The following is a 57,671-nucleotide window of genomic DNA, read 5'->3' on the forward strand; positions in this document are numbered from 1 at the left end:
TCGTCATAACGATAAATACAGGTCAATGGTCCAAAATATTCTTCATCTGGGATATCTGGCACAGCCGTTACATCTAAAATGGCAGGCGAAACTAATGCGCTATTTTCACGTAGTTGTTTCATTTCCAAGAGACTACGCGCCCCTAAATCAATCAGATTTTGTTGAGCTTTTAATAATGCTTCGGCAGCTTTGACTGAAATCACACCGCCCATGAAAGGTTGCGGTTCTGCATCCCAATCACCAATCACAAGATCACGAGCCACCTCAATAAAACGCTGAATAAATGCATCGCCAGCTTGACCATTTTTAATGATTAAACGCCTTGCACAGGTACAACGCTGACCTGCCGAGATAAACGCAGACTGGATTGCAAGATGAACCACAGCATCGATATCATCTATATCCTCAATAATCAGTGCGTTGTTTCCGCCCATTTCCAAGGCCAGAATTTTTTCAGGTGCGCCAGCAAGCTGACGATGTAACTGATAACCCGTAGATGCACTTCCAGTAAATAATACGCCATCAATGTGCTCCGATTGTGCCAGAGCAATCCCTGTCTCTCGGCTACCTTGTAGCAAATTCAACACAGCATTTGGTAATCCTGCCTGTTGCCAAAGTTTAACGGTTGCTTCAGCAGTCCACGGCGTCAGTTCACTGGGTTTAAACACAACAACATTCCCTGCAATTAATGCAGGAACGATATGACCATTGGGTAAATGTCCTGGAAAATTATAAGGACCAAATACCGCCATCACCCCATGTGGACGATGCCTTAATGATGCTGCACCATCTGCCATTTCAGTTATGCTTTTACCTGTACGCTGATGATACGCACGAATGGAAATGGCCACCTTCGCCACCATTGACTGGACTTCTGTCAATGTTTCCCAAAGTGGTTTACTGGTTTCCTGACTAATAATCTTTGCTAAAGCTTCTTTATTTTGTTCGAGTAACAGCGCAAAACGTTCAATAATTGCAATACGATTTGTTAGTGACGTTGTAGCCCATTGAGGAAAGGCTTGTCTTGCGGCCTCGCATGCCTGCTCAACTTGTTGCGCTGTAGCTTCATTTCCCTGCCATACCACCTGTTGTGAAACAGGGTTGCACGTATTCCAAGATTTGCCCTGTCCCTGCACCCAGTTTCCATCAATCCATAAATTTGCGTGTGACATGATTATTGCTCCGTCGTATTTAATGGCAAAATACGAATTTTTTGTCCTTCTTCTACATTCAATAAGCTGGCCTGTTGATGACTCAACTCAATGTATTCGGCATCAAGTGAAGAATGGATCAGAATTGCCCGATACTCTTGATAAGTATCATTGGCAACCAGATAAGGTGCTTCATCTTGCTGGGTTGAATTCGTCAGTTTAATAGGTAAAAGTTGACTTTCCTTTACCGCTCTGAGATAACAGATTTCAGCTTCAAGCGTAGGGCCAGCATCAAAAATATCGACGTATCCTTGGTATCGTAGGCCTTCACTTTCTAGTACATGGCTGGCAGGTTTAGAATGTGGATGCACCGCCCCAATGACACCTTGCACATCTGCTGAAAGTAAATCCACATAGATTGGAAATCGTGGCATTAACTCTGCAATAAAAGCTTTTTGACCAACACCGCTCAAATAATCTGCAGTGGCAAAATCCATATTGAAAAACTGATAACCAATGGCATCCCAAAATGGAGAACGCCCCGATTCATCTGAATAACCGCGCATTTCAGCGATGATTTTGGGCTGAAAAAATTCATGGAAAGCAGCAATGAATAAAAAACGGATTTTTGATAAAAGTTTTCCATTCAGGTTTTTGCGATAAGCCTCATCTAAAAACAAAGTACATAATTCACTGCTCCCTGTCAGATCATTGCTTAAAAAAAGCGTATTGAGTGTTTTATAAACATTCAAATTTTTACACGCATGCACCTGCTTGCCGACATGATAATTATAAAATGGTTCGCTCAGACCAACAGCAACCTCAATGGCGCTCACCCCCACTACACGCTTATCTTCAATATCTTCAAGAACAAATAGATATCCTTGTTCACTTCGAGGGCATTCACCCAGCAAGGTTTTTCGTGTGCGTTCAATTCTGGAAAATAAGATTTCACGATTGGCTGGCAAAGAGGTTAAGCCGACGCCAGATTTCTCTGCCAAGATGAAGATATCATCCAGATCGCGGAACTCTGCATGTCTAACGATCAACATAATGAGCGACCTTTTATTGATGTACAGCCACAAATTGAGACAGAGCTCGACCAAAGCGTTGTAAACCTTCTGAAATTTCTTGTTCAGAAATCACTAAAGAAGGTGTAAAACGCACTACATTTGGCCCAGCAATCAAGGCAAGAAGCCCTTCGGCACCTGCTAATGTGACAATGTCTTTTGCTTTACCTGCATATTCAGGTCTGAGTACACAGCCTAGCAATAGACCTTGCCCACGAATTTCCTGAAATACAGCATAGGTATGATTGAGTTGCTCAAGTTCATCAATAAACTGCTGTGAACGTTGTTTGACACCATCTAAAACATCGGCCGTGTTAATAAAATTGAAGACAGCCCCAGCAACCGCACAGGCCAGAGGATTACCTCCATAGGTTGTACCATGGTCACCCACCACAAACACATTGGCATATTGATCTGTCGTGATCATGGCGCCAATAGGAAAACCACCACCCAATGCTTTGGCAGTCGTCAAAATATCGGGGACAACACCCGTATTCATATAGGCATACAATGCACCTGTACGTCCTACGCCAGTTTGAACTTCATCAAAAATTAATACCGCACCTGTTTCATCACACAAACGACGCAAACCTTTTAAAAACTCAAGATCGGCTGGAAGGACACCACCCTCGCCCTGAATCGGTTCCACAATCACAGCGCAGGTTTGATCATCAATCACTGCCGCCGCTGCATTTAAATCATTGAATGCCACATGTTCAATCCCTGCGGGTAAAGGGGCAAAATCTTGAGAATATTTTGGCTGTCCGCCTGCGGTTACGGTAAATAACGTACGGCCATGAAAGGCATTATTAAAAGCCACGATTTTACTTTTATTTTTAGATAGCCCAATCTTGCGCGCTAACTTAAGCGCAGCCTCATTTGCCTCGGCGCCTGAATTACAGAAAAATACCTTATCGGCAAAAGTGTGATCGACCAATTGTTTCGCCAAAGCCAACACAGGTTCATTGGTATAACCGTTACCAATGTGCCAAAGTTTTTGACCTTGTTCGATTAAAGCATTGACCGCAATAGGATGTGCATGACCTAAAGCATTGACTGCAATCCCCCCCGCAAAATCGATATATTCTTTGTCGTCCTGATCCCAAAGACGAGAACCTTGGCCACGTACAGGAATGAATTGAGCTGGTGCAAATACTGGCACCATAAATTGATTAAAGTCCTGACGATTCAGATGATGTATGCTCATGATGCCCTCGTAATCCAATTTGGTCTGTTACGTGTTCTTTGATATTGACTAGTATGAAAAATCAATTTGATTTAAAAAAGTTGTTATTATGATTAAATTGATACAATATTAGACACATTGAATAGCGATTAAATCAAAATGAATGATACAGATAGCCAAATTTTGGGTTTACTACGAGATAATGCACGCATGTCGGTGACTGATCTGGCAGCCAAGGTCAAAGTATCACGGGCAACGATTCAGAAGCGAATCGAATACATGGAGAATCAAGGCATTATTACTGGCTATACCGTCAGAATAAAACCGAATTCTGAACAAAACATGATTCGTGCCTGGATGAATATTATGGTAGAGGGAAATAAAGCCAGTGCGGTGATTCGAGAATTGAGAATTGACCCTGCTGTGCATACGCTGCATACCACCAATGGCAAATGGGATCTTCTGGTTGAATTAAAATCTGAAAATTTGGCGAGTTTTGACAAGATATTAGAGAGAATCCGAACCATTAACGGAATTTATAATACTGAAACAAGTATTTTACTATCGACCTATAAGGCGTGATTTGGTCTATATGACTTTCAGAAATTGATGAAGTATCAATCAATTGAATTTAAATAGCATACTTGGTTACGCAACTGAAATGTTAAAAGATCACGACCAGAATTTGATCTGATCGTGATCCCAGCGGTAGATTTATTCAGTCAATAAAAATCCTTTCCGTTCAGGCAAAGGTTCTTTACCTGCAATTTTCCCAATCACTTTATTCGGATAAGCATAGGTCTGACTATGGCGCGCAAAAAGTACGCCATCTGTGTGTGCCAGAATATCAACGGTTTCTCCAATCGGATCAACAATACTGACCACTTTATCACCAGACCGTACAAAATCACCCAATCGATTGTGATACACGATTAATCCTTGACACGGCGCTTTGAGTTGCTGCATGGCTTCGAGTAATGTTCCCTCACAAGCGAGTTGAGGAAGCTCGCCCACATGAACATCTTCAATAAAACCACGCCGTATCAGAATTCTAAATAAAGCTTCAGCTTGATCCTGAGCAAGACGTAAATCGACTTCATCATTGCTGCCGAGTTCAAATGTGGCAGACTGACAGGCCAGTGGGATTGGATAATCTGGAAATGCTCTAGACAGGTTCATCCACGGTGCACTACATGCTTCATCAAATGGATGACCTCCAGATTCTTCGGCAAGCAATACCGCACGTGCATCAATTTCAGCCGCCACATCATGCATTGCTGGCCAGAGCGGTGTCAGCGTATACATATGACATTGCGCTTGGTTATCTGCATGTAAATCCAGTACTAAATCTGCATCACAGGATTCACTGATTAGCTTGTGCCTTAACACATCTACCGCTTGTTCTGGCTTTAACTCAGACAATGCGCTGCGCATTGTTTTTCGAATGACATCGATATTGTGTTCGGCATTCTCGGTCAGTTGTCCATCAAGCTTTTCAACTGTTAATTGACACAAGTCTGGATAGTCGCGATTAAAATTAGTACCAGTTTGATGATCAAAGCGCCCAAGCAAGAAGCCATCTTTCCATTGGCTTAAACCAATTGGATTGGCTTGGGGAATAATCACAATTTCGCCTTTAATCCGATTACGTCTGGCTGCCTCATCCAGTAAATCTCTCAGATACTTTAATGCCAACATACCTGGAAATTCATCCGCATGCAGACCTGCCTGCAAATAAGCCTTTGGCGCCGAATTTTCTTGACCATAACGAAATATGGTCACTTGCCTTTGAATACCATCTTGGTCCGCAGGTAACAGAAAATTCTCACAAGCACTTGTCTGAGCCTGAGCACTTTCTTTAACCATATGCTTTCACCATTTTTTCATATTGATTTATCTTGATCAGACTCTGGCACTTGTTCAACCTGTGCAGATTCTGGCATCGCATCTTCAGTTGCAACTGTTTCTGCGTCTACATCTATTGTATCTTCAGTCTCAATAATTGGGTCTTCTTCAAGCTCGGGCGCAGTATCCAGATCAAAAAGCGCGACCTCATAATATTCGGCACATGCCTGATGCAAACTTTCACTTAAGCTTAAACCCTGCTGTGTGCTCTGAATCACGCCAGGTGCCAGTTTACCCACTGAAGGTAAATCACGCACATCGACATAATAAGTGTATAAATAATCGGAAACTTGCTGCTCTAATTGTTCTGAATCTGCTTCAGTGTCTACAGCCGCCAATTGAGCAATTGCCTCAATCACTGCAAAATTAGAAGTGACCCACTTCCCACCTGCTTTCTGTGCTTGTATCAATTTACCAGTAGCAGTTTCGTTATTGACTAAGTCAGCGATTGTTTTTGCATTTAAATACATATTTTACGACCTTATTAAATCATGATAATGGATGAGATCGTTGAAAACATTAGCCACGACGATCCATGGTACTTGCCAGAGTTAAAGTTCCAGAGCCATCTTCATGCGCAGTAAATTCAATCGTGATTGAACCGCGTAAGTAAGTTTCGCCCCATGTTTCATTTCTTTCGTCATTACGACATTCATAAATGAGATCAATAATTAATTCGCGGAGTAAATTATTCGCCAAGTTAATCGTCTGTTTTCGATGAATCATTCCTTTTTCTAAATCAATCACATCACCTGGCTGTGCATAATGGATTTTCATTTCTGGTGATATAAACTCATCACTACTCGATCTCACTAATCTAGGATTAGTTTCAATCAGAACGACGCCTTTATCACCAATAACCTCCAAGGTTTTATTGTCATTGGTTGCAATCAAGCCACTATCTTCACAAATGCCAAGACCATATTTGACACCTTCTTCAGCACAAGCGACCACTAACCGTCCTAAACGGCGTGAGTTTGCCAGATTTTGATCAATAATCGCTGTTCCAAATAAACCAAGACCTTCTTGTAACACCAGCCCTCTACGTCCTAAGTCAGAAGCGATGCCATATTTCAATGCCTCCCAAGAGCTCCCACCAGCCACCATGAAACCCGACATGGCAGATGCTGCGCCACCGATTGCAATAATAGGTTTACCTACTGCCCATGCTGCTGTGATCACCTGCAATACGGGTGTGACTTCACTACGCATTAACAATGCCTCAATCAAACGAATCTGATTTCCGCCCGTAATCAGGATGGTCTGCATGCGTTGTAATCGATCGAGTACGTCTTGATCACGATTGACCTGATCAATATTGTCGATGGTGATATCAAAATATTCGGCATTCACGCCATAGCTTTCTAGCGCACGTATATACTCATATGCATCGCTACGTGGTGAAGCTGAAGCACATGCAATAATACCCACCGAACCCTGACAAATCTCTGCCATAGTTCGCATTAAAGAACTGGCACTACTGCGCACAGGATTCGCACCCAGTAAAATCATCCGTGCTTCACGGCCTACCGATAATCCATAATTGCGTGATAATGTTGCGCCCTGCCACGTGTCGATATTTTTTTGATCGACCATCTGCTCTTTTTTCAAAGAAGCAGTAAAGCCCAATGCAGTAATACGTGTTGCATTATTACGTACTGCAATCAACGATTGAGAGCTGATTTGTCTTTGTAACTCAACAATGGTCATCATTTGATGAATAGGTTCAACTGCACGTGCACTGTCGAAACAGTAAAAGGCTGGATCACCAAGCACTAATCTAGAAAGCAAGTCATATAAAGTATAAGCTCCAAAAACATTACGCACAGAGCATGAAGGCGCACGGTAAACAATGTCTTTTTCAGCGACTTCGACTTTGTCTTGTGCAACATGAACCATGCCTGTATCAAGATCAATCGAATCGCCATCATCCAAATAGCTAAACTGAATGTTTCTAATATTCTGATGATCATCTATGCGGATGCCATCAGTATCAATAATAAAGACACCATATTCACCCGTGACCCATGCATGATCACCCATAACAAACAAGGCAGTATTTTCGTCAATGCCAAATCCATAACGTGTTTTGCTATTTAATAGCGCAATCAGTAAACGGCCAAAACGCCCACGCTTAATAAAATGCTGATCAACAATACCCTGTTTGAAAAAGTCTAGCCCCTGATCCAATAACAGACCAGCTTGATCTGGATCTGTAACCAATCCAAATGACGTTGCCTCCAGCGATGTACCTCCCACGATCATCAGTGACGACATCATGGCGGCACCTGCACTTGATCCTGCAATCAAACCACCTTGCTGATGCAGCGATCTGAGTTTTTCTAACAGTGGTGTCGCCTTTCCTTGAGGTGCCAGTGCATCTGCAATGAAAATCTGGTTGCCACCTGTGAAGAATACGCTGCCATATTCTTCAAGTAATTGTAGGATATGCGGGTCATAAGCAACTGTTGCACAGTTCTCAACAGATAGAGGCACTAAAGTCACGTCAAAACCCCATTGTCGAAATATTTCAACAGTTTCAGGCCCAACCACTTCTGGCTCAGCAGAAGCAGTTGGAAAAACTAATATTTTACCTTTTGATAATTGATGCATCATCTGATAAATGTCTGCATTATTATCTTCTAAACGCCCACCGATAATCGCCAGCTTGGGCTCATGGTTCATGGTGCTTAGTCGTTCCTGTGTGATAGACATCTAAGCATTAACCTCTTGGTAAGATCATTACACCACGATCGTTGCTCACTGCATGATATCCCTCAGGAATATCAAAACCCTGTTCCGCGATTTTTAACTCTAATGTTTCATGATCATTTTCAATATTAAATTCTGGTGTGAAATGAACAATCTGTTTCCATGAACGCGTAATGTTTTCACAGAAGAACAATACTAAATCATCTACTTGAGCTTCTGTTAACACAGCCGCCAGTGAATCTTCTTCTTGCTCAACAATATGAATCCTGGATTCGGGAACACCTAACTGAATTAAGGCATCACGCATAATTTTTGGTGTTTCATCAGGCGCACGACCACGTAAGTCATCATCACGGTGGCAATAATATTCATCAAAATGCCCCGCAACTTTAGCAGCAATCGCAACAACATCTTCATCACGACGATCCCCTGGACAGGTGACCCCCAGTAAACGACGACCTCTCGGGTTTAAACGATCAACAAGTTCTGTCATTGCACCGACTGCGGCTTCATTGTGTCCGTAATCTAAAATCACACGGAAACCATGTTTATCAAATACATTCATACGCCCTGGAGACTGAAAGAAAGTATTATCAAAAGTACGTAAACCAATACGAATCTGATCTAAATTTTTACCTAATGCGTACGCCATACCTGCGGCAAACATCGCATTTTCAACATTATGAATTGCCTTGCCTTCCAGAGTAGCAGGAATTAAATGAGTCCAGATGAGTGGAATTTGGGTTCCATTTTCATAAATAACAATCTGATCGCCATTCAAACCTTTTTCTAATACAACAGCACGTTTGCCTAATCGAATATGCTCACGCACCAATTTATTTTCAGCATCGCGTGTCACATACATAATATGTTTAGCAGGTGAATGACCTGCCATTTTCAGGGTATAGGCATTGTCTGCATTCAAGACCACAGTGTCTTTTGTCACTTCCGCAATAACACGTTTAACTTCGGCCAAACCATCTAGCGTATCAACGCCACCCAAGCCCAAATGATCGGACGAAACATTCAACACCGCACCAACATCACAGAACTGATAACCAAGTCCTGAACGAACAATACCACCACGAGCTGTTTCAAGCACTGCAATATCTACCGATGGATCACGTAACACCATTTTTGCAGACACTGGGCCTGTCATATCGCCTTTAACCGTTACATTCCCATCAATATACACCGCATCAGTCGAGGTTTGCCCGACCACATGACCTGCCATTTTCAAAATATGAGCCAACATGCGCGAACAGGTGGTTTTACCATTGGTTCCAGTAATTGCTGCAATAGGCACACGGCTTTGGCTACCTTGTGGGAACAACATATCCATAATCTTGCCACCGACATCACGCGAAGGCCCTTCAGATGGTGAAATATGCATGCGCAAACCTGGACCTGCATTCACCTCACAAATCCCGCCACCAATATCACGATAGCTTTTGGTAATATCCGTGGTCAGAAAATCTACGGCACCAATGTCCAAGCCAACTGCACGGATCGCTCGTTCAGCCATCAGTTTGTTTTCTGGATGGATGGTATCCGTGACATCAATTGCGGTGCCGCCAGTTGAAATGTTTGCTGTACGACGTAAATAAACCACTTCATCTTTCGCTGGAATACTGTCTTTGTCGTACCCTTTTTCGGCTAATAATTTAAGCGCTTGCTCATCAAGTTCAATTTTAGTCAGCATGTTTTCGTGTCCAACGCCACGACGAGGATCCTGATTGACAATTTCAATCAGTGCTTCGACGTTGTGTTTTCCATCACCAACAATATGACCTGGTACACGGCGTGCGGCCGCAACCAGTTCACCATTTACCACCAGTAAACGATGGTCATCCCCATATAACATGCTTTCGACAATGACAGCACTGCCTTCACTCATCGCAATATCAAACGCAGCTTCAACCGCCTCATCTGTGGTCAGGTTGACACTCACACCTCGTCCATGATTACCATCCAGTGGTTTAAGTACCACAGGAAACCCAACGCGTCTTGCCGCACGAACAGCATCATCAATGTCATAAACCACACGTTGTTTAGGCACAGGTAAACCTAGATCCTGCAACAACTGATTACAAACATTCTTATCACCTGCTATTTCTACAGCAATATGAGAAGTACCACTGGTGAGAGCCGCTTCAATACGTTTTTGATACTTCCCTTGGCCGACCTGAATCAAGCTTGCATCATTTAAACGATACCACGGAATATTACGTTCTTCGGCTGCTTGAACCAATGCCAATGCTGATGGCCCTAAAGCAAACCGATCTGCATAGCGTAAGAAACCTTTGACATCCCGATTTAAATCAATTTGATCACCTGCTTCGTGTGCTTTTGCCAATGCAACCAGCATGTCACACACTACTTCGCCCGCTTCAATACCAATTTCTTCTGATTCATAACTGTATAAAATCTCAGTTTCATCCTCATGACAGTAAGCACTAAATGCAGCTCCTCCTTTCTGACCAGCAAGGCGCTGTAAATGCAACGCCAGAATAGCCACAAGCTCTCCAATCTGTTGCTGAGGAGCTTGTCTTAATTCCTCTAATTTATGCTGAAGCTTTGCATCTTGCTCTGTTTTTAATGTGGGGATCACTTTTTCCAGATTTTCTAACACCTCTGATCCCATAGAGGCCAATTGAGTTATATAATGCGGATTTAAATCAATCACCAAACGAATCAAAGGAATGCTTGCATAGACATTAGGACCGACGTAGACCGATGTTGATATGATATTCACTTGATTTTACCTCACTCTAGTATTTCGTATTCTTTCTGATATGTCGTGCTATCTGCTTTAATCTGTCGATCTAGGAAGAACCAGCCTTGGAACGGAAGCATAACGAATAATTTTTTCAGCATTCTTACCAACCAAGACCTGCTTAAAAATACCTGAAGTCGTTGTTCCAACAATTAATAATTCTGATGCCTGCCAATCAATGGATTGAATAGATTCCTTCCATGTTGGGCCATCACCAATTTCCAAACTGATAGGCACATCACTTTCCCAATGCTGTGTTGCTTGTGCATACTCGGCTTCAATTTGTTCACGCCACTCATTAATCACCATGTTTTCGGCATCAAAACCTGCCGCAGTGGGGGTAATATCCCGATCACGTACTGCAAAAGTGACAAACCGTAAAGGCACATTGAAAATTTCTGCCCACTCGCCAGCACTTATCGCTAAGTTACAGGATTGATCTGAACCCGACACGGCACAGCTTAGACGGGTAAGTGGAGAGGTAAAGCCCTGATTTTTAGCAAACCCCTTGGGTGCCAATGCAACTGGCAAACTGAGTTGATTAAGTAATTCATCGGCCACTGTCCCTGAAAAAAACTGACCTTTTATTGCAATACGTGCACCACTAATCACCATACAATCTACAGAAAGCTCTTTGGCGGTTTGTTTCAAACCTTCGCTAATCGACAAAGCCGTACGTGCGATATAACGCGCTTCAATATGTGAAGGAACGGCAAGCTTGGCATCATCCAGTGCTTTTTGTGCTTCATCACATAAAAACTGGTCATAATCTTCGTCAAATTTTGCTAACGCAATGTTATGCCAAGTTTTTGCAACAATATGACAAACGATCAGCTTTCCTTGAGTCATTTCTGCGAGTGCAACACCCAACTTTAGGGCATCTTTACCACTTGAATCATTAGAATATCCGACTAGAAATTTCATTGGTGATCGTCTCCATTCTGATGCGAATAAGCTTCAGATCCTGCTTCAAGCACTGAGTTTTTGGATGCACATGAAAAATAATAAGTTGCTGCAATAACTGCCCAGATCGCCGCGATCACGTAAACAATGGCAGAAAGACTGGATATTAAATATAGACATGCACAGATACTCAAAACAGGCAGTGCAGGAAAAAAAGGAACCTTAAAACCCCGTGGTGCATCGGGCATGCGATAACGCAATACCAAAACACCAATGGACACTACAGTAAAAGCAATAAGTGTTCCCATACTGGTCAAATCCCACAATACATCAGCAGGAACAAACCCAGCGATGATTGATACAATCACTGCCACAATGAGTGTATTCGCATTAGGAGTTAAGGTTTGGGTACTGACACGATGAAAGATTTTAGGTGCAAGGCCATCACGCGACATTGCAAATAAAATACGAGTTTGACCATAAAGAACGACAAGGGTAATCGAAAATACCGAAATAACTGCACCGGCTGCTAAAATAATTGCAGGCCAAGTAGAGCCTGTTATTTCTTGCAAAATTACCGCAAGTCCAGCTTGCTGGCCTTTAAATAAACCCTGTTCTTGAGCCCCTAAAGCTGTTAATGCGACCAGAATATAAAAAATAATGACAACAAATAAGGCACTAATAATTGCTAAGGGTAAATTCCGACGCGGATTTTCAACTTCTTCACCTGCGGTAGATACAGCATCCAGACCAATAAACGTAAAAAAAATCGAACCTGCCGCTGCACTAATTCCAGCAAAGCCATGTGGAGAAAATGGTGTCAAATGCTCGGCGTTAAATGCTGTTGCAGCAATGGAAATAAATAAAATCAATACACATAGTTTAATCAAAACCATGACTGCATTGATTCGCGCTGATTCTGTTACTCCACGCATCAACAACATACAGCATAAAAAGACTAAAATTGCAGCAGGTAAATTGATAAGTCCGGTGCCACCTAAATGTAATTTGTATCCATCAGCAACAAAAGGAGCTGAAAGCAACCAGTTGGGTAAATGTACGCCAAAAACGTTATGAATAAGATTATTAAGATATTCACTCCAACCGATAGCAACCGCAGCAGCCGAGACCCCATATTCTAAAATAAGACACGCTGCGACCAAAAATGCGACACCTTCACCAAGCGTTGCATAAGCATATGAATAAGAAGAACCTGATGCAGGAATCATTGAACTTAATTCGGCATAACATAAGGCCGTTAAGCCTGCTGTAATTCCAGCAAGAATAAATGAAATTAAAACTGCTGGTCCTGCTACAGGGACCTGTTCACTTAGTACGAAAAAAATACCTGTACCAATTGTCGCGCCGACACCAAACATAGTGAGTTGAAATAAAGTCAGCGATCTTTTTAAAGTTTTTCCACCTTGTTGAGTTTCTTGTACTAAAAAATTAATCGGCTTTCTACGTAATAGACGTTGGCTAAACGTCACGGGATTTTTCATACTTCCCCCAGGATCCATATTCGCTTACCCAAGTTTCAACACATCTGAATAGATATCGAAAACTTGGATTCTTCCATAAATCAAATAGCAATTTTTAGGCCAACATTTATAAAAAATAAAATAAAAATCAAATACTTAAGCAGAAAAACACACACCTTTAAAATGTCTTTTAAAAGCTAGATTTCATTAAGTCTAGATATTAAAATTCTTATAAGCAGATTATAAAAAATCAGAATATCAACATAACCGAGTCTAAATCAATATAATTGATATAGACTTCATATATTTCTAATGATTAGTATTTAACGTCTAAACATCTTTAAGTCACCACAGTATTTTGATCAAAAGACAGCCACTTTGCTTATCAAATGTTTATTGAACTCAATATGCCTTTTAAAGGCTTGAGTAAGAAGGAGTATTATCAATAATCAGTTTGATCTAAATAAGTAGAAAAAAAGATCAAAATATTTCATTTTTTATCAAAATGATTAATCATTTAATCAAAATGAAATTTCAACCCATAATTTTGAGATATTTGTGATCAAAAAGCTGGAAGGTTGATTATCAATCATCACAAACAGGTGCATATCAATGAGCATTTTAAAATGCTTTGTTTCAGTGCAGATTAGATAGAATTGCACAATAGCGATCCAAAATAGCTAAGTACGCTGACTTATGCGGATGAATCCGCGATTATTAATTCAAACATATTGTTATTTTGATTGTTTTCTCTATTGAGCAATAAAACCTTGGTAGCATAAGATTTGGGTAAAACGGTTAATGTCTTTAAAACCTACATTTCTCAAAAGCTGGTAAGTTCGTTCTTCTGACAATGGAAAAAAATCATGATCTAATCTTTTCAGCATGACCGCTGTTTGCTCTGGTGTTAATCCATTTATCTCACATAGATGCTTCAAAGTTTCTTTTTCGTTTTGCGTTATGATTTGAGTCAGATCAAAGGTTATAAAAATCCCGTCTTGTTTTAATTTTTTCTGTGTAGCCAGTAGAAAATTATATTTTTGTTCAAATGGAATAAAATGAGTGACCAGTATTGAAAGAACTGCATCAAAATAAACATCATCATTTAGATGGCTTATATCGCCCAATACAAAATTAACGCGCTGATCCTCGCCTAAAGCATGGATAAAAGTTTTTGCCTTATCAAGCATGGTAGAAGACACATCAATTGCAGTAAACTGCCAATTTGGAAAGGCTTGTAATAAATATCCAAGCTCATAACCTGTACCACATCCCACAATTAACAGATGCGCTTTATACGGCATATACGTTTTCAATAACGCTTTAATTTGCTGGTGTACAACTTCGTAACCAGGAATCAACTGACGAATATGTTGATCGTAGCCATCCACCACGCGCTGTGAAGTAAAATCTTTTGCCATCTTATATTTGCCTTTTCTCTATTGCTCAAACTATGGTTGAGTATGATGTCTGGCTATAATGGCTTGACTTAAACGTTGATAAATGTCTTTTAAATCTGGACGATTGGCTTTTAAAAGTAAATTTTGATGCAGTTCGACAATATTATGGTCGTGCCGCACCGCTGGCCCTGTTTGTACTTGTACAGGATCATGTTGCGTTGCTTTTTTTGCTGTTTCTAAGATTAGCGGATAAAGCAATGAAAAATCAACCTGTGCCTGATCTACAGTTTGTTTAGCCATATCATAACAATAATTACTAAAATTACAGGCAAATACCGCAGCCAAATGTAAACTTAATCGCTGGGTTGAAGAATAATGATAGACGCGTTTAGTGAGACTGTTGGCTAAAGCATTCAATATGGATAAGCTATTCGCTTGCTCAGCTTCAATCAATAAGGGCGTATCTGACCAATGAATATCACGCTCAAAACTAAATGTTTGTAGTGGATAAAATACCCCAGCATTGGAATGTATATCTGACAGAATTTTAACATCTGTACTTCCTGAGGTATGTACAATCAACTGTTCTGGAACAAATACATGAACCGCTTGAATAACGCTTGATATCGATTGATCACTCACAGCAATCACCAACAAATCAATCTCTTGCTCAATTTGACTATAGTTATCAATAGCACATGCTCCAACCTGATGGGCAAGCTTTTCTGCATGGGGCAGGTTACGACTCATGATTTGTATAATTTGATGCTGTTGTGCAAATGCTTTAGCTAAATGTGTTGCAACTTTTCCCGAACCTACAAAACTAATTCGCATCACTTATCCGATTGCTAGCAAAATGGCTTAAGCATGCCAATAAAAAAAGGACGAATCAATCGTCCTTTGCAAATATCAGTCTTACTCAAGCACTTAATTAAAGACATTATTTAAATATATGATGCGTTCAACCGTGCGTTGATTAAAGCATTTGATATATTGCATCTCGATATTTTGATTCGTTAATCTCTGATCCCAATAATCAGATTGTTTTTGATAGGTTTCTCTTTCCTTCTCAGGAATTTCATGGATAGGTTTTTGTGCAAGCACTTTACAATCTATATCGCGCTTTTCAAACCAGTCTGCTTGATCCTGTTTGAGTTGTAGGCGCTGTTCCTCTGTAAAATTATCCCATGTTTGATTTAAACGCTCGACCTGTTTCTGTTTCTCAGCGTCCAATTCTTTTTTACGAATATCCATTGCCTGTTTTGCCAAATTATATTGGGCCGCTTCTTTTTGGTCACTGTCCTGAATCATAGATTGATATTCTTTATTTTTCTTAATATAACTTTCAAACAAAACTGCTTGCTCAGTGATAAAAGCCACCCCTTCTAGTATTTCTTTCTGGTTTTGTACACTTAAGCTTACACCTTCTTTATCGGTCTTCGTGATGTCATATAATAAATGACCACGTAACTCATCATCAGTGACTGACAACCCAGAATCATTATTATCCAGATAGTCTTTGACAGTTGCATAGCCCTCTTCCTCGCTATTTTCCAGATAAGCCTGATACGCATTTTCTGCACGTTGCATCAAACCTTTCGGAAAGTGCACCACCAATTGGCTTTCACAATTAAGCTCTTTTGCAGTTTCAGGATTCTCTGTCAAAGTTCGAATGGTTTTAACTTCAAATCGAAGCCCTTTATTTATTTTTTCTAAAAGGCCACGATCAGCTTCATAATATCCAGAAGACTGACGAAGATGCTTTTCAATGGTCTTTATATATTCCGACTTTAAATAGTCCTGAATTTGATTGAGATTATCTTGATGGGTACAACTAAAGTCGGAAACATCTTGAGCCTGATTATCAACTTTTTTATTTTTAACGTTGTCACAGCCACTGAATAAAATTGCACTTGATAATGTCATTAAAATGATAAATTTTTTCATAACGTTCCACTATTGTTTGTCATTTTTTATAGCGATCATATTCTAATCATCTTTATCATTAAAAATCGAGTTTTTATTTTATATTTACACATGAGTTTAATAAAAAAACTCGACAATGATTTTGCCGAGTTTTTAACTGATTTAAAATTTAAATCAAAAATGTTTTGATGACTTTACCCGTTAAGGTCTGATTTAAAAGTGGTGTATTTTTGCCACTAGACAAAATACTTTTCTTATCTACGCTCCATTCTAAATCTGGATCGACCAATACCCAGCCTTTTTCATCGAGCCAGCGCTCTTGCATATTGGCAACTTGTGCAGGTATCAACGTTACTTTTTCAACCCATTCAAGTGGTGTAAATAGCGCTTCCCTCACCAGTTGAATGCCCAATGCAACATAGGTATCGAAGGCACTAATTCCTGGGAGCGTTTCTGCAAACGGCATCATTTTCGCAGAGCTACTTAGAGGTTCATGATGCGTACAAATTGCATCAATCACACCCGACTTGAGTGCCTGACGTAATTGCTCTTTGTCTTGCTCAGATCGCAATGGTGGACGCACATGTGCCAATGAGTTAAAACCGTCAATCAATGATTCTGTCAAATGTAGCTGATGCATTGCCACATCTGCCGTTACAGGTAGCCCCTTGGCTTTGGCAGCCTGTATCAGCTCAATGGATTTTCCAGAAGAGATGAGACCAAAGTGCGCACGCACGCCTGTGGCTTCAATCATGATCAGATATTTAGCAATCGCAATGGTTTCTGCAATTGCAGGAATCATCGGTAAACCTTGACGCGAAGCAATAAACCCTTCATGTACACAGCCATCTTTGGCAATTTGCGCTTCTTCAGGATAAAACACCACGGTTAAACCCAAACCTGCTGCATATTCTAGGGTACGAATGACGACATCATCATCTTCAAATGAGGCATTGGCATTAGAAACTGCGGTACAACCACCTTTTTTGAGCGCAGCCATATTGGCAGGCTGTCTGCCCAATAATCCCTGAGTTTGTGCGCCAATAATATGCAAGTGAAACTGGCCGTCCGTCCATGCTTTTTCAATTAAACCATGAATCAACGCACCATTATCTTGAACAATCGGTTTTGAGTCTGGTGGCGTAATGACATGCAAGATACCATTTTCGCGAGCGGCTTTACCTTCAGATTTCAATGTACCGTGCTGTTGCTGCCCTGGCTCGCGTACACGCGCGCATAAATCAACCATCGTTGGCATTAGCCATTGACCATCTGCATTGATGGTTTCATCAACCTGATCAAGAGATTCAACCAGCTTACCATCTTTTAAATAAATCGTCGTGACCTGATCAATTTTTGCAACTGGATCGAGTAAGCGGACATTTTCAAGTTTGATATTGCTCATGATTTCGATCCCTTATACTGCAATTGCTTCAATTAAACCCTGTTCTTGTAACTGACCCTGCATTGAAAGCGCCAATACTGCCATTCGTACCGCGATCCCATTGGTCACCTGATGCAAAATAACAGACTGAGGACCATCGGCAATGCTTGAATCAATTTCAACACCACGGTTCATGGGTCCTGGATGCATCACGATACAATCGGGTTTCGCCAATGCCAAACGTTCCTGATTCAAACCATACATACGATAAAATTCTGCCTGCGAAGACAATGCAGGAGAATCAATACGCTCATTTTGAATACGTAGCGCGATAATCACATCGCAATCTTTGACACCATCATCCATTTTATTAAATAGACGTACATGGTCACCATACTCTTTAAAACCCACAGGCAATAAAGTATTGGGTGCAATCACACGAATATCGTTACAGCCCAAGGTCTGCAAGGCGGCAATGTTTGAACGTGCCACACGCGAATGTTTAATATCACCAATAATTGCAACACTCAATTCTTCAAATGGCTTTTTGGTCTCACGACGAATAGTGAGCATATCTAACATCGCTTGCGTTGGATGGGCATGACGTCCATCTCCAGCATTGATAATTGCCACGTGCGGGCATACATCTTTCGCTATAAAATGTGCAGCACCCGAAGAAGAATGACGTACCACAAAAATATCGGCAGCCATCGCTTCTAGATTCCAAAGCGTGTCACGGAGGGTTTCACCCTTAGAGGTACTTGAACGAGCAATATCAATATTTAAAACATTGGCAGACAAACGTTTTGCCGCAGCTTCAAAGGTTGTTCGGGTACGAGTTGAGTTTTCAAAAAACAGATTCATCACCGTGCGCCCTTCGAGTAATGGCGTGGTGATGAGCTGGTTTTGATCATTAATGAAGGATTGTGCAGTATCGAGAATTTTTGTAAGTGTTTCTTTAGAAAGACCTTCGATGGTCAAAAAGTGTTTTAAATTGCCCTGTTGGTTGAGCTGAATCTGACTCGGAGTATGCAATGCAGCCAAGTGCATGAGAGATTCCTTATACGTTAAGTTAACGCATTATACAGATATTTTTCTGGATCAGGCAGTTGAAGTTTTGGTTAATTGCTGTTTTCTCAGTCAAAGATGGGAATAAAAATAATAAAATTAAGTTGTTAATAATTCATATTAAAATCTTAATAATTTTTTTAAATTTTGTTTTTCCACAATCTATCTTCCAGACTAAAATCAACAATTGCATAAAAAAGACCATTTCAATTTTAATCGCTAAGTTTTCATCTCTAAAATACGCTAAAATAGTCGATTGCTTTTGCTGCTTTTTGGAAAATTGAATGAACTCACCACAACGTCTTTCTACATACTGGGTAACCTGTGCGGATGGACTGGAAACCTTACTGCAACAAGAACTACAAGGTTTAGGCATTGAGCAGACCGAACGTTTTGCTGGTCGTCTGATTTTCCAAGGGTCGCTTGAACAAGCCTATCGTGTCTGCATGTGGTCGCGTTTGGCATCTCGTGTGCTGAAACCGATTCATACTTTTGAGCTTGAACGCACACACGATGCACGAGATGTTGCAGAAGAACTGTATGAAGGTGCGTTAAGTTTTGACTGGTCTCTGATTTTTGCACCACAAAGTACCTTTGCGATTCGTTTGCATGTCGAACGCGAAATTAAGGTCAACTCACAATTTGCTACTTTGCGTGTAAAAGATGGTGTGGTCGATTCCTTTATGGAAGCCGTTGGCCGTCGTCCTAGCATTGATACGAAACAACCTGAAATTACCCTATTTGTGTTGGCAGGCAAAACCGAACATACCTATTGCCTTGATTTATCGGGTGATTCATTGCATAAACGTGGCTATCGTCATTATATGACAGATGCTCCGATCAAAGAAAACCTAGCAGCAGCAATTTTGCAAAAAGCGAAACTCACAGAATTAAAGCCTGATCTTATTCTCGATCCAATGTGTGGCTCTGGTACATTTATCATTGAATCACTGATGATTTTTACAGATCGTGCACCAGGATTAGTTCGTCGCTTTGGCTTTAACGGCTGGCATGGTCATGACCGCGAGCTCTGGCTTGAATTAAAAGCAGAAGCTGCCGAGCGCCATGAAATCGCTTTGCAAAACACCTTACCAAAATTTTATGCATTTGATGCAGACTGGGAAGCAGTTAAAGCAACTCGTCAAAATATTATTGCTGCTGGATTCGAAAAACTTCTAGACCAGATTCAGATTGAAGAGCGTACACTGGCAGATTGGCCATCATTTGAAAATACTTATAACACTGCATTTGTTGTAACCAATCCACCTTATGGTGAGCGTTTAGGTGATAAGGCATCCAACCGTGCACTTTATCTAGGATTATCAGCACTCTTACAACAGTATTTTCCGAAACAACATGCAGCAGTGATTGCAGCGCAAATTGAACAAGCGGATGTATTGGCATTCAGTGAGCCTGAAACTTTGCGTTTGATGAACGGTAAATTGCCAATTTATATTCGTCTGGGTCAAGTTAAGCCTGTCGCAAATAGCCAACCATTTTTAGCAAACTGGCATGCCGATCCTGTCGAAATTGAAGGTGCACAGGATTTTGCCAACCGTTTACAAAAAAATATGTCAGCTTTGAAAAAATGGGCGGTCAAAGATCAAGTATTCTGCTTGCGTTTATACGATGCAGATTTGCCAGATTTTAATGTTGCAGTCGACCTATATGGTGACCGTTTGCATGTTCAGGAATATGCACCACCCAAAACCATTGATCCAGAAAAAGCCAAGAAACGTTTTAATTTGGCTTTGGCTGCAATTCGCGCCGTCACAGGTTTGCCTCGTGAGGCGATTTTTATTAAAACACGTGCGCGCCAGGAAGGAAAAAACCAGTACACCAAACAGAGTACAGCGTCAAAGCGCTTTATCGTGCAGGAAGGTCAAGCTAAAATTTTAGTCAATCTGACTGACTATCTGGATACAGGGCTATTTCTAGATCATCGCCAGATACGTTTACGTATTGCTCAAGAAGCACGCGGCAAGCATTTTCTAAACCTGTTTAGTTATACCTCCACAGCCAGTCTGCATGCGGCACTGGGTGGAGCTGCAAGTACCACCAGTGTAGATCTGTCAAACACCTACATCAACTGGTCCAAAGAGAACTTTGTCTTAAATGGTTTAACTGTAGATCATGCCGATGAACAACATATGTTCTTTGCCAGTGACTGCTTTGAGTGGTTAAAAGAAGGTCATGAGCAATATGATTTGATCTTTATTGACCCACCCACCTTTTCGAATTCAAAGAAATTTTATGGAACTTTCGATATTCAGCGCGACCACGTATCGCTACTTAAACGTGCCATGAACCGTCTAAGCGCCGAAGGCACGCTATACTTCTCAAATAACTATCGTGGTTTTGAGTTAGATGAGGAAATTGATGCAATTTTCTACGCGCAAGAAATTACCAATGATACCATTGGGCCAGATTTCAAACGTAATCAGAAAATTCATCGTGCGTGGAAAATTCAGCATCCACATATGAACTAATCATTATAGAGATGTCAGTTATTTCACTGTAATACTGACATCTCCCCTTGCTCCAGATGCATCTATACCGCGAAATAAAAACTCATTAAAAGAAGTATCTGTTGAAGTACCACGAACTACAGGTACTGGATGATAAACAAATTTACCTGTCTGACTGACATCTGCTGTTTTTTTCTGTTCTTCATATGCAGACAATGCCACACTTCGAATGTTTTGTTGTTTACGTTCCTGGCTATACTCCTCTGCAAGTTTTTGATTTTGCCTTTTCTGTACCTCTACAGGTAACTGAACATCTTTTTTTACTGCATCAACCATCTCAGCTGTCACAGTCATGGATTGACTTGACTGTTCAGCAAGTTTCTCATCATTTAAAGGAGAAGCTGCGTATAGATTCCCCGAAAACATAACAACATTGATATATAGCAAGACGTTGTTCTGACCTTTCTTCATGGGTAACATCCTTTTAATTGTCCATATTTATGTTTATTATCATTTACATTTAAATTAACAATATTTAGATTAAACCGCAATATTCAAACTGATCTCTCAGATAACAAGTGATTCATCTCATCAGTCATAAAAAAACCTGTAATCTCAATGCATATCTACAAAGAAATTACAGGTTAAATAGAAAAAATTGAAATTAATTTTATCTATTCATGATCATTTATAATATGCGTACCGCACCTTTCGCTGCGCTTGTTGTATGCATAGCATAAACTTTCAGGGCTTTAGAAACCTTACGTTTACGCTCTTCCACTGGTTTCCAGCCTTTCTCATCTTGAGCTTTACGGCGAGCAGCCAGCGTTTCATCATCTACTTTTAGATTCATGCTACGGTTTGGAATATCGATTTCAATCAAATCACCATCTTCTACCAAACCAATAGCACCGCCTTCTGCTGCTTCTGGCGAAATATGCCCAATTGATAAGCCCGATGAACCACCAGAGAAACGACCATCTGTAATAAGGGCGCAATCCTTACCTAAACCTTTAGATTTTAGATAGCTGGTTGGGTATAACATTTCTTGCATACCTGGGCCACCACGTGGACCTTCGTAACGAATCACGACAACATCGCCCGCTTTAATCTCATTACCCAAGATTGCTTCTACCGCAGCATCCTGACTTTCAAAAACGCGTGCAGTACCATTAAATTTTAAAATCGATTCGTCTACACCAGCCGTTTTTACAATACAACCCTCTAGCGCGATGTTGCCATAAAGTACAGCCAAACCACCGTCTTTAGAAAAAGCATGTTCGGCATTACGAATCACACCATTTTCACGGTCACCATCAAGTGTCGAATAATAACGGTTTTGTGAGAATGCCACTTGAGTTGGCACACCACCTGGTGAAGAGCGGAAAAATTCATAGACATCTGCGTCTTCGGTACGAATAATATCCCATTTATTGAGCGCATCTTGCAAGGTCTTTTCATGCACAGTGCTCACTGTTGTATTCAGCAATTTAGCACGATCCAGCTCACCCAGAATTGACATGATCCCACCTGCACGGTGTACGTCTTCCATGTGAACATCTTGTTTTGCTGGTGCAACCTTACAAAGAACAGGAACATTACGTGATAAACGATCAATATCGTCCATGGTGAAGTCCACTTCGGCTTCACTTGCAGCAGCAAGCAAATGTAATACCGTATTGGTTGAACCACCCATCGCGATATCTAAAGTCATGGCATTTTCATAGGCAGCTTTGGTCGCAATTGAACGTGGCAAAATACTGCTATCATCTTGTTCGTAGTAGCGTTTTGCCAAGCTAACAATCAACTCACCCGCTTTTAAGAATAACTTTTTACGGTTGGCATGTGTCGCAACAATTGAACCATTTCCTGGCAAAGACAATCCAAGTGCTTCGGTTAAACAGTTCATTGAGTTTGCAGTAAACATTCCCGAGCATGAACCACATGTTGGGCAAGCCGAGCGTTCAAATGCCTGAACTTCTTCATCGGTATAACTGTCATCCGCAGCAACAACCATGGCATCGACTAAATCAATCGCTTTTTCATTACCACGGAATTTGACTTTACCCGCTTCCATTGGTCCGCCAGAAACGAAAACCACTGGAATATTCAAGCGCATTGCAGCCATGAGCATGCCTGGTGTAATTTTGTCACAGTTAGAGATACATACCATTGCATCTGCACAATGCGCATTGACCATGTATTCAACAGAATCTGCAATCAGATCACGTGACGGCAATGAATACAACATGCCATCATGTCCCATGGCAATTCCGTCATCTACAGCAATGGTATTAAACTCTTTTGCTACACCACCAGCCGCCTGAATTTGTTCTGCAACCATTTGCCCAAGATCTTTTAAATGAACATGGCCTGGTACAAACTGAGTAAATGAGTTGACGACAGCAATAATCGGTTTTCCAAAATCTTCATCTTTCATTCCTGTTGCACGCCATAATCCACGTGCACCAGCCATGTTTCTTCCGTGTGTCGATGTTTTAGAACGATAATCAGGCATGTAGGTGTTTCCAACAAGTTGTGCTTGAGATGAATAAACATTCACTCTGGCTGAAAGAGACTGATACACAAGAGATGATCAGCCGAAATATGACACATCATACTACAAGTTGAATTTAACTGAGGACACTCTATGCGATCTTTTTTTTATGAGTTTTGCTCATGAAGCAAACAAGAAAAGATGAATAATAAAAAAAGAGAATATGCGTACACATTCTCTTTTTTGAGATTTTAAACAATGTTGCGTCTTAACTCAGTTTTAATTTATCAAACACCAAGTCACCATGATCACCTTTGATGATGATGTTATCTCCTGGCTGGAAATCACCTGCCAGAATTTTCTGGGCTAATGTATTTTCAACCTGTTGCTGGATTGCGCGTTTCAAAGGACGTGCACCATAGACAGGATCGAAACCAGCATCAATCAGAATATCAAAGGCACTATCATCAATATTCAAACCAATGTCACGCTCGGCCAAACGTGAACGTAAACGATCCAATTGAATATCGGCGATACCACGAATTTGCGATTTTTGTAACGAGTGGAATACTACCAGTTCATCAATTCGATTGATAAACTCTGGACGGAAATGTTGACTCACCGCAGACATCACCACTGCACGTACCTCATCATCAGTCGCACCTTCACCCAGCTCACGTACATCTTGTGATCCGAGGTTTGAGGTCATCACAATCACAGTATTTTTAAAGTCAATGACCCGACCTTGTGAATCAGTCAGACGACCATCATCGAGCACCTGTAGTAAAATGTTAAAAACATCGGGATGCGCTTTTTCAACCTCATCAAATAGTACCACGCTATATGGTTTACGGCGTACCGCTTCGGTTAACACACCACCTTCTTCATAGCCCACATAACCTGGAGGTGCACCCACCAAGCGACTCACCGAGTGTTTTTCCATAAATTCACTCATGTCAATCCGAATCATGGCATCGTCACTATCAAACAAGAAGTTTGCCAGTGCTTTGGTTAATTCAGTTTTACCGACACCTGTTGGCCCAAGGAATAAGAATGAACCACTTGGACGATTTGGATCCGACAAGCCCGCACGAGAACGACGCACAGCATTCGAAACCGCAATGACAGCCTCATCTTGTCCAACTACACGGTTATGCAAAAAGCTTTCCATTTGTAAAAGTTTTTCACGTTCACCCTGCAACATTTTAGCCACTGGAATCCCTGTCGCAGCACTCACCACTTCAGCAATTTCATTATCTGTGACTTTATTTCGCAATAGTTTTGGCTCTTCATTTTCTTCAGCCACTTCATCTTGCTCAAGCTGCTTTTGTAACTCAGGAATCACACCATATTGTAAACGTGCAGCCTCTGCCAAATCACCTTCACGTTGCGCTTTTTCAAATGCAATACGGGCTTGATCGAGCTTGACCTGTGCGTCTTTCGTGCCTTCAACCAAGGCCTTTTCTGCACGCCAGACCTCTTCCATATCGTTATATTCTTTTTGAACGATAGAAATCTGCTCTTCCAGATGTTTAACCTCGGCTTTACTTCCTAGATCTTCATCTTTTTTAACTGCTTCAAGCTGCATTTTGAGCTGAATGATTCTTCGCTCCAAACGATCCAGTGCTTCTGGTTTTGAATCTAGCTCCATCTTGATACGTGAAGCCGCCTCATCAATCAAATCAATGGCTTTATCTGGCAACTGACGATCTGTAATATAGCGGTGCGACATTTTCGCAGCAGCAATAATCGCAGAGTCGAGAATTTTTACACCATGATGCACTTCGTAACGTTCTTTCAAACCACGCAAAATAGCGATGGTATCTTCTACACTTGGCTCATCAACCAATACTTTCTGGAAACGACGTTCTAACGCAGCATCTTTTTCAATATATTGGCGATACTCATCTAAAGTTGTCGCCCCGACACAACGCAACTCACCACGTGCCAAAGCAGGTTTGAGCATGTTACCTGCATCCATGGCACCATCGGATTTACCTGCACCAACTAAAGTATGTAACTCATCAATAAATAAAATTACCTGACCATCTTGTTTGGCCAAATCATTGAGTACTGCTTTTAAACGCTCTTCAAACTCACCGCGATATTTTGCACCTGCAAGTAGTGAACCTAAATCGAGTGACAATACGCGTTTATTTTTTAAGCTTTCTGGCACCTCACCATTCACAATACGCTGTGCCAAGCCTTCTACAATCGCGGTTTTACCAACCCCAGGCTCACCTATCAGAACAGGGTTATTCTTGGTACGACGTGAAAGTACCTGAATGGTACGGCGAATCTCATCATCACGCCCAATCACAGGATCAAGTTTACCTGCCAAAGCTCGCTCAGTCAGATCGATGGTATATTTGTTTAATGAGTCACGTTGATCTTCGTGATTATTACTCATAACTTTATCGTTGCCTCGAATAGATTCAATGACTTTGCGCAAGGTATCTGTAGTTACACCTACGCTATTTAATAAACTTTTGGTACTACCTGTTTCGGTTAATGCCAACAGTACCCAATCTGTAGACAAAAATTCATCCCCTGCCTTTTGAGCATGGCGATCCGCCAGATTTAATACTTTTACCGCTTCAGGATTTAGATTGACATCACCTGTCGGATTAGTAATAGTCGGTGCATCTTTGAGCGCTTGTTCAAGCTTCTGTTTCAACTCTGGTAAACGTGCACCAGCTTGTTGCAATAAACTTAAGTTAGATGGCTCTTCGAGCATGGTTGCAAGAATATGTAGACCATCAATCGCAGTATGATCTTTGCCTGTTGCAAGTGATTGTGCATCAGATAGCACCTGTTGCAACCGATTTGTAAATTTTTCAAAACGCATTATTGTTATGCCTCATCATCAATTTTCTACTTGACTATTACATGGGATCATTTTCTGAAATTTCAAATAAATTTTTATATTTTTCATAAAGTTATTACTATAAAAATTAAATTATAGTTTGGTATTAATATGGGTGTTTTGATCTTATTTTTCAAGTGAAGCACGATGCATTTTTTGTTAAAGCGTATACATAGATCATAGATACTTTATTTCCTCAAGCTGACAACAATCGCTGCTAAGCATAAATGATTTACGACTTAGGTTCATCGCATGGTTTGGGACACAATCTAATTCAAGATAAAATTTTACTAGACTCGCAAAATGATTATAGGAATTTACGAAAGTATTTAGGTGCATCTTCATAGTTTTGTCCTAGATAAAATTCATGTGCCTGTTTACGATGATCGCCAGAATGCAGTTCCATACGATTACACCCCCAGCTTTTCGCAATTTGTTCTGCATAAGCCACCAGAGTTTGACCTATACGCTTTCCTCTAAATTGTTGATCGACACAGACATAAGCAATACGTGCAAAATCACCTTCTAGCGCAATCTGAGGAATCATGGTAAGTGATAAAAATCCCGCAAGCTTATGATCGATATCTGCAACGAAAATAAACTGGCGCTCATCACTTTCAAATAATCGAATTTTCTTTTCAATAAATTCGAGTGATTGTGGATAGCCCAACTGTGTTAATAAAGTTTGTATTGCCGTAGCATCATGGGTACTTGCTTTACGAATTTCGATCATGCTTCTTTTCCTTTTTATAACTTCAAATTATAATTATATTTCGCACATTCTATAAAAAGAAAAAGCTGACATTAACGTCAGCTTCATTTTTTCAAACCACATAGGTTAAGCGTCTACTTCTATAATTTCAAAATCATGGGTAATGACAACGCCACCATCGGTCAGCATTTTACTAGCGGAACAATATTTCTCTGCAGAAAGTTCAATAGCTTTCGCCACTTGTTTTTCTTTAATTTGTTTGCCAGTCACGACAAAGTGTAAATGGATTTTGGTAAATACAGCAGGAATCGTATCTGCTCGCTCTGCCTGAAGCTGACATACAACATCCGTCACATCTTGACGCGCTTTCTTTAAAATAGTCACAATATCAAACGAAGCACACCCACCAAGTCCCATTAAAATCAATTCCATAGGACGTGGACCACGGTTTTCACCACCATATGCGGCAGAGCCATCCATGGTTATAGAGTGACCACTTTCTGATTTCGCTTCAAAAGCAACATTCTCTATCCAATGTATACTTGTTTGCATTGCAACTCCCTAAAAAAAATTATAAATTTACACTTTAGCTGTACACTAGCATAAAATGGGTTGATAAGGAATTTCATCTCCCGTGTATGAATATGCTCATTTAAGTCTTATGCGATCTTATTATCCTCTTCAGAAACATTAAGTAATGACATCAAATTTCTCACAACTTAGTACAGATGCTCTATCACCAGGCCAGCTTCCCGAGTCGGTCAAGGCATTATTGAAAAAAGCGAATATTAATCGCTACCCTAAACGTACAACGATTGTCGATGCAGGCTCTGAGTCGAAATCACTTTATCTTATTTTAAAAGGTTCAGTTTCTATTATTTTGCGCGAAGATGATGAACGCGAAATTGTTGTTGCTTACTTAAATCCAGGCGATTTCTTTGGCGAGATGGGTTTATTTGAGTCTAACCCACAACGTACAGCAGAAGTGAGAACCCGTGATGTCTGTGAAATTGCTGAAATCTCTTACGACAATTTCCACGAACTGAGCAAACAGTTTCCAGACTTAAGTTACGCCGTTTTTGCTCAACTGGTGCGCCGTTTGAAAAACACCACCCGTAAAGTCACCGATTTGGCTTTTATCGATGTTTCAGGTCGTATCGCACGTTGCTTAATTGACCTCGCCAGCCAGCCAGAAGCGATGATCCTGCCAAATGGCCGTCAGATTCGTATTACGCGCCAAGAGATTGGCCGTATTGTCGGTTGCTCACGTGAAATGGTCGGTCGTGTATTAAAAACACTCGAAGAGCAAGGCATGATTCAAACTGATGGTAAAGCGATCCTGATTTTTGATGCTTCACTGGAAGAGCAATCATTCCATGAAGACGATGAAGATGACGAATAACTTAATCGGTATGTCGTAATCTTAAGAGAGCAAACCTATAGGTTTGCTTTTTTTATGAATAGAAGCTTTCCAAAGATACGAAAAACTTATACGAACATATATCACCTTGTTTTAAATTGGACAGATATCTCATCTACCAGATCTATCAGGATTTTTCATTATGCGGTTTAACCCTCTTGGTCACACGGATATTCAGCTTCCCGAAATTTGTCTGGGAACCATGACTTTTGGCGAACAGAATTCACAGCCCGAAGCATTTGAACAACTCAATTATGCGCTTACAAATGGTTTGTATTTTTGGGATACGGCCGAAATGTATTCAGTTCCGCCCAAGCCTGAAACATATGGAGCCACCGAAACAATTATTGGAAACTGGTTTGCACAACATGGACAAAGAGACCAAGTTTTTCTGGCATCCAAAATTGCAGGCCCTGGTTTTGGTGGAAGTCACATACGTGAAGGGAATACCCAATTTGGACAACACATTGCACAAGCCTTAGATGGCTCCCTTAAACGTTTACAAACCGACTATATTGATCTGTATCAATTACATTGGCCAGAACGCCATACCAATTTTTTTGGTACTTTAGGCTATGGTAACGCCGAAGCAGCAAGCGATTATGAAGTTGAAGCGATGCAACAAACACTTCTTGCGTTACAAAAGGAGATTGATCGAGGACGTATCCGCTATATTGGCCTATCTAACGAAACGCCTTGGGGCACCATGAAATTTCTGCAATTGGCAGAAAAGCTTGGTATCGATAAATTCGTTAGTATTCAAAACCCATACAATCTACTTAATCGTACCTATGAAATGGGGATGTCTGAAATTGCCAAATATGAAGGCATTGGATTACTGGCTTACTCACCACTCGCTTTTGGTTATCTAACAGGGAAGTTCCGTCATGGCGCCCGACCTGCGAATGCTCGTGTTACTTTATTTTCACGCTTTACGCGTTATAGTAATCCACAAAGTGAATGGGCCACTGAACAATATGCCCAATTGGCAGAACAACATGGCTTGACTCTCACTCAACTGGCACTGGCCTTTATCAAACAGCAGTTCTTTGTGACCAGTACCATTATTGGAGCAACTAGTGTTCAACAACTCAAAGAAGATATACAGGCATTTGATATCATCTTGGATGATGCTGTATTAAAGGGTATTGAAGATATACATAAACAACAACCAAATCCAGCACCTTAAAATGAATACAGGATGTCATAAGACATCCTGTGTTTCTTACTAAAGCACCAAACTTAACGGCGATTATTATAAACAGCCATTGCTGCTGGTAAATTTTTTCTCATATCTTGAATACGCTGGTTATTCGATGGGTGTGTTGAAAGGAATGATGGCCCACCAGCTCCATCCATTCGATTCATTTTTTCCCAAAGTGTAATCGCTGCTTGCGGGTTGTACCCTGCTTTAGCCATCAACATTAAACCACCATAATCGGCACGGCTTTCCAGATTACGAGAATAAGGTAAGCCTACACCTACCTGACTACCTAAATCCAGTGCAGCCGATCCAGCCTGTCCAATACTATCACCAGCGTAAGCTTTACCAATATTTAAAGCTAAACCTGTAAGCGCTTCTGCTCCGATTTTACTCTTAGCATGTTCTTCAAGCGCATGGGTCATCTCATGCCCCATAACAGCAGCAATCTCAGCATCACTCAGGTTTAATTTGTTTACAATACCTGTATAGAAGACGACCTTACCACCTGGAGCAACATAGGCATTGACCGTATCAGATTTAATCACTGCAAGCTGCCACTGGAACGGCTGACCCGTCTGGTTCATCTGATTTGCGTATGGGATCATACGCTGCATCACGGTATTAATACGACGATAAGTATTAGATGAAGTATCCAACTGTCCTTTTTGTCTTGCTTCCGTGGTCATTTTACTAAAGCCTTGTGCTGCTGAAGCATTTAAGGTGGCGGAATCGGCACCTGCCATATCAGCAAAAGAAGCACAACCTGAAATAGTAACTACCGTAGCAGCCAAAAAACTCATCACAATTTTTTTATTCATTCAATTACTCCACGATCCGACATAACTAATCTATGTCTCTGTTTTGCAGTGCATTATAAGTAAAACATATCGGATAATTGAGAAAACATCATAGCATTTATGTAACTTTAATGATCTATCGAATAACAAAGTATACCCATGATGCCAAACACGCCAAATCCAGCATAAAGTAAAATTTAGAAAGTCCATGAATTTTCTCATCAAGAATAGGATCTTGACGCTTATATAATAAGTAAGCATTCTGGATTAATAAAATCGGCACCATAATACAGGCAATAATGACAGTTAACCCCATAAATGCCGTAAACAAAATATCTGGATTTTTGGTTTGCAGGCTGGCAATCCACATGCCCATCGTTGGTGCTCCGCCCATCGCAAAAAGGAGTGAATAAAAAATTGTTTGTGCGATATTTGGCAAAATTTTCATCAGGTTAAAATACTCTTTCTCATTATGAAATATTGATTATTTTTTATTGTACCTATCTAAAAAAGAAAAGCTCCTGATCAGGAGCTTCTCTTTAGTCGTATTTCAATACAAGATCTTAAGCAGAAAATGGATGACGCAATATCATTGTTTCAGCACGATCTGGACCCGTTGAAATAATATCAATTGGGCATTCGATCAATTGTTCAATGCGTTTCACATAAGCCAAAGCATTTGCAGGAAGCTGATCAATGCTGGTCAAACCAACCGTTGATTCACTCCAGCCTGGCATAGTTTCATAAATTGGTTTTAAGCTTTCAAATGAAACCGCATCAGAAGAACCTGCACAGCCTGAATCAACATCTTCATAGCCTACACAAATCTTAATCTCGTCCAAACCATCCAGAACATCAAGTTTGGTTAGGCAGATACCAGATAACGAATTCACTTCAACTGAACGACGCAAGATCTCTGCATCGAACCAGCCACAACGACGTTGACGACCCGTAGATGCACCAAACTCATGGCCGACTGTACCCAAATGACGGCCAATCGCATCACCTGTATCAGTGGCAGCATCATAATGCAATTCAGTTGGGAATGGACCCGCACCAACACGTGTGGTATAGGCTTTAGTAATCCCCAAAACATAATCTAAATGCAATGGTCCCATACCCGAGCCAGAGCTTACGCCACCCGCTGTAGTATTTGAACTGGTCACATACGGATAAGTACCATGATCGATGTCAAGTAATGAACCTTGCGCACCTTCAAACATGATTGCTTTACCTTCTTTACGGTAATCATGTAGAACTTTGGTCACATCAATCACCAATGGTGCCAATACTTCGCGCCACTCATTACATAGAGCAAGTACATCTTCAAACTTCACTGCTTCTACACCGTAGAATTGAGTGAGCTGGAAGTTGTGTAGTTCAAGCATCTCTTGAAGTTTTTCTTCTAAAGCAGCACCGCCACGAACCAAATCGGCTACACGTACTGCACGACGAGCAACTTTATCTTCGTACGCTGGGCCAATACCACGACCTGTTGTACCAATTTTCGCATTGCCACGTTTTTTCTCACGCGCTTGGTCAAGTGCAATGTGGTTTGGCAAAATAAGTGGACAGTTTGGAGAGATACGTAAACGTTCCTTCACAGGCACGCCTTCTTCTTCCAAAATACCCATTTCTTTAATTAATGCAGCAGGTGAAAGTACAACGCCATTTCCAATTAAGCACAACACGTTTTCACGTAAAATGCCTGATGGAATGAGGTGTAAAACAGTCTTTTTTCCACCTACGACAAGAGTATGCCCTGCATTGTGCCCGCCTTGATAACGTACAACGGCAGCCGCCTGATCTGTGAGCAGGTCGACGATCTTACCTTTACCTTCGTCGCCCCATTGGGTACCAAGTACCACAACATTTTTGCCCATAATAGCCTCATTACATCATGCTGTTAAAAGTGAACATTTGTTTGCTTTATTGAACAAACAAACCATTAAATCTTGTTAATTTGCCACTGATCTTGTGCTAATTCCATTTTATGGGTTGCATAAGGAACAGAGCTTAAATCATCATTACCCAATAACTGAATCACACGTAAGCCATTTTGACGTGCCTGAGCAATTGCGCCAAGAAGCTGCTGGTCTTGTCCAGCAGGTGCGACAATCGTTTCAATCTCTTTAAATTGTCCTACACACAATGCATATAAGTCACAACTGAAGCCTGTAGCAGGACGCGCACGACCAAAATGTTCACCAATACCATCATAGCGTCCACCTTGTGCAAGTGGAGCAGCACGGTTTGGTGCATACACAGCGTACATCAAGCCCGTATGATAGTGATAACTGCGTAGTTCAACCACATCAATACCAATGCGTAGATTTGGCCAACGTGTTTGTATTTGTGAAAGCGTTGTTTTTAAATCATCAAGCGACGTTTTAAAGGATGCATCATTCAAAACATCCTGACTCAAATGCTGCTCAAGCGCATTTAAATCACTTGCATAACGTCCCAGGGCATAAAAATCAGAACCAAACGCGAGTGTTTTCGTCACTTCTTCTAATTCTGGGAGTGCTTTACGTTGATATAAATCAGATAAATCCTGCTCTACCTGTTTACTGAGACCCGCACGTTTGACCAAGCTACGAAATAGTCCCACATGCCCCAGATCCAGATGCAAACCTTCAAGGTTATGAGCCTGCTGAATCAACCCCAGCATCACATCAACCATTTCAATATCCGCTTCAAGGCTTTGATGACCATAAAGCTCCGCACCTAACTGTAGAGGTGCACGAGATGAATTAAAGTTTTGAGGTTTTGTGTGTAACACAGTGCCAGCGTAACAATAGCGTGCCACACCTTCAATTGAGCGCACATGCGCATCGATTCGCGCGACCTGCGGGGTCATGTCTGCACGAACACCGAGCAAACGTCCAGAAAGTTGGTCAATCACCTTGAATGTAACCAGATCAAGATCGTGATTGGATTCTGACAATAAAGATAAAGATTCGATATATTCGATGAATGGTGTATATACCAGTTGATAACCACGAGATGCGAGGAAATCTAAAGCTTGTCGGCGAAGCGTTTCTACTACTTGCGCTTGTTCGGGCAATACATCTGCTACCCCGTCAGGGAGCAACCATGTCTCTGAAATCGGCATGTTTCAAACCTAAAATCTGGTCAAAGCGGTATTCAATCCGCATAAAAAAATCGGGAGCACACCCGATTTCTCCTAGTCTAGCACGATAGTTATTACCATGCACCTGAGAATTTTATGATTTATCAGATATCTTGACTGAAACATCAAATTAATTACTCTCATTTCGCTATCATATTCTAAAATTTAGAAAAATATTTATTCAAACGACTCACACAAGTCCAGCAACCGATTTGCATATCCCCACTCATTATCATACCAAGCAAAGACTTTTGCTTGGTGTCCCACAACCAATGTTTGTGTTAAATCGACAATCAATGAATAGGGTGAATGATTAAAATCACTAGAAACCAGCGGCTCATCTGTGACTGACATAATTTCACTATAATCCAGTCGTGCGGCTTGAACGAGTACTTCATTGAGACGATGTATCGTCATTGCAGATTGCGCCACAAAAGTTAAATCAATTGCAGCAACATTAATGGTTGGAACCCGAATAGAATAACCTTCTATACGATTTTCCATTTTTGGCAAGACCCGTTTTAATGCGCCTAGTGCACTTGATGTGGTCGGAATAATATTTTGACCAGATGCTCGTGCACGACGTAAATCACGATGTGCATGATCTAGCACAGACTGGTCTGCAGTCACGGCATGAATCTCAGTCATCAATGCTGTTTCAATTCCAAATGCATCATCAATAATTTTGACCAAAGGAACGAGTGCCTGTGTGGTACATGACACGCTGGAAATAATCCGATCAGTCGGTTTTACATCGGCATGATTAACACCATACACAATCGCTGCATCTACCTTATCAAAAGGTGCAGCGCCGATAATCACACGATTTGCCCCTGCCCCCAGATGTCGAATCGCATCTGAATGTGATCGGAATAATCCAGTACATTCAAGTACGACATCAATTTCAAGCGCACGCCAAGGCAGGTTTTCTGGCGCTTCTTCACGATATACCTGAACCTTGAGTACGCGATTATTTGCTTTAATATGCAAGATAACTTGTTCATTTTCCAACTCAACCTGAACTTCCCCATGAAATGGGCCATGCGTAGTGTCGTATTTAAAAAGATGAACCAGTGTTTTTACATCCGCAATATCATTGATCGCGACGATATCAAAGTTAAATGATTTCGGGCTTTCAAACCATGCACGTAAAACATTCCGACCAATCCGACCAAAACCATTAATGGCGATACGTTGCATGGTGAATCCTTCATGTACCCAAAATAAAATCACTATGGTAAAGGATTGATTCTATCGAAGATAGAGTAAACCACACCTCAACTCTGGTCATGGATCTTTCAAACAGGCTGTTTGTATTAAATTCACAGATAATTTTTTCTTTTTAGCGTCTTCATTCGTATACTTTTCAAGCAAACAGTTTTCTTGGTCTATGTGTCTCAAGATAATCAATTGTTTGAAAAATAACTTTTATATGCTTATTTTTTATTTTCCTGATTAAACCCTTACTCTACAAATTCCATAGAATTGTCATCATTCCTCTTTAAAATCATTGGTCGAATAGGTATTTTCCGTTATAATTTAGCGCTTTTTAATATTTATGCCACGCCACAATTTTGGTGATATTCAAGATAAATACCAAGTTGTGTGCATATAGCCTATTTTGAATCTATGGAGTGACTTGGTTGTGAGTACTCGTTTTATGACATCAGCTGAAATTCGTGAAGCTTTTTTGCGTTATTTTGAATCGCAAGGCCACACACGTGTCGCGTCGAGTTCACTTGTACCTGCCAACGACCCAACATTACTGTTTACCAATGCCGGAATGAACCAGTTTAAAGACTGTTTTTTGGGCTTAGAAAAACGTGATTACGTACGCGCAACAACATCACAAAAATGTGTGCGTGCTGGTGGTAAACATAACGATCTTGACAATGTTGGCTATACTGCCCGTCACCATACTTTCTTTGAAATGCTCGGCAACTTTTCATTTGGTGACTATTTCAAGCGTGATGCGTTGACATTTGCATGGGATTTTTTAACCAGTGAACAATGGTTAGGCTTACCTAAAGACAAACTCTATGTCACGGTTTATCACACCGATGACGAAGCTTATGATATCTGGAATAAAGAAATTGGCTTAGCAGCCGACCGCATTATCCGTATTGGTGACAACAAAGGCGAAAAATACGCATCAGATAATTTCTGGGCCATGGGTGATACTGGTCCATGTGGTCCATGTTCTGAAATTTTCTTTGACCATGGTGATCATATCTGGGGTGGTTTACCTGGCACACCTGAAGAAGATGGCGATCGTTTTATCGAAATCTGGAATAACGTTTTCATGCAGTTTAATCGTACTGCTGATGGCGTATTACATCCACTTCCAGCACCTTCTGTCGATACGGGCATGGGCTTGGAGCGTATTAGTGCAGTATTGCAACATGTCAACTCAAACTATGACATCGATTTATTTCAACACTTAATCAAATCTGCATGTGAAATTATTAACGTTAAAGATGAAGGACAACCTTCATTACGTGTGGTTGCAGATCATGCGCGCTCTTGCTGCTTCTTGATTGCCGATGGTGTCAATCCTTCTAATGAAGGTCGTGGTTACGTGCTACGCCGTATCATCCGTCGTGCAGTTCGTCATGGCAATAAGCTTGGTGCAACTGGTACATTTTTCTATAAAATGCTACAGCCACTCATTGATGTGATGGGCGATGCTTATCCTGAACTTAAAAATGATCAGGCACGCATTGAAGCAACCTTAATAAGAGAAGAAGAACAGTTTGCTAAAACACTTGAGCAAGGTTTGAAATTGCTTGAGGGTGAACTTACTCAACTTTCTGGAAAAGTCATTCCAGGTGAGACAGTATTCAAACTTTACGACACCTATGGTTTCCCAACCGATTTAACTGCTGATATTGCTCGTGAACGTGATTTAGAAATCGATGAAGTCGGTTTTGAACGTGAAATGGAAGCCCAACGTCGTCGTGCTCGTGATGCAGGTAAGTTTGCTGTCGACTATAACAGCATTGTCAAAGTTGAAGGCGAAACACAATTTGATGGCTATCATGCCACTGCAGGTCAAGGCGAAATCGTTGCCATTTATAAAGATGGCGAGCAGGTTGATGAAGTCGTTGAAGGCGATGAAGCATTAATCGTACTTAACCAGACTCCTTTCTATGCAGAAAGTGGCGGTCAAATTGGCGATACAGGTCTATTCAAAAACGATACTGGTATTTTTGAAGTTCAAGATACCAAAAAGTCTGGTGGCGCATTTGTGCATCAAGGTATCGTGACCATGGGTAGTCTAAAAGCAGCACAACATGTTGACGCGATCGTAAAAGCTGATATTCGTGCTGCAACTGCACGTAACCACTCAGCCACTCACCTTTTGCATGCTGCATTGCGTCAAATTTTAGGTACGCATGTACAGCAAAAAGGCTCACTGGTTGCCAGCGACATTCTGCGCTTTGACTTTGCCAATGATCAGCCAGTTTCATTTGAACAACTTCAAGAAATTGAACGTTTAGTAAATGCTGAAGTGATTGCAAACAGTGCTGTCACCACTGAACTTCTCGATATCGAATCTGCCAAGGCCAAAGGTGCAATGATGCTATTTGGCGAAAAGTATGGTGATGAAGTACGCGTACTTTCAATGGGTTCCGTCATAGATGAGCATAATTTCTCAATCGAATTATGCGGTGGTATTCATGTACAACGTACTGGTGATATTGGTCTGTTCAAGATTATCTCTGAAGGTGGTGTTGCAGCAGGTATCCGTCGTATTGAAGCGGTTACAGGTACTAAAGCACTTGAAGTTGTGCAAAAAGCTGATGCCGATATTCAACACATCAATAGTTTATTAAAAGCACAAAAAGATCAGACTGTAGAACGTGTTCAAGCTGCTGTTGAACAAACCTCAGCATTGCACAAGCAAATTGAACAACTGAACCAAAAGTTAGCAAACTTTCAGGCGGCCGAACTTTTAAGCCAAGTTCAAAATATTGCAGGTCGTTCTACCCTGATCACTACTGTTCAAAATATAGATGCGAAATCACTTCGCAACCTACATGACAGTGTGAAATCCAAATTAGAGGATGCTGTGATTGTACTGGCTGGACTTGAAGGCGATAAAATTAGCCTGATTGCCTCAGTTGCCAAACAATACACAGCACATCTAAAAGCAGGTGACATTATCAAGCATCTTGCAACCGAACTCGGTGGTAAAGGTGGTGGTAAACCTGACTTAGCACAAGGTGGCGCGCCACTAAACGAGAAGTTTGAACACGTCATTGCAGCACTACCTGCATGGCTTGAACAGCACTAAGACTTCACTTTTGTGTAACTGACCCTGAATAAGCCTCTCAGGGTCATGGCTTATATGGAACAACTATGGCATTAATCGTTCAAAAATATGGCGGTACTTCTATGGGTACTCCCGAGCGCATTTTAAATGTTGCTCGTCGTGTGAAGCGCTGGCATGATCACGGCCACAAAGTGGTTGTGGTTGTATCAGCGATGAGTGGCGAAACCAATCGCCTACTTGCTCTCGCGAAAGCCATTACCGATACCCCTGATCCGCGTGAACTCGACCAGATGGTCTCTACAGGCGAACAGGTGACGATTTCAATGTTAGCAATGGCACTCAATTCGATTGGTGTAGAAGCTAAATCATATACAGGTCGTCAAGTTGGTATTAAAACAGACAGCGCATATAACAAAGCACGTATTGAAGCGATTGATACCGATGTCATGACCAAAGATCTGGATGCTGGGCGTGTACTGGTTGTTGCAGGCTTTCAAGGTGTAGATGAAGAAGGTAATACAACCACCCTAGGTCGTGGTGGATCAGACACTACAGGTGTTGCACTTGCAGCAGCGCTCAAAGCAGATGAATGCCAGATCTACACTGACGTTGATGGCGTATATACTACCGATCCACGCGTTGCACCTAAAGCCAAAAAAGTTGATCGTATTTCATTTGAAGAAATGTTAGAAATGGCTTCTTTAGGTTCTAAAGTTCTTCAAATTCGCTCTGTTGAGTTTGCTGGCAAATATCAAGTGCCACTGCGCGTATTATCAAGCTTTGATAATGACAATGATGGTGCATTTGATGAAGAATTTAAACAAAACGTAGGTACGTTAATTACAACTGAGGCGGAAGATACAATGGAACAACCGATTATCTCTGGTATCGCATTTAATCGTGACGAAGCAAAATTAACCATCCTGGGTGTTCCAGATGAGCCAGGTATTGCCGCTAAAATTTTGGTTCCAATTAGTGCTGCCAACATCGAAGTTGACATGATCGTACAAAATGTCGAAGAAGATGGAACAACGGATTTTACATTTACGGTAAACCGTGGCGACTTGGCAAAAGCAAAGAAAATCCTTGAAGAAACTGCTTCAAATATCGGTGCTCGTGAAGTTTCAACACGTGATGATATTGTCAAAGTTTCAATTGTGGGTGTAGGTATGCGCTCACATGCAGGTGTTGCGAGTAAAATGTTTATGGCTTTGGCCGAAGAAAGCATCAACATTTTGATGATTTCGACTTCTGAAATTAAGGTTTCAGTACTCATCGAAGAAAATTATCTAGAGCTTGCTGTTCGTACACTCCATACTGCGTTTGGTTTGGATCGTGAACATGGCGAAAGCAGTGCACGTGCTTAAGGATTGATCAATCAACCTTGACTTAGTTTACTTTTCAAAGAATCGTGACAAAAAAACAGAGCCACTATAGTGTTTTTTATAGTGGCTCTGTTATATTAGCGTTTGTAGCTTTTTTAGAAAATTTCAACAGAATTTATAAGAAATTCTCATTTTCTAATAATTCTGTTAAAATTCTCTCAATTCCGAGGTTGTGTTTTCATTTTTGAAAAACTATCGCAGGTTTAGCATTTTGCAAGGAGATAAACATGCTGATTCTGACCCGTCGTGTCGGGGAAACATTAATGATTGGGGATCAAGTCAGTGTTACTGTGCTTGGTGTTAAAGGTAATCAGGTTCGTATTGGTGTGAATGCTCCGAAAGAAGTCTCTGTTCATCGTGAAGAGATTTATCAACGTATTCAACACGAACGTGCAATGCATGAACATCTTCAACATTTAGATCAAGATTATCAGCCTTCTTTTGAAGATGATAACTACTCACAAAATAATTTTAACCGTTAAAGTTATTTTTTAATTTTTCTCCCAAATTAAAGCGGCTAATCTAGCCGCTTTAAACATTTCTGAATTGCTAAAATTCTAAGATTAACAATCGATATTCAATGCCCGTCTTACAGGTGCATAGCTTCTACGATGCTCATCGACTACACCATGTATAGCAATTGCTTGAAAGTGTGCTTTAGTCGGATAGCCTTTATGTTTAGCAAATCCGAATAATGGATATTTCTCATCAAGCAGTTTCATTTGCTGATCTCGATATACTTTGGCAAGAATACTTGCAGCACTGATTTCAGCATGGCTCGCATCTCCACCTACAATTGCTTCACAGTGGATGGATATGCCCTTAGGAATCTGATTACCATCAACAAGCACTTTATCAGGCTGTATTTGCAATCCATCCACTGCCCTACGCATTGCCAGAAACGTTGCCTGTAGAATATTCAACTCATCAATTTCAATATGGTTTGCTTCAGCAATTGACCATGCCAAAGCCTTCTCCTGTATCTCTACGAAAAGCTTCTCTCGTTTTTTCTCAGTCAGTTTTTTTGAATCATTTAGTCCATCGATTGGGTTATGAGGATCCAAAATTACCGCGGCAGCAACAACCGACCCAACCAGCGGACCACGACCAGCTTCATCAACACCTGCAATCATTATCATGATATCTGACTTATTTTTTACCAAATGTTTCATTAATACATGACGTAACTGTATTTGATACGACTTGCTGTACCACAGAAGCGCGTGCATTTGGATCAAAAGTCGCTGTTGCCAAATCTACTGCAGTCACACTGTAAGGAGCTTTTTCACTTACACAACCACAGATTTCAGTTTGTGTATTTTGTCGTTGATTTTCAGTCATCAATTTAGATGCTACTTGCCATGCAGGAATGCTATTAATTTTATTGATACATTCTGCATTTACCGCAATTTTTAAAGCGGTCATACCCAGTTGTTGCGTGGTATTGGCAGTCGTATTCTCATTCACGGAAGCCGTTGTCGCACAGCCACCGAGCGCTAACATACAAGCAGAAATAAGAAAAATAGAGCTTTTCATCGATGTTTCCAGAAAAAATTTTAGCTATTTTGCCTAAAGACTATATGATATGAAATAAATATTTTGTATTAAGCTTTAATTTATTCAATCATGATTATCCTCATACCATCCTGCTGCTAATTGTTCTATTTAAAATACGCTTCGTTACAACTCCTTCGTTTTAAACAGCATTTTTTCCGTTTATTCTCGCTAAATATTTAGCAATTGAACAGGACATAAAATTCATGTCTAACTCTAGCCAGTATTACACCCGCACTGCGCAGTTTTTACACTGGATCATGGCAATTATTTTTATTAGCGCATGGATTATTGGATTTTATAGCGGTAATTTTCTAAATTATGAGACGGATGGGAGTTTTAAAGGGGATGTGATTACTTTACATAAGAACATTGCGACTACGATTATCTTCTTGGTAATGATACGTATTTTCTGGCGTTACACACATCCTACGCCAGAGTTACCAGCGACAATGTCACCGCTTATGAAAAAATTGGCACATTTAGGTCATCTTGCATTATATGTAATATTAATTGCATTACCCATTAGTGGATGCTTTTACAGTTGGAGCGCAGGCCATCCAGCACCCGTACTTTATTTATTCAATATTCCTCAATTAATTGGTGAGAATCCTGAAATCATGGCTATTGCAAAACCAGTCCATGTTTATCTATCATGGTTTGCAGGTTTGATGGTTGCAGGTCATATTCTTGCTGCACTCAAACATCATTTTATTGATAAAGATAATGTTCTTAAGAGCATGATCAAACAATCTCGTTGAACATCGGGTATTTATAGACATAAAAAATGCATCTTTTAAGATGCATTTTTTTATTTAAATCTGGTTGATTTCTTCAATCCAGTTTTGTTTCTCTTCTTCATCAATAAATGAAGCTTCAAAAGAATTAATGGCCAGTTTTTTCAACTCTTCATTTGATAAATCTAAAGCAGCTTGAATTGCCACAAAGTTATCGTTCATATATCCCCCAAAGTAAGAAGGATCATCAGAATTTACTGTCACATGTACCCCCTGATTAAGCAAACGACGAATATTGTGTTCTTTCATATCGTTTACAACACAAAGTTTCAAATTGCTTAAAGGACACACGGTTAGAGGCATTTTTTCCTGAATCAATCTTTGCATTAAAGCAGGATCTTCTTCTGAACGTACCCCATGATCAATACGATTCACCTTCAGTAAATCTAATGCTTCCCATACGTATTCAGGCGGCCCTTCTTCACCAGCGTGTGCCACAACCAAAAAGCCTTCTTCACGTGCTTTTTCAAATACCCGAGCAAACTTTGAAGGCGGATGACCAACTTCGCTGGAATCAAGTCCAACTGCAATAATATCAGCTTTGTAAGGTAACGCCTGTTCAAGCGTTTTAAATGCATCTTCTTCGCTTAAATGACGCAAAAAGCACATGATCAAATGTGAGCTAATGCCTAAATGCTCCTTTGCATCTTTACATGCTCGCTTCAAACCATTAAGCACAATTTCAAATGAAACACCGCGCTCGGTATGGGTTTGTGGATCAAAGAACATCTCTGTATGTACCACACGATCTTCGGCACATTTTTTAAAGTAAGCCCACGCAAGATCATAAAAATCCTGCTCATTGATCAGAACATTAGCCCCTGCATAATAGATATCTAAAAATGACTGTAAATTATGAAAATTATAAGCTTTTTTAATTTCCTCTACAGATTTATAAGGAATATCGATATGATTACGCTGCGCAATCTCAAACATAAGTTCAGGCTCAAATGTACCTTCGATATGTACGTGCAATTCAGCTTTAGGCAAGGCACGAATAAGTTCTGATTGATTCATCCAGACTCCAGAAAAAAGAAAAAGGGTGTATTACTCTACACCCTTTAGTTGAATAAGAAAAATTAACCGCCAAATGCTGCAAATTTAAAAGCCCAAAGTACGGCAATAATCCAGACCATATAAGGAACAGATTTAGCTTTACCAGTCAGCAGTTTGATCAAGGCATAGCTAATAAAGCCCATCGCAATACCATCTGCAATTGAATAGGTAAATGGCATAAATACAATGGTTAGAAACGCAGGAACAGCTTCGGTAATATCATCCCAGTCAATATTGGTAATGCCGTGGATCATCAACACACCCACAAACAGCAACGCAGGCGCAGTTGCAAAACCAGGAACAGATTGGGCTAAAGGCGACAAAAACAAACAAGCAATAAATAGTGCAGCGACAACCACCGCAGTCAGCCCAGTACGGCCACCAGCAGCCACGCCAGAGGCAGATTCGATATATGGCGTAGTCGAAGAGGTTCCTAAGGCAGCACCTGCGACAATCGCGGTAGAGTCAGCAAATAATGCTTTTTTCAAGCGAGGTAATTTACCGTCTTGTAGTAAACCTGCACGATGTGATACTCCCACCAATGTTCCTGTACTGTCAAAAAGATCGACCAGAAAGAAAACAAAGATGACACCGACCATGGTTGCAGTAAATAGACCTTCAAAATCCATTTGCAAGAAAGTCGGTGCAAGTGAAGGAATCGCGCCAACGACCCCTTTAAACTGGTTCAAACCCATCAATGTTGATATTGCAGTAATGGCGAGGATACTGATAATAATCGCACCACGCACCTTAAACTGATGTAATACCACAATAATCAGGAAACCCAGAAAAGCCAGTAATACTGTTGGTGATTTTAAATCGCCCAAGCCTACCAGTGTGGCTTGATTTGCAACAATAATACCTGCATTTTTTAATGCAATGAGTGCAAGGAACAATCCAATTCCACCACCAATCGCAAATTTGAGAGACATGGGAATAGCATTAACAATTGCTTCACGAATTTTAAAAAAGCTAATGGCTAAAAAAACAATACCCGATAGAAAAACTGCAGCCAATGCTGTTTGCCAAGGCACACCCATCCCTAAACAAACAGAATAGGTAAAGTACGCATTAAGTCCCATACCTGGGGCAAGTGCAATTGGATAATTTGCAATCAAACCCATGACAAGGCAACCAATTGCAGCAGCTAAACAAGTGGCAACAAATACAGCGCCATGATCCATACCTGTTTCAGACAGAATCAATGGGTTTACAATGATGATGTAACACATGGTTAAAAATGTAGTTACACCCGCAAGAACTTCAGTTCTAAAGTTTGTTTTATTTTCGCTGAGCTTAAATAAGCGTTCCAACAAACTAGCTGAAGGGTTAGGAGTTGTCATAACATCGCCCTATGAGAAAATTGAGCATTTCGTAATTTCGTGTGCATATGCTTCAGGATGAAATTTTTTTTAGGCATCCTAAATTTTAAACATATGAATCCTTTATAGACTAAGCAATGCTTATGCCAACAATCTGACAAACGGTCGGTATAACCGATTGATCAAACTATTATAAGTAAAACCGCATAGTCATCATAAACAGAAAGAAGCCGCATAAATATGCGGCTTCTCCAACCCAACGATTAAGTACTTGTCTTCATAGTCACACACCGCAAGTACTTAATGACTTTTACAAATTATAACACATTGATTTTGTTTTGTTTATTTTTTTAAAAATGCATCTTTTCAAGATTAATTACACAACAAATCAACTACTTATTTTTCCCAATGGTCAAATAATTTAAAAATTTTCTTTTTTTAATGACTGATAAATCAGTTTGTGACTCAAATGATTTGGATTGGTTTCAATTGTATTAATCCCTTTCTCTGCGTCGTGAATAATATTCAGGATTTCTTCCCGCTTTTTTGCCCGAGATTCCGCATAAATGCTATACCCTAGAACGAGTACAACTCCAACAAACGAGATAACCACAATTTTTTTCATACATCCCAATTCTTAATCATAAGATTCAATCTGCCCATCAACTCGCCATATCTTAATACTTGATCATCAAATCACTGGCAGAGTGTACATTTGCACATGCCATTCTAAATAAAAAATTAAACTTTCACCACATTTTGTGACATACATCACAAAATATTTACTCACTGAATTGAATATAGCTCAACTTTATAAAATAAAATTTAAGCTAATGATTTGATTTTTAAGCTGCTTAAGTGATTCATTTTCATTCTGTACTCATTGGTCATTTTGCTATAATTTTGAAGGTTTAATATATCCTATACATGTGTATGTTTTTAACACTTATTCAATCATTAGAACATCGATTTCTTCTTTTTTTGTTAATGATTAAATATATTTATTTGATTTAATTTTTATTTTATAAAATTCAGTCAAAAATTAGATTTAGCATTTTTTCTAATCTAGGTAATGATACCAATTCATGCTAGACTTTATATCATATTTCCTCCTTTTCTATTTATATTCAACATGACATCTACGCCACCTTAATTGACATAACAACTTCCCCATCAATTAAATTCATCACTGCTTAGTGATGTGGTGTAGTCGCGTGTGTAAATATCACATCACTAGCCTGTTTAAGACATCCTTATCTATAGGCTACTTATGTTTCAACAAATTTATCAGGAATGGTTCTCCAATATTCGTGCAGATGTACTTGCCGGATTAGTGGTCGGATTAGCACTTATCCCTGAAGCTATTGCATTTTCAATTATTGCTGGTGTAGATCCACAAGTTGGACTATATGCGTCTTTTTCTATGGCAGTCGTGATTGCCTTTATGGGTGGTCGCCCTGCGATGATCTCAGCAGCAACAGGTGCAATGGCCTTGGTTATGGTGAGCTTGGTCAAAGAGCATGGTCTGAATTATCTGTTTGCAGCCACCATTCTTACTGGCATTATCCAGATTATTGCTGGACAGCTCAAACTTGCCAAACTGATGAGATTCGTCTCAAAATCGGTTGTTATTGGTTTTGTCAATGCACTTGCAATTTTGATCTTTATGGCTCAGCTTCCAGAACTGATCCATGTATCTGGTCAAGTTTATCTATTTGTTGCATTAGGTTTAGCGATCATTTATTTGTTTCCCTATATTCCAAGAATTGGAAAATTAATCCCCTCCCCAATGGTTTGTATTATCACGATTACATTTTTAGCTCTTATTTTTAGCGCTAATGTCCGTACTGTTGGTGATATGGGACATTTACCCAATACTTTACCGCACTTTTTTGTACCAGATATTCCATGGAATCTTGAAACATTATGGATCATCCTGCCATATTCTAGTGCATTAGCAGCAGTTGGCTTGCTGGAATCTATGATGACCGCGACTATTGTCGATGAGCTGACCAATACATCAAGCAATAAACATCGTGAATGCAAGGGACAAGGAATCGCCAATATTGTTACTGGGTTTATGGGGGGGATGGCCGGATGCGCTATGATTGGGCAGTCTATGATTAATGTTAAATCAGGGGCACGTGCTCGTCTTTCAACCTTCGTGGCTGGGGTGTTTTTACTGATTCTAGTGGTATTTATCAGCGATTGGTTAAAAGTCATCCCGATGGCAGCTTTGGTTGCAGTCATGATCATGGTATCGATAAGTACTTTTGACTGGGGCTCAATCAAAAACTTTAGACGTAATCCAAAGAGCAGTAATATCGTGATGCTCACTACAGTTGTGGTGGTGGTCGCGACACATAATCTGGCGATTGGCGTATTGGTCGGCGTATTACTCTCTGCCCTATTTTTAGCTCAGAAGCTTGAAAATGATGTTCGTGTCGAAACCACATTACATCAAAACACTCGTATTTATGATGTGCGTGGGCAACTCTTTTTTAGCTCATCTGAACGCTTCGCAAAAGCTTTCGATTTTCAAGAGAATGTAGCGCATGTGATTATTGATCTTACCCATTCTCATATCTGGGATGTTACTACAGTGGCTAGCCTCGATCATATTGTCGATAAATTTCAAAAAAATGGTATTCAAGTGACTGTAAAAGGACTGAATGAAGCCAGTTCAATCATGATTGAGCAATATGGCACACACTCTAAAATCTGATTTTTAATTTTGAAAAGCCTCCTATATAAGATACTAGGAGGCTTATTAACCAGGCTGCTTAACTTTAGAACTGATAATTTAAACGAACCAATACATTACGTGGCGTTCCAGGTAGGTCAGCAGATCGCCAATATTTTTTATCTGTCAAATTATTAATAGCCAAAGTAACATTCCATGGATCTGCACTATAGCCTATCGCAGCATCTACACGCGAAAAACCATCAATATGCACAGGTGTAGAGTTTAGATTGCCATTTTGGTAAGAATAGAACGATCCTTGATAGGTCACACCTGATTCAACATATACACTTTCGATTGGTAAATAACGAATAAACAGGTTTCCTGTATTTTTCGATACCTTATCAAGTGGCGCATTTACCGTGTTTGGATATTGAACATTGTCTTTAACCTTTGCATCTGTGTAGCCATAGCCTCCACGAACAAATACGTTATCCAGCATTCGTCCAATAAAACCAAACTCTAAACCTTTCGATTGATGCTCACCTGCAACAGCCCAAAGATCAGGCTGATTATCACGGTCAGGCTGATAACGTATGTTATGTTTACGAATATCAAAGACTGAAAATTGTGTATTGAGTCGCTGATCTAACCAGTCACTTTTAACTCCAATCTCAAACTGATCATTAAATTGTGGCTCGGCATTCACCACGTTAGAAGAAACGGAGTTTACCGCTACAGATCCACCAAAAGGAGCAAAACTACGACTATAGGAAGTATAAAAGCTATGTGCAGATACGGGCTGCCAAATCAATCCAACGTTTGGACTAAACGTACCTTCCTGTTTAGCGTAATATTCATCAACATCCAGTTTATTTTTTACTTTTACCTGAGTAGATGAATCATAAACGTCATACCTGCCACCCAGTAACAATTTAATCTGATCATTAAAACTAATCAAATCTTGGGCAAAGAACCCAAGATTCAGACCTTCACTCAGATTATGAGTGGTCATTTGCGCATTATTTCGATCAAATGTCTCTATGACTTGCCCTGTGTAAGGGTTGAAATAACCATATAAGGAAATACTACCACTTGAGTAATTTCCTAACTTTGGTTCGCGTATTTCTTTTGTGACATCTGTTCCCAGCATCACATTATGCTGAATGGGACCTGTATTCAACTCCCCTGTAATATCAAAAGTATTGGTGATGGTTTTATTCATGGTTTGCTGCCAAGCATAACTCTGACGAATAAAACCTTGATATAAACAGGTCGCAGATTGAACTGTACAATAGGTTCCACCAAAGTAATTATCAAAGTTTTGATAAGCTTGACGATAACTTAAGGCCCAATGAAAATTCCAGTTAGGCACATACTCATATTTAAGATCTGTACGAATAACTTGAGATTCATCATCAATAAAATCACCTTGATGAGCAAAACCCTGCCTGATTGAAGGAAACACGTTATTTTTTGCCAAATCAAAATAAGATGGCCCACGATCTGGCACACGGTGCAATTTATCGTAGGTATATTGTGTCGTCCAGAGTAATGTTTGATCATCATTTCGATAAGTTATACTCGGTGATACCATTACTTGGCGTTGTTCTATGCCACGTCTAAAGCTATCGGCCTCTGCATACTCACTGGTTAAGCGCACTGCCCAGTTCTCGTTAATCGCCTGATTCAAATCTAGAGTCGTGCCATGATTATTCCATGAACCAGCATATACCCCGATCGAGCTTTTTGAGTCAAAGTTGGCATACTTACTCACCATATTGATTACACCGCCACCACCACTACGGCCATATAAAACAGAGGCTGGCCCTTTTAATATCTCGATTCGTTCGATATTGGCAGTACTGCGACGAATCTGCCCGCTGTCACGAATACCATCACGATAGATATCACTGGTATCCGCATTAAAACCACGTAAAACTATACCATCTCCACGAGTATCATAATTCGTGGAGATGCCTGGTGTACCTTGCAACATGACACTTAGATCATTTGCTCCATATATCTTGTATTTCTGAACATCAATCGTATCAATGGTCTGCGGAACATCCTTCTTTTTTAAGCCACTACGCGTTACATTCGCTTGATCGTAATCAATGTAACTTTTGATTGGATCTAGCTCACTCATGGCCTCAATCTTTAAAGTAGGTAAAACAGCTGTAATCTTGCTTGCTTCTGAAGTATCTGTTGCCATGACATGTTGTGTTTGCAAAATCATCAAACTCAATACACTGTACTTAAATGCTGCTTGACCTGGATGAAAAAATAAAAAATGTTGAAACATTAAAATTTACCCAAAATGAAGGGAGATGAAAAATAGAATTTTAATGCAAAAAGTTCTCATTTGCATTACATTTTTCATACAATTACTTCATAAAAAATTAAGATTCAGATAGGTCTTTCGACCATATGTTCATACCAAAGGTCTTTAATTACTTCTTTTAAAACAAGTAAATTCTATTAAATAGTTATTTAATCGCATGAAATTATTTATTTTTTATCCACAAAATTTATCCATAATTCAGTATAATTATTTATTCTCTTGATTTACATAATAATAGTTAAAAAATGCCATCTTCTTGTTGTATAACTTTTATGCAAATAATTATTTTGAAATTAAAAAGATCGATTTTGCAATTCCCTAAAGTAATTAATTTATTATATATATTCGGGCTTAAAATCTTATAACTTGATAATTAATTCAAAAGTTAAAATACAGTTTAATGTAAGGACAGATATAGATGAATATTATTTTAATTGATTTAAGTCAATCCATCTCAAAAAACTTAGGGATCAAAACAATTGGTCTCGCACCTAAAGTGGGTGAATGGATTGAGCTTAATCATGAAAAGACATCTGCAATCTATGAAATTTTAACCATCGTTCATCGTACAGATAATACCCCAGAAGTATACATTCGATACTTAGGGCAACTTCCCGATCTTCTTAAACAACGGTTTCAAGCAGGACAAAGCTTTAGCTTAGAGCAATGGGATCAATGTTTTAATTGATATTATCCCTGTTTTAGCATGATGGATAGTTTGAATTTCAACCTATCTATCATACTAATCAAAATGGTATTTAACAAAGTTAATTTTTTATATTAACCACCTCAAATCACGGATAAGAATTCTTCTTTAAAATCATACAATAAAAGCAGTTTTGTGCTTATTGTTTAAAATTCTATACTCAAGTTATTGACTTTATTTTTCTCAAAATGATGGATCTCTCTTAAAATATCGGATTGTGTTTCGTTAAGCAGGCTTCTGGTTAATTATAAGTGTGATTAAATTATTTAAACAATGTATGTATTTATAGTTTTTAATCATGTTTACATCGTTTGCATTTTATACAATTAACCACTTAGATTTGAATAAAAGTTTTCATATACCCATTTCTAAAATGTTAACAAGATACCTGAGCAAAATGCTGGATTATTTCATATTGTAATTCGCCTTGTAGTTATTTGTATTTGATTTTATTATGAAATTGAAAGACGATTGAACCAATGACTCTTTCAACTCTAGCTTGATCTTGCTTTTGAACGTTTTATAAGAATTATTGATAACATAGGAATATAACATTATGAGTTACCAACATATTTTAGTTCCAGTTGACGGCTCTGATATCTCTTTGGCAGCATTCCGACAAGCTGCATCCATTGCCAAAGCTTTTGGGAGCAGATTAACTGCAATCAGTCTATTGGCTGTTGATCCGTTTAGTGGTGTTGATTTCTACTATGTATCACCAATCATGAAAGATTATTTCATTGAAGCACAAGCCAAAGCAGAAGAAACGCTCAATCACTTGAGTGCTATAGGCGCAGAATATGGCGTTGCCGTTGAGACACAAATTGTGAAAGGTGAGGTATCTGCTGAAGGCATTATTAATACAGCAGAAGAACTCAAGATTGACTTGATTGTTATGGGTTCTCATGGCCGTAAGGGCATCCAAAAATTCTTCCTAGGAAGTTTTGCCCAAGATGTATTAGGAAATACTGAACTTCCGGTATTAATTGTTAAAAAATAGTCTTTTAAGCATGTCTGGTAGAAATATTTTCTATCAGACATTTTGATCTATATGTTTCTGCTCAATAATTTTAATCTTAATATATTTGAATGAAATAAGCACTTTTTAGAAAATTTGTGATTTTATGTTCAAAGTTGTCTATTGTTATATATCTGTCACACATCAATGAGATAAAATCTTAAACTCCAAGGTTTTAAGGTCATTTCCAATGTCTCTTCGTAAAGGAATTTATAAACACTACAAAGGGCAACTTTATCAAGTATTACATGTTGCAAAGCATAGCGAAACTGAAGAGCAACTCGTCATTTATCAATGTTTGTATGGTGATTACTCAATCTGGGCTCGCCCCCTAAGCATGTTTACTGAAACCGTAGAAGTGGACCAGCATATTATTCCACGTTTCCAATTTCTCCACCCAGTAGAATAATAATAATCTTTTAAATAATGAATAACTTATGAGAATTTGAAAATGCCAAAATTACCTTTTATACAACGTGTTTCTGATTTATATGATCAGTTTCAAAAACATGATGCAAAGCAGACAGATCGTTTACTGCGTTATCGCAATATTGAACCCGATTCGGCTCAATTTTTATCTATGTTGATTCGAATACAACACTCAAAAAATATTCTTGAAATTGGAACGTCTACAGGTCATTCCACACTGTGGCTAGCAGAAGCTGCACAACAAACTCAAGGAAAAGTAACTACACTTGAAATAGAGCCTGCACGAAGCCAACAGGCTGCAATGTTTGCACAAGAACTCGGCGTAAATCAATACGTTGATTTTTGGATAGGTGATGCAGCAGATTATTTAAGTGAGTCCATTGAAGTTTTTGATTTGATTCTTCTTGATGCCGAGAGAAGCTTTTATTCAGGTTACTGGGAAGATTTAAAGCGTTTGATAAAACCACATGGTGGTATATTAATTGTTGATAACGTCATTTCTCATGCGACAGAAGTGAAGCCATTTCTTGAAATCATTCGTCATGACTCACGATTTATGAGTACAACCATCGCACTGGGTGCGGGACTATTTATGGTCGTTTCACAATAAGTAGAAATTTTATAAAATTGAAACCCTGTTAAAGTGCAAATCAAATTCGATATATTTATGAACAAAAGCGGCCTTATCGTGTGCCCTTAATAAATTGTCATATATAAAAAGTGGTACAGGATGATATAAATCTCCTGTGCCATTTTCATAAAAAATCTTCAAATGGCGTGTATTGGCATCATATTTCCAAGACTTTACACTCACAAGTTTATGCATATAAGCTCCTGTGTTGAAATCAAGAAATGAATCAAGTTTAAATTGTGCTGTATTGTTTGACATTACTTGAAACGATATATGATACAAAGAGAAAATTTGTAAACCTTAAAGTCCAATTACTTTATATGTTATTTAAGTTCTAAAATTCAAAAAACCGATTAAAACAATAAAAACATACTGTTTCACCTATTCTAACTTTTATCGTATGATCCTCATCAAGTTAAAGAATTTACTCCTTTGGAGCTTCAACATGTTAGACCAAAATATCAAAACTCAACTTAAAGCTTATTTAGAACGTTTGGAAAGCCCAATTGAATTGGTCGCTGCACTCGATGACTCAGACAAAGCTGCCAAAATCAAAGAACTGGTCACTGAAATTGCAGAACTCTCCAACCAGGTGACAGCACGTTTTGATGGTCAGAATACACGCCGTCCAAGTTTCGGTATTGCCAAAGCCGGTGAACAACCTCGTGTGTTCTTTGCAGGCTTGCCGATGGGGCATGAGTTTACCTCACTCATTCTGGCATTGTTACAAACCTCAGGTTATGCACCTAAAGTGTCTGATGAAATCTTAAACCAGATTAAAGGCCTTAACTTAAAAGCTGATTTTGATGTGTTTGTTTCTTTAAGCTGTCATAACTGTCCAGACGTGGTCCAGGCGTTAAACTTGATTGCGATCTATAATCCAAACAGTACTGCGACCATGATTGATGGTGCTTTCTTTCAGGATGAAGTCGAAGAACGCAAAATCATGGCCGTACCAATGGTGTTCCAGAATGGCAATCACATCGGTCAGGGTCGTATGACGCTAGAGGAAATTGTCGCGAAACTGGACAGCAATGCTGCTGAGAAAGATGCCGCTGCCATTAATGCAAAAGATGCCTTTGATGTATTGGTCGTAGGTGCTGGTCCTGCTGGTGGTACTGCCGCGATCTATGCAGCACGTAAAGGTATTCGTACTGGTATGATTGCCGAGCGCTTTGGTGGTCAGGTGATGGACACCATGGACATTGAAAATTTCACCTCTGTACAAAAAACGGTGGGGCCAAAGTTTGCTGCGGATATGGAAGCACATGTCCGTGAATATGATGTTGATATCATGAATTTGCAACGTGTCAGTAAGATCGTGGGTGCAGATCAAACTGCTTCAGGTCTGGTTGAAGTTGAACTGGAAAATGGGGCTAAGGTTGAATCAAAAACCGTGATTTTATCGACGGGTGCGCGCTGGAGAAAAATGGGGGTTCCTGGTGAGCAGGAATATGCCACTCGTGGTGTCGCATATTGCCCACACTGTGATGGTCCATTGTTTAAAGGCAAGAAAGTTGCGGTGATTGGTGGAGGTAACTCGGGTGTCGAAGCTGCAATTGATTTAGCAGGAATTGTTGAGCATGTAACGCTGGTGGAATTTGATACCAAACTTCGTGCAGACCAGGTATTGCAGGACAAGCTAAATAGTTTGCCAAATGCGACCATTATTACCAATGCACTTTCTACAGAGGTGATCGGTGATGGTGCTCAAGTGACGGGTTTGAAGTATAAAGACCGTGCGACAGATACAGAACACACGATTGAGCTGGCAGGGATTTTTGTACAGATTGGCTTGTTACCAAACACTGACTTTCTTAAAGGTTCGGTAGAGTTAAGCCCACGAGGTGAGATCATCATCAATGAGCGCAATGAAACCAATGTGAAGGGTGTGTTTGCAGCAGGTGACTGTACCACAGTGCCGTACAAGCAGATCATCATTGCCACAGGTGAAGGTGCCAAAGCGTCTCTGTCTGCTTTTGATTATATTATTCGTCATGGCTGATTAATCTCTATTTATAAGCTCACTTTTTATAAGGCTTATCTCCCTCGATAGATAAGCCTTTTTTTTTATTGCATTTTTTAACATTTTATTTACAAATATAAAGCACTTCCCTCTCCCATTTAAGCTTAACATTTAGTCTTCCATGTTTATTGGATGCCAAAATAGAAGGAATAAACAATGAAAAAATTAATGATGATCATGGGTATTGCTGCTGCCGTAACATTAGTTGGATGTAGTAAAGAAAAAGCACCAGAAACTGGTGCAACGACTGGCCAGCATTTAGAAAATGCTGCGACTCAAGCAGGCCATGACGTTGAGCATGCTACTTCTGATGCTGCCGCAAAAATTGATGCTGCAACAAATACTGCAGTTACCAAGATTGATGCTGCTGCCGATCATGCTGCTGCATCAACAGAACATGCTGCTGATAAAGCAGAAGTTGCTACTCGTGATGCTGCTCACGACGCTGCTGCTTCTGTAGAAAAGACTGCTAAAAATGTGAAAGAAGATGCTAAGAACTAAGTATCACCACATAAAAAATCCCACATAATGTGGGATTTTTTATGTCAGACGGATTAGAAAATTAAGCGTCTGGCGCAGCACTATATTGTTCAACCAATGGTTTTAACTCACCATTTTGGAACATTTCCAACATGATATCGCTACCACCGATGAGTTCGCCATTAACCCATAATTGAGGGAACGTTGGCCAGTTTGCAATCGCAGGAAGTGTTGCGCGAATATCTGGATTCTCCAGAATATTCACATACGCAAATGGGCGCCCAATTTGACTGAGTGCTTCAACTGCACGTGCAGAAAAACCGCACTGTGGAAATTGTGGCGTGCCTTTCATATAAAGCAATACCGCATGTTTAGCAATTTGATCACGAATTAACGCTTCTGTATCACGCGCTTGTTCAGTCATAGATAAATCCTCAACTAATCTCATCACATTATACCTAAAAGTATTCAAACAGTGTGACCGATCATGAGATTTCTATTTTAATTTTGGTTTTACTCTTTCATTCCGTGATGGTTTTTGCTTATATAAACCCTCCTATTCATTTCATTCACAGATAAGAGCACGTCATGAATCACATCACCCTCGCCCCTGTACAATCTGATCAACCTACACATTTGATGGCAACCTATGGCCGCCAAGCGATCAGTTTTGTTCGAGGCCGTGGATCTTATCTATATACAGAAGATGGAACTGAGTATCTTGATGCGCTAACAGGAATTGCAGTATGTGGTTTAGGCCACGCCCATTCTGTCATTGCAGAAGCCATTGCAGAGCAAGCTGCGACGCTCGTACACACCAGTAATATTTTTGAAATTCCTTGGCAAACAGCAGCAGCACAAAAGCTAGCCGAAGTTTCAGGCATGCAAGAAATTTTCTTTTCAAATAGTGGTGCAGAATCAAATGAAGGTGCAATCAAAATTGCACGCAAATATGGTTCGCAACAAGGTATCCAGCATCCAAAGATTATTGTTGCCGAAAAATCCTTTCATGGCCGTACCTTAGCGACCTTATCCGCTACAGGAAATGCCAAAGTGCAGGAAGGTTTTTTCCCCCTAGTTGAAGGTTTTATCCGTGTACCATTTGGTGATATTGAAGCTATTCAGGAAGCTGCTCTCCATCACCCTGATATTGTTGCAATTTTAGTTGAACCAATTCAAGGTGAAGGCGGAATCAATACTGCGCCACAAGGCTTTAGCTATTTAGAAGAAATTCGAGCGTTATGTAACCAACACAATTGGCTAATGATGCTTGATGAAATTCAAACAGGTAATGGACGTACAGGTAAATTTTTTGCTTATCAACACACCAATATTACACCAGATGTACTCACAACTGCCAAAGGCTTAGGTAACGGCTTCCCTGTCGGAGCAGTCATGACTCAAGGAAAAGCCGTAGGTTTACTAGGGCCTGGTAGTCATGGTTCGACGTATGGTGGCACTGTATTGGGTTCTCGTGTGGTATACACTGTAATTGATACGATTCAGAAAGAAAACGTGGTTGAAAACGCCGATAAAATGGGTCGATATATTGTCGAGCAATTACGTCAGGCATTTAATGAACTTGATATACAAGTACGTGGATTTGGCATGATGATTGGTATTGAATTACCTAAGCCGTGTGCAGAACTAGTCAACATTACTCGCGATGAATATAAACTGATTGTCAATGTAACTGCGGGCAATGTTGTGCGTTTACTTCCACCACTTAACATGTCCAAAGATCAAGCCGATGACTTGATCAATCGTTTGGTTCCAGCAATTCAGAACTTTCTTGCTGCTTAATCTGAATATCTTTAATGCAATAAAAAAGCCGCTTAAGCGGCTTTTTTATTGCATTAAGAAACTTCCTGTAAATTACGACCACCTGGCAACTGACTAAAATATTGCTTAAGTGCATCCAGACAGCGATGAATCTTCATTGGCTGTTGTTCACGTTTTTGCGTAAGCGCATATAACGTAAATGCAGGCAGATTCCACTCAGGTAACACTTCGACCAGTGAACCATTAATGAGTTCTTTCTGTACATCCAGATATAAAATTCTGGCAACGCCATGACCATGCTGACAAAGCGATTTCGCTATAAACACATTATTTGTTTGTAAACGATTTTTCATTTCAATATCAATGCTTTCTCCAGTGGATAGATGCTGGAATGAAAGATGTTGATAACCGCTCATAAGATTGACTGGAATCAGATCATGATTCATCAAATCTTCAGGACGAGAAATAGGCGCCGATTGATTAAGATAACTGGGTGAAGCCACTAAAATCTGGTCTACACGGACCATCGGAATGGCATTTAAACTTTGATCGTCAATACGTGGGCTCATTCGAATTGCAATATCAATACGCCCTTCGATAAGATCTATATAACGATGATCAGCTTCAAAATGAACAGATAATCCACGATGCGCAGACATCCAATGTGATAATGCAGGAACAACGTGGAGAGCCCCTAATTCAGGTGTCGTCGCAATACGAAGATCCCCGATTAAATCATCTCTTAATTCATTAATACGAATTTTTCCACGCTCTGCAGCAGCGAGCATTTCTTGACAGCTATGGAAAAAGGCTTGTCCAGCTTCAGTTAAGCTTAACTTACGGGTAGAACGATGTAAAAGCGTGACATCCATCTCTTGTTCTAGTGACCGAATTTGCTGGCTGACAGCACTAGTGGTAATCCCCAGATTACGCGCAGCGCCGCTGAACGAGCTTTTCTCTACAACACAAGCAAATACTCCCATTGCTCGAAGTTGATCTAACATAAATTTCCCTCTGAACTTATGAGATGCTCCCTATCAAAATATGATAAAAGCAACTCGTTGTATTATACGGAGAAATCTATGTTTTGCATTATTTAATTCATATTTCCTATTAGTTAATT

The 57,671-nt window shown here is 40.0% G+C and carries 50 protein-coding genes (2 of these 50 only partly in view); 16 read left to right on the forward strand and 34 right to left on the reverse strand.

Features of this window, described 5'->3' with window-relative positions; genetic code table 11:
• The 3 genes in view from astD to F952_RS08845 are tightly spaced (at most 13 nt apart) and all read right to left on the reverse strand, a layout consistent with a single transcriptional unit that may run on beyond the window.
• Positions 1-1,172: the 5' portion of a succinylglutamate-semialdehyde dehydrogenase gene (astD, locus tag F952_RS08835; protein ID WP_004925866.1), read on the reverse strand. Its footprint begins 298 nt before the window's first position; 1,172 of the gene's 1,470 nt are visible here — the first part of the coding sequence; its start codon is at positions 1,170-1,172; the stop codon falls past the left edge of the window.
• Positions 1,173-1,174: 2 nt separating this feature from the next.
• On the reverse strand, positions 1,175-2,203 hold the full coding sequence (gene astA, locus F952_RS08840; RefSeq protein WP_004925871.1) for an arginine N-succinyltransferase: 1,029 nt from the start codon (positions 2,201-2,203) through the stop codon (positions 1,175-1,177).
• A 13-nt stretch (positions 2,204-2,216) separates the two neighbouring features.
• On the reverse strand, positions 2,217-3,428 hold the full coding sequence (locus F952_RS08845) for an aspartate aminotransferase family protein (protein WP_004925874.1): 1,212 nt from the start codon (positions 3,426-3,428) through the stop codon (positions 2,217-2,219).
• Positions 3,429-3,566: 138 nt separating this feature from the next.
• On the opposite strand from F952_RS08845, the gene F952_RS08850 reads away from it, so the two are divergent.
• Entirely contained in the window at positions 3,567-3,989 is a 423-nt protein-coding gene (locus tag F952_RS08850) for an Lrp/AsnC family transcriptional regulator (protein ID WP_004925879.1), read from the forward strand.
• A gap of 132 nt (positions 3,990-4,121) precedes the next feature.
• On the opposite strand, the gene F952_RS08855 is transcribed toward F952_RS08850, so the two are convergent.
• From F952_RS08855 to F952_RS08905, 11 genes are all read right to left on the reverse strand, one after another.
• Complete coding sequence (locus tag F952_RS08855; RefSeq protein WP_004925890.1) at positions 4,122-5,273, reverse strand: succinylglutamate desuccinylase/aspartoacylase family protein; 1,152 nt, start codon at positions 5,271-5,273, stop codon at positions 4,122-4,124.
• Between the two features lie 17 nt (positions 5,274-5,290).
• On the reverse strand, positions 5,291-5,782 hold the full coding sequence (locus F952_RS08860; protein ID WP_004925891.1) for a hypothetical protein: 492 nt from the start codon (positions 5,780-5,782) through the stop codon (positions 5,291-5,293).
• 49 nt (positions 5,783-5,831) lie between these two features.
• Complete coding sequence (locus F952_RS08865; RefSeq protein WP_004925892.1) at positions 5,832-8,027, reverse strand: cyanophycinase; 2,196 nt, start codon at positions 8,025-8,027, stop codon at positions 5,832-5,834.
• 7 nt (positions 8,028-8,034) lie between these two features.
• Positions 8,035-10,779 carry a cyanophycin synthetase gene (gene cphA / locus F952_RS08870; protein WP_004925893.1) on the reverse strand — a complete coding sequence of 915 codons (2,745 nt, stop codon included), beginning with the start codon at positions 10,777-10,779 and terminating at the stop codon, positions 8,035-8,037.
• Positions 10,780-10,836: 57 nt separating this feature from the next.
• The gene (locus F952_RS08875; RefSeq protein ID WP_004925894.1) at positions 10,837-11,724 is read right to left on the reverse strand and encodes a universal stress protein; all 888 of its coding nucleotides are present in this window, start codon (positions 11,722-11,724) and stop codon (positions 10,837-10,839) included.
• Complete coding sequence (locus tag F952_RS08880; RefSeq protein WP_011182249.1) at positions 11,721-13,205, reverse strand: amino acid permease; 1,485 nt, start codon at positions 13,203-13,205, stop codon at positions 11,721-11,723. Before F952_RS08880 ends, F952_RS08875 begins: the two co-directional genes overlap by 4 nt.
• A gap of 731 nt (positions 13,206-13,936) precedes the next feature.
• Positions 13,937-14,605, reverse strand: coding sequence for a class I SAM-dependent methyltransferase (locus F952_RS08885; RefSeq protein ID WP_004925904.1), 669 nt, complete (start codon positions 14,603-14,605; stop codon positions 13,937-13,939).
• Positions 14,606-14,635: 30 nt separating this feature from the next.
• Positions 14,636-15,418, reverse strand: a complete 783-nt coding sequence (locus F952_RS08890) for a Rossmann-like and DUF2520 domain-containing protein (protein WP_004925908.1) — start codon at positions 15,416-15,418, stop codon at positions 14,636-14,638.
• Between the two features lie 93 nt (positions 15,419-15,511).
• A complete protein-coding gene (locus F952_RS08895) occupies positions 15,512-16,531 on the reverse strand; it encodes a hypothetical protein (RefSeq protein ID WP_004925921.1) in 1,020 nt (339 codons plus the stop codon).
• 148 nt (positions 16,532-16,679) lie between these two features.
• Complete coding sequence (locus F952_RS08900) at positions 16,680-17,915, reverse strand: dihydroorotase (RefSeq protein ID WP_004925924.1); 1,236 nt, start codon at positions 17,913-17,915, stop codon at positions 16,680-16,682.
• Between the two features lie 12 nt (positions 17,916-17,927).
• The gene (locus F952_RS08905) at positions 17,928-18,944 is read right to left on the reverse strand and encodes an aspartate carbamoyltransferase catalytic subunit (protein ID WP_004925925.1); all 1,017 of its coding nucleotides are present in this window, start codon (positions 18,942-18,944) and stop codon (positions 17,928-17,930) included.
• A 302-nt stretch (positions 18,945-19,246) separates the two neighbouring features.
• Here F952_RS08905 and rlmKL point away from each other — a divergent pair, with 302 nt between their 5' ends.
• A complete protein-coding gene (gene rlmKL / locus F952_RS08910; protein ID WP_004925929.1) occupies positions 19,247-21,451 on the forward strand; it encodes a bifunctional 23S rRNA (guanine(2069)-N(7))-methyltransferase RlmK/23S rRNA (guanine(2445)-N(2))-methyltransferase RlmL in 2,205 nt (734 codons plus the stop codon).
• Between the two features lie 18 nt (positions 21,452-21,469).
• On the opposite strand, the gene F952_RS08915 is transcribed toward rlmKL, so the two are convergent.
• The 5 genes from F952_RS08915 to F952_RS08935 form a co-directional block, all read right to left on the reverse strand.
• The gene (locus F952_RS08915) at positions 21,470-21,901 is read right to left on the reverse strand and encodes a hypothetical protein (RefSeq protein ID WP_004925941.1); all 432 of its coding nucleotides are present in this window, start codon (positions 21,899-21,901) and stop codon (positions 21,470-21,472) included.
• A gap of 217 nt (positions 21,902-22,118) precedes the next feature.
• Positions 22,119-23,948, reverse strand: coding sequence for a dihydroxy-acid dehydratase (gene ilvD, locus F952_RS08920; RefSeq protein WP_004925944.1), 1,830 nt, complete (start codon positions 23,946-23,948; stop codon positions 22,119-22,121).
• A 247-nt stretch (positions 23,949-24,195) separates the two neighbouring features.
• Positions 24,196-26,775 (reverse strand): ATP-dependent chaperone ClpB, encoded by a 2,580-nt coding sequence (gene clpB / locus F952_RS08925; protein WP_004925947.1) that lies wholly within the window; start codon positions 26,773-26,775, stop codon positions 24,196-24,198.
• A gap of 325 nt (positions 26,776-27,100) precedes the next feature.
• On the reverse strand, positions 27,101-27,526 hold the full coding sequence (locus tag F952_RS08930; RefSeq protein WP_004925953.1) for a GNAT family N-acetyltransferase: 426 nt from the start codon (positions 27,524-27,526) through the stop codon (positions 27,101-27,103).
• Positions 27,527-27,631: 105 nt separating this feature from the next.
• Positions 27,632-28,057, reverse strand: coding sequence for an OsmC family protein (locus F952_RS08935; RefSeq protein WP_004925954.1), 426 nt, complete (start codon positions 28,055-28,057; stop codon positions 27,632-27,634).
• A gap of 145 nt (positions 28,058-28,202) precedes the next feature.
• On the opposite strand from F952_RS08935, the gene crp reads away from it, so the two are divergent.
• Entirely contained in the window at positions 28,203-28,907 is a 705-nt protein-coding gene (gene crp / locus F952_RS08940) for a cAMP-activated global transcriptional regulator CRP (RefSeq protein WP_004925956.1), read from the forward strand.
• A 160-nt stretch (positions 28,908-29,067) separates the two neighbouring features.
• Positions 29,068-30,114, forward strand: a complete 1,047-nt coding sequence (locus tag F952_RS08945) for an NADP(H)-dependent aldo-keto reductase (protein ID WP_004925957.1) — start codon at positions 29,068-29,070, stop codon at positions 30,112-30,114.
• A 53-nt stretch (positions 30,115-30,167) separates the two neighbouring features.
• Here F952_RS08945 and F952_RS08950 read toward each other — a convergent pair whose 3' ends face one another.
• From F952_RS08950 to F952_RS08970, 5 genes are all read right to left on the reverse strand, one after another.
• Positions 30,168-30,947, reverse strand: a complete 780-nt coding sequence (locus F952_RS08950) for a M48 family metallopeptidase (RefSeq protein ID WP_004925958.1) — start codon at positions 30,945-30,947, stop codon at positions 30,168-30,170.
• A gap of 115 nt (positions 30,948-31,062) precedes the next feature.
• Positions 31,063-31,374, reverse strand: a complete 312-nt coding sequence (locus F952_RS08955) for a hypothetical protein (RefSeq protein WP_004925961.1) — start codon at positions 31,372-31,374, stop codon at positions 31,063-31,065.
• 115 nt (positions 31,375-31,489) lie between these two features.
• On the reverse strand, positions 31,490-32,809 hold the full coding sequence (locus F952_RS08960; protein WP_004925964.1) for an adenylosuccinate synthase: 1,320 nt from the start codon (positions 32,807-32,809) through the stop codon (positions 31,490-31,492).
• Positions 32,810-32,874: 65 nt separating this feature from the next.
• Positions 32,875-34,041 (reverse strand): ATP phosphoribosyltransferase regulatory subunit, encoded by a 1,167-nt coding sequence (locus tag F952_RS08965; RefSeq protein WP_004925977.1) that lies wholly within the window; start codon positions 34,039-34,041, stop codon positions 32,875-32,877.
• Between the two features lie 195 nt (positions 34,042-34,236).
• Positions 34,237-35,259: a type I glyceraldehyde-3-phosphate dehydrogenase gene (locus tag F952_RS08970; RefSeq protein WP_004925980.1), complete on the reverse strand. Its 1,023-nt coding sequence runs from the start codon at positions 35,257-35,259 to the stop codon at positions 34,237-34,239.
• 460 nt (positions 35,260-35,719) lie between these two features.
• Between F952_RS08970 and alaS the strand changes: the two genes are divergently transcribed.
• The 3 genes from alaS to csrA all read left to right on the forward strand — a co-directional run bounded on the left by alaS (position 35,720) and on the right by csrA (position 40,202).
• Positions 35,720-38,356 carry an alanine--tRNA ligase gene (gene alaS, locus F952_RS08975; protein ID WP_004925983.1) on the forward strand — a complete coding sequence of 879 codons (2,637 nt, stop codon included), beginning with the start codon at positions 35,720-35,722 and terminating at the stop codon, positions 38,354-38,356.
• 65 nt (positions 38,357-38,421) lie between these two features.
• Complete coding sequence (locus F952_RS08980; protein ID WP_004925986.1) at positions 38,422-39,702, forward strand: aspartate kinase; 1,281 nt, start codon at positions 38,422-38,424, stop codon at positions 39,700-39,702.
• Positions 39,703-39,947: 245 nt separating this feature from the next.
• Positions 39,948-40,202 (forward strand): carbon storage regulator CsrA, encoded by a 255-nt coding sequence (gene csrA, locus F952_RS08985; RefSeq protein ID WP_004925987.1) that lies wholly within the window; start codon positions 39,948-39,950, stop codon positions 40,200-40,202.
• A gap of 81 nt (positions 40,203-40,283) precedes the next feature.
• On the opposite strand, the gene rnhB is transcribed toward csrA, so the two are convergent.
• Together rnhB and F952_RS08995 are read right to left on the reverse strand one after the other, a co-directional pair.
• Complete coding sequence (rnhB, locus tag F952_RS08990; RefSeq protein WP_026056954.1) at positions 40,284-40,856, reverse strand: ribonuclease HII; 573 nt, start codon at positions 40,854-40,856, stop codon at positions 40,284-40,286.
• A 13-nt stretch (positions 40,857-40,869) separates the two neighbouring features.
• Positions 40,870-41,256, reverse strand: a complete 387-nt coding sequence (locus F952_RS08995; protein WP_004925990.1) for a hypothetical protein — start codon at positions 41,254-41,256, stop codon at positions 40,870-40,872.
• 224 nt (positions 41,257-41,480) lie between these two features.
• Between F952_RS08995 and F952_RS09000 the strand changes: the two genes are divergently transcribed.
• Positions 41,481-42,035, forward strand: a complete 555-nt coding sequence (locus F952_RS09000; RefSeq protein WP_004925993.1) for a cytochrome b — start codon at positions 41,481-41,483, stop codon at positions 42,033-42,035.
• Between the two features lie 54 nt (positions 42,036-42,089).
• Here F952_RS09000 and F952_RS09005 read toward each other — a convergent pair whose 3' ends face one another.
• The 3 genes from F952_RS09005 to F952_RS09015 form a co-directional block, all read right to left on the reverse strand.
• Positions 42,090-43,088, reverse strand: coding sequence for an adenosine deaminase (locus tag F952_RS09005; RefSeq protein WP_004925995.1), 999 nt, complete (start codon positions 43,086-43,088; stop codon positions 42,090-42,092).
• Positions 43,089-43,150: 62 nt separating this feature from the next.
• Positions 43,151-44,470 carry an NCS2 family permease gene (locus tag F952_RS09010; protein ID WP_004925997.1) on the reverse strand — a complete coding sequence of 440 codons (1,320 nt, stop codon included), beginning with the start codon at positions 44,468-44,470 and terminating at the stop codon, positions 43,151-43,153.
• Between the two features lie 400 nt (positions 44,471-44,870).
• Positions 44,871-45,074 carry a hypothetical protein gene (locus tag F952_RS09015; protein WP_004925998.1) on the reverse strand — a complete coding sequence of 68 codons (204 nt, stop codon included), beginning with the start codon at positions 45,072-45,074 and terminating at the stop codon, positions 44,871-44,873.
• A gap of 645 nt (positions 45,075-45,719) precedes the next feature.
• Between F952_RS09015 and F952_RS09020 the strand changes: the two genes are divergently transcribed.
• A complete protein-coding gene (locus tag F952_RS09020) occupies positions 45,720-47,174 on the forward strand; it encodes a SulP family inorganic anion transporter (protein WP_004926000.1) in 1,455 nt (484 codons plus the stop codon).
• Positions 47,175-47,238: 64 nt separating this feature from the next.
• On the opposite strand, the gene F952_RS09025 is transcribed toward F952_RS09020, so the two are convergent.
• On the reverse strand, positions 47,239-49,437 hold the full coding sequence (locus F952_RS09025; protein WP_004926001.1) for a TonB-dependent receptor: 2,199 nt from the start codon (positions 49,435-49,437) through the stop codon (positions 47,239-47,241).
• A gap of 457 nt (positions 49,438-49,894) precedes the next feature.
• On the opposite strand from F952_RS09025, the gene F952_RS09030 reads away from it, so the two are divergent.
• The 4 genes from F952_RS09030 to F952_RS09045 all read left to right on the forward strand — a co-directional run bounded on the left by F952_RS09030 (position 49,895) and on the right by F952_RS09045 (position 52,239).
• Positions 49,895-50,164 carry a hypothetical protein gene (locus F952_RS09030; protein WP_004926004.1) on the forward strand — a complete coding sequence of 90 codons (270 nt, stop codon included), beginning with the start codon at positions 49,895-49,897 and terminating at the stop codon, positions 50,162-50,164.
• Positions 50,165-50,738: 574 nt separating this feature from the next.
• Positions 50,739-51,182 (forward strand): universal stress protein, encoded by a 444-nt coding sequence (locus F952_RS09035; protein WP_004926008.1) that lies wholly within the window; start codon positions 50,739-50,741, stop codon positions 51,180-51,182.
• Positions 51,183-51,390: 208 nt separating this feature from the next.
• The gene (locus tag F952_RS09040) at positions 51,391-51,609 is read left to right on the forward strand and encodes a DUF1653 domain-containing protein (RefSeq protein WP_004926010.1); all 219 of its coding nucleotides are present in this window, start codon (positions 51,391-51,393) and stop codon (positions 51,607-51,609) included.
• 42 nt (positions 51,610-51,651) lie between these two features.
• Positions 51,652-52,239 carry an O-methyltransferase gene (locus F952_RS09045; protein ID WP_004926015.1) on the forward strand — a complete coding sequence of 196 codons (588 nt, stop codon included), beginning with the start codon at positions 51,652-51,654 and terminating at the stop codon, positions 52,237-52,239.
• Positions 52,240-52,248: 9 nt separating this feature from the next.
• On the opposite strand, the gene F952_RS09050 is transcribed toward F952_RS09045, so the two are convergent.
• Positions 52,249-52,455, reverse strand: coding sequence for a KTSC domain-containing protein (locus tag F952_RS09050; RefSeq protein WP_004926016.1), 207 nt, complete (start codon positions 52,453-52,455; stop codon positions 52,249-52,251).
• 250 nt (positions 52,456-52,705) lie between these two features.
• Here F952_RS09050 and ahpF point away from each other — a divergent pair, with 250 nt between their 5' ends.
• Both ahpF and F952_RS09060 read left to right on the forward strand, forming a co-directional pair.
• The gene (gene ahpF, locus F952_RS09055; RefSeq protein WP_004926019.1) at positions 52,706-54,265 is read left to right on the forward strand and encodes an alkyl hydroperoxide reductase subunit F; all 1,560 of its coding nucleotides are present in this window, start codon (positions 52,706-52,708) and stop codon (positions 54,263-54,265) included.
• 177 nt (positions 54,266-54,442) lie between these two features.
• Complete coding sequence (locus tag F952_RS09060) at positions 54,443-54,787, forward strand: hypothetical protein (RefSeq protein WP_004926022.1); 345 nt, start codon at positions 54,443-54,445, stop codon at positions 54,785-54,787.
• A 61-nt stretch (positions 54,788-54,848) separates the two neighbouring features.
• Here F952_RS09060 and grxD read toward each other — a convergent pair whose 3' ends face one another.
• Positions 54,849-55,190: a Grx4 family monothiol glutaredoxin gene (gene grxD, locus F952_RS09065; protein ID WP_004926026.1), complete on the reverse strand. Its 342-nt coding sequence runs from the start codon at positions 55,188-55,190 to the stop codon at positions 54,849-54,851.
• Positions 55,191-55,354: 164 nt separating this feature from the next.
• Here grxD and F952_RS09070 point away from each other — a divergent pair, with 164 nt between their 5' ends.
• The gene (locus F952_RS09070) at positions 55,355-56,569 is read left to right on the forward strand and encodes an aspartate aminotransferase family protein (protein ID WP_004926034.1); all 1,215 of its coding nucleotides are present in this window, start codon (positions 55,355-55,357) and stop codon (positions 56,567-56,569) included.
• Positions 56,570-56,622: 53 nt separating this feature from the next.
• On the opposite strand, the gene F952_RS09075 is transcribed toward F952_RS09070, so the two are convergent.
• Positions 56,623-57,552 (reverse strand): LysR family transcriptional regulator, encoded by a 930-nt coding sequence (locus tag F952_RS09075; protein ID WP_004926036.1) that lies wholly within the window; start codon positions 57,550-57,552, stop codon positions 56,623-56,625.
• Positions 57,553-57,661: 109 nt separating this feature from the next.
• On the reverse strand, positions 57,662-57,671 hold the 3' portion of the coding sequence (locus tag F952_RS09080) for a peptidoglycan DD-metalloendopeptidase family protein (protein ID WP_004926038.1). 824 nt of this gene lie beyond the right edge of the window; only the last 10 of its 834 coding nucleotides appear in the window; its start codon lies beyond the right edge, outside the window; it ends in the stop codon at positions 57,662-57,664.

Origin of the sequence: Acinetobacter baylyi DSM 14961 = CIP 107474 (assembly GCF_000368685.1) — a bacterium.
In the GTDB taxonomy this organism is placed as follows: Bacteria; Pseudomonadota; Gammaproteobacteria; order Pseudomonadales; family Moraxellaceae; genus Acinetobacter; species Acinetobacter baylyi.

What these genes read in the sequence shown, in the direction of transcription:
- astA (WP_004925871.1), bottom strand. Translation starts at nt 2,203, where the DNA reads ATGTTGATCGTTAGACATGCAGAGTTCCGCGATCTGGATGATATCTTC.
- F952_RS08845 (WP_004925874.1), bottom strand. Translation starts at nt 3,428, where the DNA reads ATGAGCATACATCATCTGAATCGTCAGGACTTTAATCAATTTATGGTG.
- F952_RS08850 (WP_004925879.1), top strand. Translation starts at nt 3,567, where the DNA reads ATGAATGATACAGATAGCCAAATTTTGGGTTTACTACGAGATAATGCA.
- F952_RS08855 (WP_004925890.1), bottom strand. Translation starts at nt 5,273, where the DNA reads ATGGTTAAAGAAAGTGCTCAGGCTCAGACAAGTGCTTGTGAGAATTTT.
- F952_RS08860 (WP_004925891.1), bottom strand. Translation starts at nt 5,782, where the DNA reads ATGTATTTAAATGCAAAAACAATCGCTGACTTAGTCAATAACGAAACT.
- F952_RS08865 (WP_004925892.1), bottom strand. Translation starts at nt 8,027, where the DNA reads ATGTCTATCACACAGGAACGACTAAGCACCATGAACCATGAGCCCAAG.
- F952_RS08875 (WP_004925894.1), bottom strand. Translation starts at nt 11,724, where the DNA reads ATGAAATTTCTAGTCGGATATTCTAATGATTCAAGTGGTAAAGATGCC.
- F952_RS08880 (WP_011182249.1), bottom strand. Translation starts at nt 13,205, where the DNA reads ATGAAAAATCCCGTGACGTTTAGCCAACGTCTATTACGTAGAAAGCCG.
- F952_RS08885 (WP_004925904.1), bottom strand. Translation starts at nt 14,605, where the DNA reads ATGGCAAAAGATTTTACTTCACAGCGCGTGGTGGATGGCTACGATCAA.
- F952_RS08890 (WP_004925908.1), bottom strand. Translation starts at nt 15,418, where the DNA reads ATGCGAATTAGTTTTGTAGGTTCGGGAAAAGTTGCAACACATTTAGCT.
- F952_RS08895 (WP_004925921.1), bottom strand. Translation starts at nt 16,531, where the DNA reads ATGAAAAAATTTATCATTTTAATGACATTATCAAGTGCAATTTTATTC.
- F952_RS08900 (WP_004925924.1), bottom strand. Translation starts at nt 17,915, where the DNA reads ATGAGCAATATCAAACTTGAAAATGTCCGCTTACTCGATCCAGTTGCA.
- F952_RS08905 (WP_004925925.1), bottom strand. Translation starts at nt 18,944, where the DNA reads ATGCACTTGGCTGCATTGCATACTCCGAGTCAGATTCAGCTCAACCAA.
- rlmKL (WP_004925929.1), top strand. Translation starts at nt 19,247, where the DNA reads ATGAACTCACCACAACGTCTTTCTACATACTGGGTAACCTGTGCGGAT.
- F952_RS08915 (WP_004925941.1), bottom strand. Translation starts at nt 21,901, where the DNA reads ATGAAGAAAGGTCAGAACAACGTCTTGCTATATATCAATGTTGTTATG.
- ilvD (WP_004925944.1), bottom strand. Translation starts at nt 23,948, where the DNA reads ATGCCTGATTATCGTTCTAAAACATCGACACACGGAAGAAACATGGCT.
- clpB (WP_004925947.1), bottom strand. Translation starts at nt 26,775, where the DNA reads ATGCGTTTTGAAAAATTTACAAATCGGTTGCAACAGGTGCTATCTGAT.
- F952_RS08930 (WP_004925953.1), bottom strand. Translation starts at nt 27,526, where the DNA reads ATGATCGAAATTCGTAAAGCAAGTACCCATGATGCTACGGCAATACAA.
- F952_RS08935 (WP_004925954.1), bottom strand. Translation starts at nt 28,057, where the DNA reads ATGCAAACAAGTATACATTGGATAGAGAATGTTGCTTTTGAAGCGAAA.
- crp (WP_004925956.1), top strand. Translation starts at nt 28,203, where the DNA reads ATGACATCAAATTTCTCACAACTTAGTACAGATGCTCTATCACCAGGC.
- F952_RS08945 (WP_004925957.1), top strand. Translation starts at nt 29,068, where the DNA reads ATGCGGTTTAACCCTCTTGGTCACACGGATATTCAGCTTCCCGAAATT.
- F952_RS08950 (WP_004925958.1), bottom strand. Translation starts at nt 30,947, where the DNA reads ATGAATAAAAAAATTGTGATGAGTTTTTTGGCTGCTACGGTAGTTACT.
- F952_RS08955 (WP_004925961.1), bottom strand. Translation starts at nt 31,374, where the DNA reads ATGAAAATTTTGCCAAATATCGCACAAACAATTTTTTATTCACTCCTT.
- F952_RS08960 (WP_004925964.1), bottom strand. Translation starts at nt 32,809, where the DNA reads ATGGGCAAAAATGTTGTGGTACTTGGTACCCAATGGGGCGACGAAGGT.
- F952_RS08965 (WP_004925977.1), bottom strand. Translation starts at nt 34,041, where the DNA reads ATGCCGATTTCAGAGACATGGTTGCTCCCTGACGGGGTAGCAGATGTA.
- F952_RS08970 (WP_004925980.1), bottom strand. Translation starts at nt 35,259, where the DNA reads ATGCAACGTATCGCCATTAATGGTTTTGGTCGGATTGGTCGGAATGTT.
- alaS (WP_004925983.1), top strand. Translation starts at nt 35,720, where the DNA reads ATGACATCAGCTGAAATTCGTGAAGCTTTTTTGCGTTATTTTGAATCG.
- F952_RS08980 (WP_004925986.1), top strand. Translation starts at nt 38,422, where the DNA reads ATGGCATTAATCGTTCAAAAATATGGCGGTACTTCTATGGGTACTCCC.
- csrA (WP_004925987.1), top strand. Translation starts at nt 39,948, where the DNA reads ATGCTGATTCTGACCCGTCGTGTCGGGGAAACATTAATGATTGGGGAT.
- F952_RS08995 (WP_004925990.1), bottom strand. Translation starts at nt 41,256, where the DNA reads ATGAAAAGCTCTATTTTTCTTATTTCTGCTTGTATGTTAGCGCTCGGT.
- F952_RS09000 (WP_004925993.1), top strand. Translation starts at nt 41,481, where the DNA reads ATGTCTAACTCTAGCCAGTATTACACCCGCACTGCGCAGTTTTTACAC.
- F952_RS09005 (WP_004925995.1), bottom strand. Translation starts at nt 43,088, where the DNA reads ATGAATCAATCAGAACTTATTCGTGCCTTGCCTAAAGCTGAATTGCAC.
- F952_RS09010 (WP_004925997.1), bottom strand. Translation starts at nt 44,470, where the DNA reads ATGACAACTCCTAACCCTTCAGCTAGTTTGTTGGAACGCTTATTTAAG.
- F952_RS09015 (WP_004925998.1), bottom strand. Translation starts at nt 45,074, where the DNA reads ATGAAAAAAATTGTGGTTATCTCGTTTGTTGGAGTTGTACTCGTTCTA.
- F952_RS09020 (WP_004926000.1), top strand. Translation starts at nt 45,720, where the DNA reads ATGTTTCAACAAATTTATCAGGAATGGTTCTCCAATATTCGTGCAGAT.
- F952_RS09025 (WP_004926001.1), bottom strand. Translation starts at nt 49,437, where the DNA reads ATGTTTCAACATTTTTTATTTTTTCATCCAGGTCAAGCAGCATTTAAG.
- F952_RS09030 (WP_004926004.1), top strand. Translation starts at nt 49,895, where the DNA reads ATGAATATTATTTTAATTGATTTAAGTCAATCCATCTCAAAAAACTTA.
- F952_RS09035 (WP_004926008.1), top strand. Translation starts at nt 50,739, where the DNA reads ATGAGTTACCAACATATTTTAGTTCCAGTTGACGGCTCTGATATCTCT.
- F952_RS09040 (WP_004926010.1), top strand. Translation starts at nt 51,391, where the DNA reads ATGTCTCTTCGTAAAGGAATTTATAAACACTACAAAGGGCAACTTTAT.
- F952_RS09045 (WP_004926015.1), top strand. Translation starts at nt 51,652, where the DNA reads ATGCCAAAATTACCTTTTATACAACGTGTTTCTGATTTATATGATCAG.
- F952_RS09050 (WP_004926016.1), bottom strand. Translation starts at nt 52,455, where the DNA reads ATGCATAAACTTGTGAGTGTAAAGTCTTGGAAATATGATGCCAATACA.
- ahpF (WP_004926019.1), top strand. Translation starts at nt 52,706, where the DNA reads ATGTTAGACCAAAATATCAAAACTCAACTTAAAGCTTATTTAGAACGT.
- F952_RS09060 (WP_004926022.1), top strand. Translation starts at nt 54,443, where the DNA reads ATGAAAAAATTAATGATGATCATGGGTATTGCTGCTGCCGTAACATTA.
- grxD (WP_004926026.1), bottom strand. Translation starts at nt 55,190, where the DNA reads ATGACTGAACAAGCGCGTGATACAGAAGCGTTAATTCGTGATCAAATT.
- F952_RS09070 (WP_004926034.1), top strand. Translation starts at nt 55,355, where the DNA reads ATGAATCACATCACCCTCGCCCCTGTACAATCTGATCAACCTACACAT.
- F952_RS09075 (WP_004926036.1), bottom strand. Translation starts at nt 57,552, where the DNA reads ATGTTAGATCAACTTCGAGCAATGGGAGTATTTGCTTGTGTTGTAGAG.